Below are 54,722 nucleotides of genomic sequence, written 5' to 3' on the forward strand. Positions count from 1 at the left end.
CTCAAGACCCGCACCCTCTACGACGAGGCGACCGCCTGGTCACACCACGCCCAACCCATTGCCGCTTGACACCCAACGACATGGGGTGTCTGACCTGTCCGCGCGTCCGCCCGCGTACGCCGACGAGGCCGTCGGCGGGGTGCCGGCGGCCTCGCCCACGGGCCGATGGTCAGGAGTGGAACCGCACCTCCGGGTTGGCGGCGGTCGGCCCGTCGAGCAGCGGCTGCTCGATGCCCTTCAGCTGCAGGTCGAAGAAGGCGCCGACGTACTGGCGGGTGAGCTCGACGGCGCGGCGGGGCGCGATGGTGGCCCCGGGCCCCTGCGGGAGGCTGAGCCCGTCGATGAGCACCGGGAAGTCGGTGAAGCTGGGGTGGATGGTGCCGTCGACGGTCAGCCACCGCTTCCAGCCGTCCAGGTTGGACCAGCTCGTGACCCAGCTGCCGTCCTCGTCGCCGTTGCCCAGCGGGTGGCCCATCATCAGGAACGGCTTGCCGCCGATCCCCGAGGCCGGGACCGGGACGTCCATGGTGCCGTCGAGGTCCACCCCGGCCTGGATCCGGTCGTCGGCGAGCAGTGCCGGGACGGTGGCCGCGCCCCCGGCCGAGTGCCCGGCCATGCCGATCCGGTCGCGGTCGATCATGCGGGCGTAGCGCCAGGCAGGGTGGGGGCGGTCGGTCAGCTGGTCGATGACGAAGGACACGTCCTTCGCCCGGTTCTCGTCCAGGCCCGCCCAGGCCTCGGGGGTCCTGAGCCGCCCGCACATCACGCAGGGCAGTGTCTGCCCGTCCGGGAAGGTGGTCCCGAAGTTCTCGTAGGTGTGATCGACCAGGGCGACCACGTACCCCCGGCTGGTCAGGTCCACGGCGAGGCTGGTCAGTGAGGTCCGCTGCATGGTGAAGCCGGGCGACAGCACCACGAGCGGGTAGTGGCCGCCCTGCGGGCGCGCGCCGGACTCCGCCCAGGTCCGGGTGCCGGTCAACGCCTCGGTCGGGATGGTGGTGCCCGGCAGCTTCGCGTCCAGCAGTGCACGGGCCGCCCCCTCGGTCATGTACGGCGCCGGGCTGCCCGTCCCGGCGTGCGCGGGGTAGTACATCGAGACCATCAGCCGGCGCGGTCCGGCGGACGGCACCCACGGGTCCGGACGGTTCTGGTCCACCAGCTGCAGGACTTCCTGCCCGACCGCGTACCGGCCCGTCGGGCGCGGGAGTTCGATGCGGACGGCGGTCTGGGCGGCGGGTGCGGCGGCCCCGGTGGGCGAGGGCGCGGCGAGGGCCGGCGAGGCGGCGGCGACGGACAACGGCAGCGCGAGCAGCAGGGCGGCGGCGACGGCGGTGGTGCGAAGTCGGCTCATGTCAGCGACGGTAGGCCGCAGGCAGTGAAACTGACGTCCACTCAGAGATGTACTGGTCCCTTCCGGGATGAGCCTGTCGCGACCCCTAGGGGGCGGTGGCCCGGAGCTCCTCCAGGAAGCCGGCCGCCGCACGGGCGTTGGGCACCGCGAGGGCGAGCGGCAGGCCGGCCGAGCGCGTCCGGATCTCCAACTCCCCAAGCGCCGACGCCCGGGCCGACTCCACCTCCGCCCACCGGTAGGCCTCCGTCGCCGTGAGCGGGTGCGGCGGCCGGTGGACCAGCCCGCCGGCCGTCACCGTCAGCCGCCCCCGTGCGAACCGGACGCTGCCCTCGGTGCGCAGCGTCTCGTGCAGGGCGGCTCGGAGCCCGGGGGAGAGGCGTTCCTCCAGCTCCCGGAACAGTCGGGCCAGCCCGTGCAGATGCTCCAGCACCACCGGCTCGTCCACGCCGGCCAGCCATATTCGTCCCTGCTCACAGGCCCCGCGCCGACCGTCAGGGGAGTATCCGGAGGAGTACTCGGTGGCCTCCAGCGCGCCCCACGGCAGCGGGCGCTCGCCGCCGTCCGCCGCGACCAGCACCAGCCCGCCCTCGTGGATCCGTACCGACCGAAGACCGGGCACCGGCCGCAGCCACCCGAACCCGCTCGCCGCCACCACCGCGACGGCCCCCACCACGGGCGCGGGCCACCACCCGCCGAGCGCCAGACAGGCGGCCACCGCGACCACGGCCGCGCAGGCGTCCACCCACGCCCGCGCCCGCCGGGGCACCGGCCGGAACCGCCGGTACACGCGCACCACCGGCCCGATCCGATCAGCCGGCCCGACCCGGCCGCCCTGACCGACCGGCCCGGACGGACGGACCGTCCGCACCCGCGTCGGCGACCACACCACCGCCACGTCGGCCCCCTTTCACTCGGCGGACCCATCGGAACCGCAGCTGCCGGATCCATCCCCAGCATCGACCGTCCGCGGCACCTGGCAACAGTGCCAATCGGCACCTTTTGGCCCGAAACGACCTCGCCACCATCATCGCCCCCGGCCCGGAGCCCGCCGCTACCGGGGGTGCCGATGGGCAGGGTCGGGCGCCTCCCGAGCCGACCGTCCGCGCCGGCCCTGCCGCGTCCTGCCTCGCCGTCACCCCGCCGTGGCGAAGTCCGTCTGCAGCCTGCGCAGCAGCGCCGTGCCCGCCGGATCGACCGACCGGCGGGTGTTGGACAGCACCACCACCCCCACCTGCTTCTCGGGGTCGAAGGCCACGAACGAACGGAACCCGCCCGTAGCGCCGTTGTGCCAGATCTGCAGGTGGCCGCCCTGCTGGCTGTGCAGCCGGTGGCCGAGCCAGCCCAGGTGCATCCAGGCGAACAGGTTGACCTGGTGCCTGGTCTCCCGGGTGAGCATGATCGCGGGCGACAGCGGCGCGTCCGACGCGCGGTCGGCGGCCAGCTGGGCTCGCAGGAGTATCGCGAGGTCGGCGGCGGTCGACCGGAGCCCGCCCATGCCCGGCACGGCCGCCAAGTCCCAGTACTGCACCGGCCGCCCACCCTGCGTGTGCCCGTGCGCGAGCCGCCCGGGCCGCTCCGCGTTCCCCCGCACGTGCGTGTCCACCAGCCCCAGCGGCTCGCAGACCTCACGCGTCACCAACTCCTCGTACCCCGTACCGGCCCGGTGCGCGAGGGCCAGGCCGAGCAGCCCCGCGCCGAGGTTGGAGTAGCGGAAGCTGCGCCCGGGCGCGGCCCGCAGCCGTGTCCGGGCGAGCCCGTCCAGCACGTACTCGGTGCTGCAACGGGCGTACGGATCAGGGGCGTTGGGCTTGAGTAGGGCCTTCGCCAGCAGGCCCCGGGGCAGGCGGGGGAGGCCCGCCGTGTGGGTGGCCAGGTGCCGCAGGGTGATCTGCTGCCCGCCCCTGCCGGGGACGACGACCCGGCCGCCCCGCGCGCCGGTGAGCACCTCGGCGAGCGGCTCGTCGAGCCGTACCGTGCCGTCGAGTGCCAGCCGCGCGAGCACGAGCGAGGTGAACACCTTGGTGACGGAGCCGATTTCGAAGATGGTGGACGGCCCGGGCACGCCGCCGCCCGGACCCGACCGCCCGGCAGCGCGGATCTCCGAGTCACCGCCGGCCAGCCCGGCGACGACCGCGCCGACGTGCTGGCCCGCGAGCCGGTCGACCGTCTGTTGCACGACGCGCGCGAGTTCGTTCATGGCATGAGCCTAGGCGGGCCGACCTGCCGGATCGTCAGCCCCAAAAACGATTTCGGCCGTCCCCGATGCTTCTCCAGGCGTACACCCGGCTGCTCCCGGCACGGTACGGCCCCGGACGGCGCAGCCCCGGACGGCACAGCCCCGGACGGTGCCGGCCCGGACGGTGTCGGCCCGGACGGTGCCGGCCCGGACGGTGCCGGCCCCTCGAGGCGCAGCGCGCAGCTCACCGCGTCAGCGCCGCCCGCAGCCGGGCCGCGACCTCCGCCGCCCCCGCCTCGTCCGGGTACTTCCCCCGGGGCCAGAAGAACCCGCGCAGCCCGTCCTTCGGATTGCGCGGCACCACGTGGACGTGCAGGTGGGGCACCGACTGGCTGATCCGGTTGTTCGCCGCCACGAAGCTGCCCGCCGCGCCCAGCCCTTGCTCGACGGCCGCCGCCACCCGCTGCACCCGCAGGAAGAACGGCCCCACCTCGTCCGCGGGCAGGTCCGCGAGCGTCCGGTGGTGGGCGCGCGGGACCACCAGAACGTGGCCGGGGAACAGCGGCCGGCGGTCCAGGAAGGCCACCGCCGCTTCGTCGTCCAGCACCCGGTGCGCGGGTTCCGCACCCGCCACCACCGCACAGAAGACGCAGTCCATCCGTCCATTCAAGCCACCGGCGGCCGCCCCGGCACCCCGGCAAACCCCCGGGGGCCCGCCGTCACCCGACCGGCCGCCGACCGGGTGCGGCCGCCCGACCGGCGGGCGCACCGTGCTGCAGGGGGCCGGCCGGGCACCCGGCCCGCCGTGCACCCCGGCCCACCGCGAAACCCGGCCCGCCGTGCACCCCGCCTCACCCGCCCCCGCCGGCACGGTGGCCTCACTCGTACCGGTACAGCAGCGCGTCCCGCTCGTTCTGCTCGATCATCTCGATGGTCAGCGCCTCGTCCCGCAGGTGCGAGAGCGTGACCTCCGCCGAGCTCGGCTGCGCGTCCTTGGCGAGCCAGTTCTCCGGCTTCCACGCCGCGGCGCGCAGGAGCGACTTCGGGCAGTGCGCGTACACCTCCTCCACCGCGACCACGATCGCGCTGCGCGGCGGTTTGCCGACGGCGGTCAGCTGGCGCAGCAGCTCCGGGGCGGTGGAGACACAGGCCCGGCCGTTCACCCGCAGCGTGGTGTCCCGGCCGGGGACGACGAAGAGCAGCCCGACCCGGCCGGTCTCCAGGATGTTGTGCAGGGTGTCCAACCGCTTGTTGCCGGTGGCGTCCGGTATGGCCAGGGTGTACTCGTCGAGCACCGAGACCAGCCCGGTCGGTCCGCCGCGCGGGGAGACGTCGCAGTGCCCGGCGGCGTCGGAGCTGGCGACGAAGACCAGCGAGGAGCAGGCGATCAGACGCTGCGCGACCTCGTGCAGGTGGCCGACCTGCTTGCGGCGCGCGTGGTCGCCGGGCTGCTCGTAGATCTCGCGCAGCTGGCCGGGATCGCTGAGGGAGCCCGCGCGGAGGGCCTCGAACAGGTCGCCCGGCCGGTCCGGACGGGTGCTTGACGGAACGACAGCTTCCGGTGTGGTGGTCATACCGCGAATTTAGCCGAGGGCCCCCGGGGCGCCGCCGGCCGAGCTGCGGCCGACCGTGCCGGGGCCTCCGGTCGAACCCCGGCCGACCCCTCGCCACCAGCGGTTTTCCGCTGATAATGGGGCCAGGGACTCCAGCCAGCCGGAGGTGGTGGTCGTGATCGTCAGAATCTGGGCCGGGCAGGTGCTGGCCGGTCGTATCGAGGAGTTCTGCGCTCACCTGGCCGCCCAGGTGATCCCGCAGCTGGGGCGGACGGATGGCTGCCTCGGCGGTGAGCTGCTGCGCTCGGTGTCGGAGGAGAACGGGCACCGGGTGCTGGTGGTGAGCCGCTGGCGCGACGAGGAGGCCCTGCGCGGGTACGCCGGGCCGATGTGGCGGATCCGGCCGGTCTGGTCGGAGGGCGAGCTGCGCTACCTCGCGCACCCGCCGGAGGTCACCCACTTCCTGCAGATCACCACACCCGCCACACGCTGAACCGCTCCGAACCCGCTGCGCCACACGCTGAGCCGCTCCGAACCCGCTGCGCGACACGCTGAACCGCTCCGAACACCCGGAACCGCTCGCCACACGCTGAACCGCTCCGGCCGCTCCGAACCACTCCGGGCGGCCGGCCTCACACCATCAACGGCACCGGGTGGATCTCGTCGGCCGGGTGCCCGCTACGGCTGTGGACCCGCTGCACGGCTTCCTTGGTGGGCGCGTCGGAGAGGCAGTACACCGTGCCCGACTCCGGGTCCGCCCACGCCTGCTCGAAGTGGACGCCTTCCTCGCCCTCGACCGCCAGGTCGGCCGCGTGGGCCTGCCTGAGCTGCTCGGCCGTGATCCCGGTCATCCCGTGGTGGACGTCCATGAACTTCGCCATCGCCCTCGCCTCCGTAGCTTCGGTGCGTCACCGGCAGGGCCCCACCTACCAGCCTCACCCCCGCCGACCGCCTCCGCCACCAGACCGGATCCCGGAAGGAGCGCGTTGCACCCCGCCGGGCATTCCCCGCAGGTTCGTGAAACAGACCACAGCGAAAGCCCCTCCCTGCCCTTGCGCCGACCGTGGCAGAATGACCGCATCAGCAGTGACGTTCAGCGCACTCCGGGGTCGGTGAAAATCCGAACCGGCGGTTACAGTCCGCGACCCGTCCGCAGCCAGCGGCCGGTTGACCAGGTGAAATTCCTGGACCGACGGTTAAAGTCCGGATGGGAGGCGTGCGCGGGCGGACGAAGAGCAGTACCCGTGGTCCATCATTACCGGACCGGACCGCGGTCAGGTGAACGACGGGAGAGCAGTGTCTCCCGGGCCGGGTGAGCGATCTCCCGGCGGCCTCGGCATCCCGGCGACGGGTCGTGCCGTCGGCTCGCGCACCGTTGCCCGTCCGTGTCATCTCCCTCTGCCGCCCCGGAGTCCGCGCCCCAAACGCGAGGAGAACCCGGGTGTTCACCGGCATCATCGAAGAGCTCGGCGAGGTCGTGTCGATCGAGGAGATCGGCGACTCCTCGCGAATCCGCCTGCGCGGCCCGGTGGTCTGTGCGGACGCGGGTCACGGCGACTCCATCGCGGTCAACGGCGTCTGCCTGACCGTCGTCGACTCCCCGGCGGAACTGGCCGCGGGCACCGGTGAGTTCAGCGCCGACGTGATGGCCGAGACGCTGCACCGTTCCAGCCTCGGCGAGCTGAAGCCCGGTTCCCGGGTCAACCTGGAGCGCGCGATGGCGCTGGGCGCCCGGCTCGGCGGCCACCTCGTGCAGGGCCATGTCGACGCCGCCGGGCGGCTGTTGAGCCGTGAGCCCGGCGAGCGCGACGCGAACGGCGAACTGCGCTGGGAGGTGCTGCGGTTCTCGCTGCCCGACACCATCTCCCGCTACCTGGTGGAGAAGGGCTCGATCACGGTCGACGGCGTCAGCCTCACCGTGGTGGAGGCCGCCCGGGACAGCTTCACCGTCAGCCTCATTCCGGCCACCCTCGCGCTGACCACGCTCGGCGCCAAGGCCGTCGGCGAGAGCGTCAACCTGGAGGTGGACGTGCTCGCCAAGTACGTCGAACGCCTCCTGGAGTCCCGCACCCTGCCCAACCTGCCGGGCCTGCCCAACCTGCCTGACCTGCCGGGCGCGCAGAACCCGCAGGGCCCGCAGAACCCGTCGATCGACGAAACCCCGGGGGAGTCCAAGTGAGCTGGCTCAGTGGAGAGGCGTTCACCGTCTTCGGTGAACACGTGAAGTGGGCCGACATGTTCGGCAACCTGCTCGGATTCGCCGGCCTCGCGCTCGGCTGGCGCCGCTCGGTCTGGAGCTGGCCGGTCCAGCTGCTGTCCGGCGCGGTGCTGATCACCGCCTACCTCGGGGGCCACGTGCCCGGCCTGATCGGCAAGCAGCTGATCGTGATCGCCACCGCCGCCTGGGGCTGGGCGCAGTGGCGGCGGGGCCGCCGGGACTCCGGCACCATCGCCGTACGGTTCGCCAGTTGGCCCGAGCGGCTGGCGCTGGCGGCCGGCACCGCGGCCGGCACGGTCGCGCTCGCGCTGCTCTTCACCTCCTTCCCCAGCCTGTCCTGGAGCCCCTGGTCGGACGCCTACATCTTCGTCGGCACGCTGGCCGCGATGGTGGCCCAGGCCCGCGGCTGGCTGGAGTTCTGGTTCGCCTGGATCGCCGTGGACATCGTCGGCGTCCCGCTCGCCTTCAACAGCGGCTACACCTTCTCCGGCCTCACCTACTCCGTCTACTTCGTCCTGGTGCTGCTCGGCCTGCGCTCGTGGTGGCTGAGCACCCGTGAGCCGCGTACCAACTCCGCCACCGTCCCGCAGGGAGCCACGGCATGACCGAGAACCAGTCCGAGCAGAGCGCCGCCGAGGTCGAGCTCGTCCTCGACCCGGTCGAGCGGGCGATCGCCGACATCGCCCTCGGCCGCGCGGTGGTCGTGGTCGACGACGAGGACCGCGAGAACGAGGGCGACATCGTCTTCGCCGCCTCCGCCGCCACCCCCGAGCTGATGGCCTTCACCATCCGCTACAGCTCCGGTGTGATCTGCGCGCCGATGACCGGCGAGGAGCTGGACCGCCTCAAGCTCCCGCCGATGACCCAGGTCAACGAGGACCGCAAGGGCACCGCCTACACCGTCTCGGTGGACGCCCGCGAGGGGGTCGACACCGGGATCTCCGCCGCCGACCGCGCCCGCACCGTCCGGCTGCTGTCCTCGCCCGGCACCGAGGCCGGCGACCTGACCCGCCCCGGGCACGTCTTCCCGCTGCGCGCGGTCGAGGGCGGCGTGCTGGTCCGCCCTGGCCACACCGAGGCCGCCGTCGACCTGGCCCGGCTCGCCGGGCTGCCGCCGGCCGGCGCGATCGCCGAGGTGGTCAACGACGACGGCACCATGGCCCGGCTGCCCGAGCTGGTCGTCTTCGCCCGCGAGCACGGCCTCGCGATCATCTCCATCGAGGACCTGATCGCCTACCGCCGCCGTACCGAGCTGCACGTCGACCGGGCCGCCGTCACCGCCCTGCCCACCGTGCACGGCGAGTTCACCGCCGTCGGCTACCAGGGCACCCTCGACGGTGTCGAGCACATCGCCCTGGTCGCCGGCGGCCTGGACTCCGAGGGGCAGCTGCCGGACGGCGAGGACGTCCTGGTGCGGGTCCACTCCGAGTGCCTGACCGGTGACGTCCTCGGCTCGCTGCGCTGCGACTGCGGCCCGCAGCTGGAGGCCTCGCTGCGGCGGGTCGCCGAGGCCGGCCGCGGCGTGGTGCTGTACCTGCGCGGGCACGAGGGGCGGGGGATCGGTCTGGCCCACAAGCTGCGCGCGTACGAGCTGCAGGAGCAGGGGCGCGACACCGTCGACGCCAACCTGGACCTCGGCCTGCCCGCCGACGCCCGCGACTACAGCATCGCGGCGCAGATGCTGGTGGACCTCGGCGTCCGCTCGCTCACCCTGCTGACCAACAACCCGCGGAAGCAGACCGCGCTCACCGAGCACGGGCTCAAGGTCAAGGGGCGCGAGGCGGTCGAGATCGCGCCCGGCGAGCACAACCTGCGCTACCTGCGGACCAAGCGCGACCGGATGGGCCACGACCTGCCCGGCCTCGGCTCCTGACCCACCACCGACCACTGCGTCCACCGACCACTGCGTCCACCGACCATTCCGTACGAAGGACAGGTAACAACATGAGCGGCCACGGAGCCCCCGAGCTGACCATCGAAGGCGCGGCCGACCTCAAGGTCGCCGTCATCGCCGCCCAGTGGCACGACAAGGTGATGAACGGCCTGCTGGACGGCGCCCACCGCGCGCTCAAGGAGCTGGGTATCGCCGAGCCGACCGTGCTGCGCGTCCCCGGCACCTTCGAACTGCCGGTCGCCGCCAAGCGCCTCGCCGACGGCGGCTACGACGCCGTGGTGGCCCTCGGCGTGGTGATCCGCGGTGGTACCCCGCACTTCGACTACGTCTGCCAGGCCGCCACCGTCGGCCTCACCCAGGTCAGCGTCGACACCGGCGTCCCGGTCGGCTTCGGCGTACTGACCTGCGACAACGAGGAGCAGGCGATCGACCGGGCCGGACTGCCGGGCTCCGCCGAGGACAAGGGCCACGAGGCCGTCACCGCCGCCGTCGCCACCGCCGCGGTGCTGCGCGCCGCGCTCTGACGGCAGCCCGTACGGTCCCGGACCGCGGACGTCCACCGGACTGTCCACGGTCCGGGACCGTTTACCGTCCGTCCGCCCGCACGCCGTAAGGTGGGCCCATCATGGCTTCGAAGACATTCGAGGAGCTCTTCGCCGAGCTCCAGCAGAAGGCCGCCACCGGCGACCCCTCGTCCTCCCGTACCGCGCAGCTCGTCCAGCAGGGCGTCCATGCGATCGGCAAGAAGGTCGTCGAGGAGGCCGCCGAGGTTTGGATGGCCGCCGAGTTCCAGTCGGACGAGCAGACGGCGGAGGAGATCTCGCAGCTCCTCTACCACCTTCAGGTGATGATGATCGCCCGTGGGCTGACGCTCGACGACGTCTACAAGTACCTCTGACCCGAGTACCCGAGTACCCCGAACACCCTCGAGTACCCCGAACACCCTCGAGTACCCCGAGCATCCCGAACAGCTCCCGCTCCGTGGAGCACACCCCTCCCCCCAGGCAAGGAAGCGACCTCCCATGCTGCGCATCGCCGTCCCCAACAAGGGTTCTCTCTCGGGTCCCGCGGCGGAGATGCTCCATGAGGCCGGCTACCGGCAGCGGAAGGACCCGAAGGAGCTCGTTCTCGTCGACCCGAACAACGAGGTCGAGTTCTTCTTCCTGCGCCCGCGCGACATCGCCGTCTACGTCGGCTCCGGCCGCCTGGACGTCGGCATCACCGGGCGCGACCTGCTGCTGGACTCGCACTCCAACGCCGAGGAGGTGCTCGCCCTCGGCTTCGCCGGGTCGACCTTCCGCTTCGCGCGCCCCGAGGGCGTGGCGGTCGAGGACGTCAAGGGCCTGGAGGGCCTGCGGATCGCGACCTCCTACACCGGCCTGGTCGAGCAGCACCTGGCGGACCACGGGGTGAAGGCGACGGTCACCAAGCTGGACGGTGCGGTCGAGACCGCGGTGCAGCTCGGCGTCGCCGACGTGATCGCCGACGTGGTGGAGACCGGCACCAGCCTGCGCAACGCGGGCCTGGAGGTGTTCGGCGAGCCGATCCTGGTCTCGGACTCCGTGGTGATCCGCCCCAAGGGCGCGGGCGAGGACCCGCGGGTGGAGCAGTTCCTGCGCCGCCTCCAGGGTGTGCTGGTGGCCCGCCGCTACGTGCTGATGGACTACGACATCCGCGCCGAGAGCGTCAGCGCGGCCGTGGGGCTCACCCCCGGTCTGGAGTCGCCGACCGTCTCGCCGCTGCACACCGAGGGCTGGGTCGCGGTGCGCGCGATGGTGCTCCGCAAGGAGGCCCAGCGGATCATGGACGACCTGTGGGGCATCGGCGCCCGGGCCATCCTGGTCACCAACATCCACGCCTGCCGCCTCTGACCTGCTCGCACGCCCGCGAGTAAAGAACGGTTCAATGGGGCGGGGAAGCCGGTCGGCGTCCCCGCCCCATCGTGCTGCCGCCACCAGAACCACCCCGGAGACCCCACGTGTCCACGCCGCCCGTCGAGTTCCCCGTCACCTGGGCGCCGCGCCGCACCCGCGTCGTGCTGCTGCCGGTCTGCGTCGTGCTGGTGGTGCTGTTCGCCGTGCTGGCCGTGCTGCTCCCGGCGAACTGGCAGCTCAACGACCGGATCATGATGACGGCCAGCGGCGTCCTGTTCGCCGCCGTCGGCCTGATGCTGGCCCGCCCCCGGGTGAGCGCCGACGCGGACGGCGTGACGGTGGTCAACTTCGTGCGCAGCCGCCGGCTCGCCTGGGCCGAGATCGTCCGGGTCAACTTCCGCCAGGGCGATCCGTGGGCCACCCTCGACCTCGCCGACGGCACCTCGCTCGCCGTGGTCGGCATCCAGTCCGGCGTCGGCAAGGCGCAGGCGATCGCGGACGCCCGCGCGCTGCGCGACCTCGTCGAGCACCACGCCGAGGCCTGAGCCCGGCACGGGCAGGCCCCCGACCTGCGGTTCCGGGGGCCAGAGGGGCCCGAACACGCTTCCAGCGTCCGTCCGGCTATGGTCTACGCTGGTAAAAGCAGGGCAAAGTTCGCCCTGCCCTGAAGCGAGCGCCCAAGCGGGTGCGCTGAGCGACCCTCCACAGCGCCCGCCGAAGCGACCGACCGCACCGACCTGAGGAGTGACACTCCCCCTCGATGGACGATCCGTCCGGTAGTACCTGCGCCGCCTCACTTCCGCCCCGCGGAAGGCAGGCGGCACTGTGATCACCGCCTGGCTGCTGTTGTTCGCAGCCGTTCTCCTGATCCTCGCCAACGGCCTGTTCGTGGCCGCCGAGTTCGCCTTCGTGACGGTCGAGCGCGGGGCGGTGGAACGTTCCGCCAAGTCGGGCGACGCCCAGTCCGGCCGCGTCGCCAGGGCCCTGCGACACCTCTCCTTCGAGCTCTCCGGGGCCCAGCTCGGCATCACCGTCACCTCGCTGGTGGTCGGCATGCTCGCCGAGCCGGCCCTGTCGACGCTGCTCGCGCCCGTCATGTCCGGCCTCGGCGTGCCCGATTCGGCGGCCCGCGGTGTCGCCGTGGTCGTCGGCATGGTGCTGGCCACCGTCGTCCAGATGGTGATCGGCGAGCTGGTCCCGAAGAACTGGGCGATCTCCCGCCCGCTGCAGGTGGCCCGCGCGGTCGTCGCCCCGCACATGGCCTTCTCCTTCGTCTGCCGCCCGCTGATCAGCTTCCTCAACGGCGCCGCCGACCGTACGGTCCGGGCCTTCGGCATCGAGCCGCAGGAGGAGCTGGGCCACGCCCGGACCCCGGCCGAGCTGGTCTCGCTGGCCCGGCACTCGGCCAAGGCCGGCGCGATAGACGAGGAGTCGGCGACCCTGTTCGTCCGCACCCTGGGCCTGGGCGAGCTGACCGCCGAGTCCGTGATGACCCCGCGGGTCGACGTGGCCGCGCTCCAGCGCGATGCCACCGCCTCCGACGTCCTCAACCTGACCCGGGCCACCGGCCTGTCCCGCTTCCCGGTCTACACCGACAGCCTGGACGAGGTCACCGGCATCGTGACGCTCAAGGACGCCCTCGCCGTCCCGGCCGCCCGACGCGGCCTGGTACGGGTCGTCGAGCTGTCCTCGCCGCCGCTGCTGGTGCCCGAGACCCTGCCCGCCGAGGTGCTGCTCGAACGGCTGCGCCGGCTCCAGCCGATGGCCATCGTGGTCGACGAGTACGGCGGCACCGCCGGCGTCGTGACCGTCGAGGACATCGTCGAGGAGATCGTCGGCGAGGTGCAGGACGAGCACGACCCCGACGACCACCCCGAACTGTTCCCGCTGCCGCCGGTCAACGGCCTGCCGGTCTGGGAGGCCGACGGCCGCGCCCGGATCGACCAGTTGGAGGGCATCGGCCTGAACGCCCCGGACGGCCCGTACGAGACGCTGGCCGGCCTGGTCGCCGACCTGCTCGGCAAGCTCCCCGAGGTGGGCGAGCAGGCCGAGCTGCCCGGCTGGCGGCTCACCGTGACCGGTGTCGACCGCCACCGCACCAGCCGGGTCCGGGTGGCCCGGACCACCGCGCCCGCGTCGTTCGGCGAGGACGGGGAGGACGCCCGATGACCGCGCTCCAACTGGCCGTCGCGCTCCTGCTCCTACTCGGCAACGCCTTCTTCGTCGGCGCCGAGTTCGCCGTCGTGTCGGTGCGCCGCAGCCAGATCGAGCCGCTCGCGCAGGCCGGGCACAAGCGTGCCCGCACCGTGCTGCACGCGCTGTCCAACGTCTCCGCGATGCTGGCCGCCGCCCAGCTCGGCATCACCGTCTGCTCGCTGGGCCTCGGTGCGCTCGCCGAGCCGACCATCGCCTCCCTGCTGGAGGGGCCGTTCCACGCGATCGGCGTCCCGCCCGGCCTGATGCACCCGCTCTCGTACGGGATCTCGCTCGCCGTCGTGGTGTTCCTGCACATGGTGATGGGCGAGATGGTGCCGAAGAACATGGCGATGGCCGGTCCGGAGAAGGCCGCGCTCTGGCTGGGCCCGCCGCTGGACCGGCTGGCCCGCTGGCTCGCCCCGGTGATCAGGCTGCTGAACGCCTTCGCCAACGGCGTGCTGAAGCTGTTCCGGGTCGACTCCAAGGACGAGGTCGAGTCGGTCTTCACCACCGAGCAGCTGATGTACCTGCTGGCCGACTCCCGGGACGCCGGCCTGCTCGATGAGGAGCGCCAGGAGCGCCTGGAGGACGCGCTGGAGCTCGGCCGCCGCCCGGTCACCGAGGTGCTGCTCAAGCCCGAGCAGCTGGTCACCGTGGACACCAAGGCGACCGCCGCCGCGGTCGAGGAGCTCGCCCTGCGCACCGGCTTCTCGCGCTTCCCGGTCACCGACGGCGACCCGGCCGGGCACGGCTACCTCGGCTACCTGCACCTCAAGGACATCCTCGACGTGGAGGACCCCTCGGCGCCGATCCCGGCCCGCCTGTGGCGGCCGATCACGGTGCTGCGCGGCGGCCTCCCGCTGGACGACGCCCTCGGCGCGATGCGCCGCGCGGCCTGCCACCTGGCCGCCGTGCTGGACCAGGACGGGCGCACGCTCGGCGTGGTCATGCTGGAGGACGTCCTGGAGGAGCTGATCGGCGAGATGCACGACCCGGACCACCGCGCCACCGCCTGAGGGCCGGTCGTCGCGCCCCGGCGTTCCCGGTTTCGCTGACGGCGTGTCCGCTCCCGGCGATTCTGCCCAGAGCATGCAGCCGTTCCCTGCCGGCCGTCCTCGGAGGAGAGTGGCCGGCATGAGACTTCTCCTGCTGGGTGGAACCAAGTTCGTCGGGCGGGTCGTCGCCGAGGAGGCGCTGGCCCGGGGATGGGACGTGACGGCGCTCAACCGCGGCACGCAGCCCGCCCCCGAGGGCGTCCGGGTGCTGAAGGGCGACCGCACGGCCGAGGACGGGCTCGTGGCGCTCGGGACGGGGGAGTGGGACGCCGTGGTGGACACCTGGTCCTGGGCCCCGGCCGCGGTGCGCGACAGCGCCCGGGCCCTGAAGGGCCGGGTCGGCCACTACGCGTACGTCTCCAGCCGCTCGGTGTACGACTACCCGCTGGTGGCCGACGCCGCCGAATCGGCGCCGGTGGTGGCCTCCTCGCCGGACCTCACCGGCGAGGTGCCCTACGCCGAGGCCAAGCGCGGCGCCGAGCTGGCTCTGGAGGCGGAGTACGGCGGACAGGCGCTGCTGGCCCGCGCCGGACTGATCCTCGGCCCGCACGAGAACATCGGCCGGCTGCCCTGGTGGCTGAACCGGATAGCCAAGGGCGGGCCGGTGCTCGCCCCAGGGCCGCGCGAGCTGGCCCTGCAGTACATCGACGCCCGCGACCTCGCGGCCTGGACCCTGGACGCGACGGCTGCCCGCCTCGGCGGCCCGTACAACGTGGTCAGCCCGTCCGGGCACGCCACCATGGCGGAGCTGCTGGAGGCCTGCGTACGGGTCACCGGCTCGGACGCCGAACTGCGCTGGACCGACGCCGAGCGGATCCTGGCGGCGGGCGTCGAGCCGTGGACCGAGCTGCCGATCTGGCTGGCGCCGGGCGAGCTGTACGAGTTCCTGCACACCGGCTCGATCGAGCGCGCGGTCGGCGCCGGGCTGCGCTGCCGCCCGGTGGCGGAGACGGTCGAGGACACCTGGGCCTGGCTGCAGGGGATCGGCGGCACCGCCCCGCAGCGCGCCGACCGGGTCGCGGTCGGGCTCGACCCCGAGCGGGAGGCCGCGCTGCTCAAGGGCTGAGCGCGCGTTGCTCAAGGCCTGAGCCGGGCGGCCGGGGACCCAGGGCCGGTCCGGGGGCGGGGCTCAGCCCCGGCCGTCGATCAGCTCCCCGTACGCCTGGACGAGGTCCGGCAGCCGCAGCGTGGCCAGGTCCTCGCGGCCCGGCGGCTCGCGCAGCAGCGACAGCCGCAGGTCCCGGTAGGCGCAGGACTTCTCGTACAGGGTGCGGATGAACCGGCCGTTGCCCAGCTCGTCGATCCAGCCCTCGCGGACGACGTGGGTGCAGATGCTGGCCAGTTCCTCGGCGGCGTCCTCGTCCCAGCCGTCGCCGTCCCGGCCGGCCAGCGCGGCTCCGATCGCGGTCAGCTCGCCGGGGCGGTAGCTCGGGAAGTCGACCCTCGTGGTGAAGCGGGAGTTGAGGCCGGGGTTGGTGGCGAGCAGCCGGTTCATGCCCTCCGGGTAGCCGGCCAGGATCACCACCAGCCGGTCCCGGTTGTCCTCGGCGCGCTTGAGCAGCACCTGGAGTGCCTCGTCGCCGTACGCGTCGCCCTTGGTGTAGCCGGAGTTGGAGAGGCTGTACGCCTCGTCGATGAACAGCACGCCGTCCAGTGCGGAGTCGATCAGCTCGTTCGCCTTGACCGCGGTCTGTCCGAGGAACTCGCCCACCAGATCGGCACGTTGGGCCTCCACCAGGTGGTCGCCGGAGAGCAGGCCGAGGGCGTGGAAGACCCGGCCGAGGATGCGGGCCACGGTGGTCTTGCCGGTGCCGGAGGGGCCGGAGAAGACGAAGTGGCGCTTGGGCGGCTGGACCGGCAGGCCCTGTTCGGCCCGCAGTCGCGACATCCTCAACTGGGCCGACAGTGCGCGCACTTGGCGCTTGACCGGCTCCATGCCGACCATCAGCGAGAGCTCGGCCAGAGCGGCGTCCAACTCGCGCTCGTCACCGTTCGGCCGGGGCGCGGGCGCGGCGGCCGAACGGGGCTGGGCCTGGCCGCGCACGGGCAGCGGCGGCGGCGCGGCGGGGCCGAGCGGGCCGACGGGGGCGCCCGAACCGGAGCGCTCCCCGGTGGCCAGTGGGGCGCCGTCCGGCAGAGCCCCGCCGGGCAGGGCGCCGTCCGGCAGAGCCCCGTCGGTCAGGACGCCGTCGATCAACGCCCCGTCGGGCAGGACCTCCGCCGCCGGGCCCCCGCCGACCAGGCCGGCGTCCGTCGAGGGCCCGCCGCTCAGCACGCCGTCGCCGGAGACGGTCGCGCCGTCCAGCCGGGCCCCGTCCCCGAAGTCCTCGTCGTAGCCCGGACCGGCGACGTACCCGATGTCGTCCAGGAAGCCCGCCTCGACGCCCGGCCCGCCCGGTGCGTCGTTCTCGACCCCGCCCGCGTCCGAACGCCCGCCCGCCGACAGCCCGCCTGGCGCCGGCCCGTCCGCCGGTTGTCCGTCCGCCAGCAGTCCGTCCGTGAGCGCGTCCTCGGCCGAGATGGCGGCCAGCCGCGTCGCGGTGTCCATGAACGCCGGGTCCGCCCGGTGCACCGCCCGGTAGAGCGGCAGGGCCGCCGCGCTGCGCCCGGCGCCCTCGTACGCCCGCGCCAGCCAGTACCGCAGTTCCTTGCGCTGCGGTTGCTCGGAGCGGCAGCGGGCCAGTGAGGCGGCCAGCGGCACCTGGGCCTGCGCGCACATGTCGAGGCGCACCCGTGCCATGCCGGCGAACAGCCCGGCCTCGATGCCGAGCAGCGGGTCGTCCAGCAGCCGGTCGGTGTCCCGGATCAGCTGCTCCCAGTCCTTGAGCAGATAGGAGCGGCAGGCGTACAGGAACCGGGCGGCCGGGTCCTCGCTGGGTGCCGGGCACTGCTCCAACGCCCGGTCCAGCTCGGCCAGATGGCGGCCGTCCAGCCAGTGCGAGGCGTGTGCCAGGGCGAGGTCGCGGGCGTCCTCGAGGACGGGCTGCACCCACCAGCCCAGCCAGTACCAGGAGCTGAGCGGCCGTCGGTGCAGCCGCCGTTGCTCGCCGAACCGCTTCTGGTTGCGGTACATCGCCAGCAGCGCCGCCGAGGTGTCGCTGCGCAGCGCGTGCAGGCCGAGCCAGGCGTCGGCCATGCCAGGGTCCAGTCGGACGGCGGCCCGGAACTCCTCCTCGGCCCGGGCGTAGGCGCCGGCCGTGTAGGCGTCCATGGCGCGCATCCAGGCCCGGTCGGCGAGTCGGTCCGGGCTGCCCGCCGTGTTGTCGGAACTGTCCACCGTCGTCACTCACGCCCCCCGCGGTGTGGCCCGGGGCTCGGCCGGCGAGTCGTCTGTGTCCAGCCTGGCCGGTGGTCGTCGAGCCCCCTGCGGCGCATGTGCGCCTGCCAGGAATCGTACCGGCGCGGGGCTGATCCGGAAGGGTGCCGCACAGGGTCAAATGCGATCGCGCGAGCGGCTGTTGAGCAGCCGGGCACCGGAACGAGCGGCGGGGGAGCGAGATTCGGAAGGGGACCGAACGGCGCCCCCGGCTCACGGGGGAACAAGCCGGGGACGCCGGGTCCGATGCGGCCGGAAGCTTTCGTTCCGGCGGCTGAGGAGAACCTAAGTCCTGGTGATGTCGCAGGTCAAGGCACTGTTGAAGGTTCACCGACGGTGCCCGGCACGATCCGGCCGGTCACACCGTCGACGTGCGTCGCGGCGTACGGACGACTCGGGTCGGCGGCGAAATGCGCCGATTCGGCCCGGGCCCAGCCCGCCCAGAACTCGGCCAGATCCGGACCGTCCCGCTCCTCGCCGCGCCGACGGGCCGCGTCGGCGTCCAGCTCCATCCAGACCACCCGGGCCAGCCACGGCCGCACCGCCCGCCGCCCGGCGCCGACCCCCTCCACCAGCACCACCGGGGCGACCGGCACCTCGGCCGTGCCCGCGAAGCGGCGCAGCGACCAGTCGTACACCCGGTACGCGGCGTCCCGCCCGGCCGACAGCGGCTCCAGCACCTGCTCGCGCAGCCGCCCGGTCCACTCGAAGAGCTCCTCGTGCGTGGCCAGGTCGTCCAGGTGGACCACCGGCGCCCCGCCGAGCGCCGCCGCCAGCCGGCCGGCGAAGGTCGTCTTGCCGGAGCCGGCGTGCCCGTCCACCGCGACCAGCCGCACCGGACCGCAGGACGGCGGCAGCGCGCGCAGCTCGGCCGCGAGGGCGCTCAGCCCGTCGCCGGGAGTGTGCCGTGCGGCGGAGGAGGGCCGAGCGGGGGAGGAGGTACCGGAAGCAGCCACATCGTCAACCCTACGGTGCCGTATCCCACCACTGCGGACAGTTCATCTGTGCAGGTCGTGACGGCAGCGCGGGTTTCGGGCATACTCGCTTCGCCACGACTGTGAACGGCCGTTCACCGCAACCCGGTGCCGGTCGGTCGGTCGTGCCCCATCTGCGCCGCACCCGCCAACACCTCGGCCCGGCGCCCAATCGAGGAGGCGACCGCCGCCATGACCCCCTCCCCTGTGAAAGCCGTGGAGCGCCAGCTGCCCAGCGAGGAGGCCCGCGAGCTGCTGAGCCTCACCCGGGACCTGGTGCAGCGCGAGCTGCAGCCGCGTGCCGCGGAGGACGAGTCCGCCGGCCGCTTCCCGCGGGAGGTCTTCCGCACCCTCGGCGAGGCCGGCCTGCTCTCCCTCCCGTACGACGAGAAGTACGGCGGCGGCGAGCAGCCCTACGAGGTGTACCTGCAGGTGCTGGAGGAGCTGGCGGCCGGCTGGCTGGCCATCGGCCTCGGTGTCAGCGTGCACACCCTGTCCTGCCACGCGCTGGCCACCTTCGGCACCGACGAGCAGCGCGACACGTGGCTGCCCGGCATGCTCTCCGGTGAGCAGCTCGGCGCCTACTGCCTCTCCGAGCCGCAGTCCGGCTCGGACGCGGCCGCGCTGCGCACCCGCGCCGACCTCGACGGCGAGGCGTACGTGGTGAACGGCACCAAGGCGTGGATCACCCACGGCGGGCAGGCGGACTTCTACAGCGCCATGGTGCGCACCGGCGGCGCGGGCGCCAAGGGCATCAGCTGCCTGCTGGTCCCCGGCACCCAGCAGGGCCTGTCGGCGGCCCCGCCGGAGCACAAGATGGGCATGCGCTCCTCGCCGACCGCCCAGCTGCACTTCGACGGCGCCCGGGTTCCCCGCGAGCGGCTGGTCGGCGAGGAGGGCCAGGGCTTCCAGATCGCGCTCGCCGCGCTGGACTCCGGCCGCCTCGGCATCGCCGCCTGCGCGATCGGCGTCGCCCAGGCCGCGCTCGACCTCGCGGTCGACTACGCGCGCACCCGGCGCCAGTTCGGCCGCCCGATCGCCGAGTTCCAGGGCCTGTCCTTCATGCTCGCCGACATGGCCACCCAGATCGAGGCCGGCCGCTCGCTCTACCTGTCCGCCGCGCGCCTGAAGGACGCGGGCCGGTCGTTCTCCAAGGAGGCGGCGATGGCCAAGCTGTTCTGCACCGACGCGGCGATGCGGGTGGCCACCGACGCCGTCCAGGTGCTCGGCGGCTACGGCTACACCCAGGACTTCCCGGCCGAGCGCTTCATGCGCGAGGCCAAGGTGCTGCAGATCGTCGAGGGCACCAACCAGATCCAGCGCCTGGTGATCGGCCGCCACCTCACGAAGGGCTGACGCCCGCCGAAGGCCTGGTGGCCGCCGAAGGCCCGGTGATCGCCGAAAACCGCCGCCGAAGGCCCGAGCCTTCCCCCCAACGGCCTCCGGCCGTCACTCCAGGGTGCGGAGTGACGGCCGGAGGCGTTCCTGACGGATCGTCAACTCGCGTGCTCGGGGCGGATGGTCAGCGTCGGACGAGCCGGCGGCGCTGCTCCGGGATGGAGCAGAGTGCGGCGACGGTCGGGGTCGAGGGGATGGGGGGCACCGCCGGGTCGACCGCCGCGATCCGCACCGGACGGTGCGCCACCGCGTGCGAGAACGGCTGGGTGCGCCAGTCCAGTTCGTTCGGGAGCTTGAACAGCGCGTCGAACCCGGCCGGTTCGGTGTCCTCGGGAGCCTCCACCTCGGCCAGGTCGTCGGTGGGCGCGCCCGAACCGGGGCAGATCGCGGGGGCGAAGGGGTTCCAGGCGGTCGGCAGCAGGGCGTGCTGCGGCAGCCGCTCCTCGTCCGACACCAGGCCGATCGGGCGGCGGCACTCGGGGCAGTTGACCCGGAAGATCTCCCAGGTCTCGGCCTCGCCGGGGTCGGTGCCCGGCGCGTGGTCGACCGCGAGGTCGTCGCGGCCGGTCATATCGTCGGTCTCGTCGGCGCCCAGCACGCGCTGGTCAGTAGCAGGCATGAGGATCCCCCTAGGATCGGGCCCGGCGTGGTCATCCAGGGCCACAACCAGCACTTCCCTGTGATCCGGACTCATAATCCTGCGGTGGTGTGCACCGTGATGCACCGGGTGTGTCCTTGGCCACACCGGCTGCCACATGCGCCCGGCACGTGCCCGCGTGGCACCTGCAATCCCTCTCCGTGCCACCTCGTGCGCCCCCCGTGCTCCCGACCGGGTAGGTTTGCGGACTGTGGAGGATCTCGACCAACGCATCGTCCAGCTGCTCCTCGAGGACGGCCGGATGAGCTACACGGACCTGGGCAAGGCCACCGGCCTGTCCACCTCGGCGGTGCACCAGCGCGTGCGCCGCCTCGAACAGCGCGGGGTGATCCGCGGCTACACCGCGATCATCGACCCCGACGCCGTCGACCTGGCGCTGACCGCGTTCATCTCGGTCAAGCCGTTCGACCCCAGCGCGCCGGACGACACCCCCGAACGCCTGGCCGGCCTGCCCGAGATCGAGGCCTGCCACAGCGTCGCCGGCGACGAGAACTACATCCTCAAGGTCCGTGTCGGCGCCCCCGGCGACCTCGAGGACCTGCTCGCCCGCATCCGCAGCGCCGCCGGCGTGTCCACCCGCACCACCGTCGTGCTCTCCACCCCGTACGAGGCGCGACCCCCGAAGCTCTGAGCCCGAACAGCCGAGGTGCAGACTTAGCGGCATGACCGAACGCACCCCACGGACCGTCCTGCTGCGCGGCGGCGCCGTCTACAGCCCCGCCGACCCCTTCGCCACCGCGATGCTCGTGGAGGGCGAGCACATCGCCTGGGTCGGCAGCGACGGCGCCGCCGAGGCGTACGCCGCGACCGTCGACGAGATCGTGGAGCTGGACGGCGCCCTGGTCACCCCCGCCTTCGTGGACGCCCACGTGCACGCCACCGCCACCGGTCTGGCGCTCACCGGCCTCGACCTCACCGGCAGCCCCTCGCTGGCCGCCGCCCTGGAAGCCGTCACCGCCTTCGTCGACGCCCGGTCCGAGTCCGGCGGGGTGCTGATCGGCCACGGCTGGGACGAGACCGGCTGGCCCGAGGGCCGCCCGCCCGCGCTCGCCGAACTCGACGCGGCCGCCCGGGGCGCCGCGCTCTACCTCTCCCGCACCGACGTGCACTCCGCGCTCGCCACCACCGCGCTGCGCACCCTCACCGAGGGCCTGGCCGGGCGGCCCGGGCACGACCCCGAGGGCCCGCTCACCAAGGACGCCCACCACGCCGTCCGGCAGACCGCGCTCGCCCGCCTCACCCCCGAGCAGCGCCGCCGCGCCCAGCGCGCCACCCTGGCCCGCGCCGCCGAACTCGGCATCGGCGCCCTGCACGAGTGCGCCGGCCCGGAGATCTCCTCGGAGCAGGACCTGGCCGCCCTGCTGGCCCTGGCCGCCGACGGCGAGGGGCCCGAAGTCTTCGGCTACTGGGGCGAGTCGGGCGGGGTCGAGACGGCCCGCCGGCTCGGCGCGGTGGGCGCCGGCGGCGACCTCTTCGTGGACGGCGCGATCGGCTCGCGCACCGCCTGCCTGCACACCCCGTACGCGGACGCCGAGCACACCGGCACCGCCTATCTGACCGCCGGGCAGGTCGCGGACCACGTCACCGCCTGCACCGAGGCCGGGCTGCAGGCCGGCTTCCACGCCATCGGCGACGCGGCCGTTGCCGCCGTCATCGAGGGTGTCCGGGCGGCCGGCGAACGGGTCGGCGCCGGCCGGGTCAAGGCCCTGCGCCACCGCGTCGAGCACGCCGAGGCGCTGGATGACAAGTCCATCGCCGCCTTCGCCGAACTCGGCCTCACCGCCTCCGTCCAGCCCGCCTTCGACGCCGCCTGGGGCGGCCCGGAGGGTATGTACGTCCAGCGCCTGGGCGCCGAGCGGGCCGCCGCCCTCAACCCCTTCGCGGCCCTGCTGCGGGCCGGCGTCCCGCTGGCCTTCGGCTCGGACGCCCCGGTCACCCCGCTCGACCCCTGGGGCACCGTCCGCGCGGCGGCCTTCCACCGGACCCTGGACCACCGGATCTCGGTGCGCGCCGCCTTCACCGCCCACACCCGCGGCGGCTGGCGCGCGATCGGCCGCGACCAGGACGGGGTGCTGGTGCCCGGCGCGGTCGCCAGCTACGCGGTCTGGGCCGCCGGCGACCTGGTCGTCCAGGCCCCCGACTCCCGGGTGGCCGGCTGGTCCACCGACCCGCGCTCCGGCACCCCCGGCCTGCCCGACCTCACCCCGGGCCACCCGCTGCCGACCTGCCTGCGCACGGTGGTCCGCGGCCGCATGGTCCACCAGCGCTGACGGGCCCACCCGTGCTGACAGTCCACCGGCGTCGGCGGTCCACCGGCGCTGACGGGCCACCAGCGATAACGAGGTGAAGCGGCGGCGCACCGCCCCGTAGGTTGATCACCATGACGACCCACCCGCTGGTACCCGCGGACTTCGCCGTCCCACGCGAGCTGCTCGCCCCGGAGTTCCGCCTGGAACCCCTGGGCGAGCAGCACAACGCCTCCGACCACGCCGCCTGGACCGGCAGCATCGACCACATCCGGGCCACCCCCGGCTTCGTCGGCCGGGACTGGCCGCCCACCGACGGGATGCCGCCGGAGCGCAACCTCGCCGACCTGCGCCGCCACGCCGCCGACTTCGCCGCGCGCACCGGCTTCACCTACACCGTCCTGGAGCCGGACCGGGACGAGGTGATCGGCTGCGTCTACATCTACCCGGACCGCGAGGACCCGGCCGCGGTCACCGTCAGCTCCTGGGTCCGCGCCGACCGGGCCCACCTGGACGCCCCCCTGTACCGAGCCGTCTCCGCCTGGCTCGCCGGGCACTGGCCGTTGGGCCCGGTCCGCTACTCCGAGCGCTGACCACGCGAGGGGCCGCGGGTACGGCCGGGCCCTACCACCCTCACCGCACGTCCCACCGTCGTTCCGGGGTACCTTCTTCGCACAGCGTCCGAACAGCAAGCCCCAGGAAGATGGTGCGCCGGTGGCCATTCCCGTCACCCAGGAGCGGTCCGGGACCGCACCCGAGCCCCAGGAGCCGGCGCCCCGACCGGGCCGCGGCGCCCGTGCCGTCGCCAAGGTGCGGGCCGGGCTGCCCCGGACCGGCCTGGCGGCGCTGGCCGGCCTGCTGCTCGCCCTCGCCTTCCCGCCGTACGACCTCTGGCCGCTGTCCCTGCTCGGCGTCGCCGCGCTCTCGCTGCTCACCCGGGGCCGCACCTTCCGCCAGGGCCTGTGGACGGGCTTCGCCTTCGGCCTGCCGTTCTTCCTGATGCTGCTCAGCTGGCTGCGGGTGGTCGGCTGGGACGCCACGGTCGGGCTGTCCGTCGTCGAGGCGCTGTTCCTGGCCCTGCTCGGCGGCGCACTGGCCGTCACCTCCCGGCTGCCCGGCTGGCCGCTGTGGGCGGCCTGCCTCTGGATCACCCAGGAATGGGCCCGTGACCGGCTGCCGCTCGGCGGCTTCCCCTGGGGCCGGCTCGCCTTCGCCAACACCGCCACCCCGTACACCCCGCTGGCCGCGCTCGGCGGCGCGCCGCTGGTGACCTTCGCGGTCGCCCTCTCCGGCGCCCTGCTCGCCTGGGCCGTCCTGCGCCTGCGCGGGCCGGCCAAGGCCCCGAAGGCGGCCGCGCTGGCGGCGCTCGGCGCGGTCGCCGCGCTGCTCTGCGGCTACCTCGTCCCGGTGCCCACCGCCGCGGCCGACACCGTGAAGGTCGCCATCGTCCAGGGCAACGTGCCCAACCCGGGCATGGACTTCCTCGGCCGCCCGATGATGGTCCTCAACAACCACGCCTCGGCCACCGAGCGCCTCGCCGCCGACATCGCGGCCGGCAAGGTCGAGCGCCCCGACGTCGTGATCTGGCCGGAGAACTCCTCCGACCTCGACCCGTTCAGCGACCCACTGGCCCGGGAGCGCATCGACGAGGCCGTCAAGGCGGTCGGCGTGCCCACCCTGGTCGGCACCCTGGTGGACGGCCCGGACGCGCAGCACGTCCAGAACGAGGGCATCGTCTGGGACCCGCAGACCGGCCCCGGCGCCTCCTACACCAAGCAGCACCCCGTCCCGTTCGGCGAGTACGTCCCCTTCCGCGCCCAGCTGATGAAGGTGATCACCCGCCTCCAGCGGGTCGCCCGGGACTTCTACCCCGGCGACCACAACGGCGTGATGCAGCTCGGCCCGGCCCGGATCGGCGACGTCATCTGCTTCGAGGTGGCCTACGACGAGATCGTCCGCGACACCGTGGACAGCGGCGCCCGCGTCCTGGTCGTCCAGACCAACAACGCGACCTACGCCAGGACCGGGCAGCCCGAGCAGCAGCTCGCGATGAGCCGGCTGCGGGCCGTCGAACACGGCCGGGCGGTGCTGATCGCCGCCACCAGCGGCATCAGCGCGGTGATCTCCCCGGACGGCACCGTCCAGCAGCGCACCGAGGAGCTGACCCCCGCCGAGCTGTCGGCGACCGTCCCGCTGCGCGACGGCACCACGGTGGCCGACCGGGTCGGCGTCGCCCCGGAGTGGACGCTGGCGATCGGCGGCCTGCTGGCCTGCGCCGCCGGAGTGCTGGTCGGACGCCGCAGGAAGGCCGCCGCCGGAACACCGGCCGAGCAGGATTCGTTGGACCAGGTGGTGCCGTAGCCGGCCCGGACCTCCCGTGCGGCGCGCAGAGCACCGCCTGGAGTGGATTCGTACCGTGACCCAGCAAGCTGCCCCCACCCGTCCGGCCCCGCGCGGAAGGCTCCGCCGGGTGCTGCCGTTGCTGATCACCGCCTGGCTGGTGCTGGAGATCTGGCTGCTGGTCCAGGTCGGCTCGTGGCTGGGCGGGCTCACCGTCCTGCTGCTGCTCATCGCGGGCGCCCTGATCGGCGGCTCGGTGATCAAGAGGGCCGGGCTGAAGGCGCTGTCGGCGGCGATCGAGCAGAGCAAGGACCCGCAGTCCGAGCAGCCGCAGACCGGCACCAGCATGACGGTGCTGGCGGGCGTCCTGCTGATCGTCCCCGGCTTCCTGTCGGACCTGGTGGCCCTGACCCTGCTGTTCCCGCCCACCCGGGCGCTGTGGCGGGCGGCCGGGCGCCGGCTCACCGACAAGGCGCTGCACAGCACCGGCGTCGTCGGCGCCGGCCCGCTCGCGGACGCCGTGCGGCTGCAGGAGCAGCTGCGCATCCACCGCCCGGACGGCAAGGTGATCCAGGGCGAGGTCGTCGAGCCGGAGGCCGGCCCGCGCGGCCCGCAGGGCCCGGACACCACCTACCGTCCGCCGATCACCGGCTGACGCGGGCCGTCGGCCCCTCGGACGGGGACGGCTCGGGGCCACCCGGCCGCGGGCCAGTTGGCCCTGAGCCTCAGCCGAGCCACCCGAGCCGTCAGCCACCCGAGCGTGGACAACGCGAAAGGGACCCTGGAAACCAGGGTCCCTTTTCGCGTCCTCCCGCGCGGGGCGGGAGCGATGTCAGGCGCTCTTGCGGGTGTCCCGCGGGTGTACCGCGAGGTTCATCCCTCCGGAGCGGAGCACGGCCAGCCGCTCGGCCAGCACCTCCTCCAGCTCCTCGCGCGTCCGGCGCTCCATCAGCATGTCCCAATGGGTGCGCGTCGGCTTGGTCTTCTTCTCCTCCGGCTCGTCACCGTCGAGAAGTGCTGCTTCCTGGCCACAGAAGCGACATTCCCAGGTCGAGGGGATCTCCGCCTCGACCGAGAAAGGAACCTCGAATCGGTGTCCGTTCTGACATGCGTACTCGACGGTCTGGCGGGGAGCCAGATCGATACCACGGTCGGTCTCGTAGCTAGTGGCCCCGAGTCGCGTGCCGCGGAGAGCTCGCTCGCTCATGAATCGTGCCTCCCGGGCTTATGGCCCACAGGACTAGTGGTCGCTGTTCTTCGTCGTTCGGTCAACGCTCGGCTTCCGACGAAGATTCCCGTCCCGGGACATGCGTCGTCTGTTGTGCCGCCCCTGTTTGTACCCACCTGCGCCCGATTTGTCACATCTGGCCGGTGATATCACCCCAGGTGTCACCTATTTCACATCTGGTGATCGTGCGGACTTTCTGTGACGAGCCTACCGGGACGGGTTTCGACAGCCTCCGCCGCCCCCGGCCCCGACCCGATCCGGAGCCGTGGCGGGTCAGGAGATCGGGCGCGAGCGGATCATCGGTTCGCCCTTGGCCAGGTCGACCGGACGGGACTGCGGGGCCGGATCGGCGGGGGCGACCAGCGGCGGGCGCTCCGGGCGGGGCGGCACGCCGGCGGCCGCCTCGGTGCGGGTGTCGCGGTGCGGCAGCAGGGCGATGACCGCGTCCCGCAGCTGGGCCGGGGCCTCGTCGTCCAGCGGGTCGACGGTGGCGGGCACCTGCAGCCGGACCGGGGTGCCGTTGCCGATCCGAGCGTAGCCGCGGCCGACCGGGGCCTGTGCGGCGGGCACGATGTCCAACGGTGCGCCGAGCGCGGCGCGGCTGTCGTCCGGGCCGGCCGGGCCGAGCACCACGCGGGCCCGGGTGGTGGCGCGGACGGTCGGGGTGATCCGGTCCCGGGCCTCCATGTCGTCGGCGATCACCACGGTGACCCGGGCGGCCCGGCCGTGCCGCAGCGGGAGCTCCAGCAGGTCCTGGGGGTCGGGGCGGCCCTCGGCCTGGGCGAGCTCGCTCAGCTCGGTCGGGTGGTCCAGCAGCAGCCAGAGCGGCCGGGTGGCGTCCTCGGGCGGGGCGGAGCCGGCGTGCCGGGCGGCGTTGAGCGCGGTGAGCCGGCGGTCGGTCTCCTGGGCGGCCCACTCCAGGGCGGCCAGGGCGCCGTGCAGGCTGGTCTCCACGGTGTGCACGCCGGGCCGGTTCACCAGGCAGGCGTGCTCCCCGGTGCCCGCGCCGTCGACCACCACCAGGTCGGCGTACGGGAGGGCCTGCAGCGCGATCGAGCGGAGCAGGCTGGACGTGCCGTAGCCGGTGACGCCGAGCGCCAGCAGGTGCGGCTCGGAGGAGCGCGGGCCGGCGCGCCAGACCACCGGCGGTTGCGGGACGGTCGTGCCGCCCTGGGTGACCGGGATGGTCCGGGCGGAGCCGTCCTCGTCGGTGAAGCCCAGCACGATCTCGCCGGGGGCGGCCACGAAGCGCTGGGCGACGACGTCGGTGGGCAGCGGGGCGAGTGCGGCGATCCGCAGCCGGTTGGACTCCTCGTCCCAGTCGAAGCGGTACTCGCGGGCCCGGCCCGCCTTGCCCTGGACGACCTGCTCGATCCGGGCCCGGGCGGCCGGCTCGGTGTCGGTGAAGTAGGCCGGGTAGTCGAGCTCCAGCCGGGAGAGCCGGCCCTCGCCGTCGAACTCCCAGGAGCCGAAGGCGTTCTTGTAGCTGCCCTCGAAGTGGTACAGCGGGTTGGCGTCCTCGGGGCCGCACAGGTACGGGGTGAGCGCGGCGTAGAGGGCGCCGAGCTTGACGTCGGCGACGTCCGGCGCGGGCGGGGCGGACGGCCCCTTGGGGCCCCGGCCGGCCCAGGCGGCGCTGGCCATCAGGGCGATCAGGGCGAACAGCAGGCCGTGCGGCAGCAGGTAGATGCCGACCAGCATCGCGGCGGTCAGGAAGACCGTCGGACCGCGGCGCTCCTTGGGGGTGGCCTGCCAGCGGCCCTTGGCCCAGGCGGCGTGGTGGCGCATGCCGCGCCCGATGACGGAGAGCGGGGCGAACATGTCGGAGGCGTGGTCCCCGGCGGTCCGGGCGATCTCGCGGCCCTTGCTGAGGTGGCGGTGGAGCGGCATTCCTTGACTCCCCGGGCGAGTGGGACGGGTGGGGTGCGACGGGCGGGGTGCGGAAGTGGGGTACGACGGGGCCCGGGGGCGGTGGGATCCGCGCCCGGGCCGGTACGGGGGAGTGGCAGCGGCTAGAACCTGATGCCGCTGAGCAGGCTCGCGAGGCTGGCGCCGCCCGCGGTGATGCTGGGGGCGATCGACGAGCCGGCGATGTAGAAGCCGAGCAGGGCGCAGACGATGGCGTGGGAGACCTTCAGTCCGTCCCGGCGGAAGAAGAGAAAGGCGATGGTGCCAAACAGGACGATGCCGGAAATCGAGAGGATCACGATCCGCTCCTCGGGAGGGGGGACAAGCGGGGGGTGTTACGGAAAGTGCGTTAATCGTGACAAAAAGTAATAGATGATGGAACGGGGCAAATGGGTGGTTCTGCCGTTCAATACCGTTCCGGACGCCGGACGGCGGTATGCGAACCGGCGGGGGTGGGGACCGGTCGCCGTGGGATTCGGTGCGTCAAGGCATTCCCGGGGGGTGGGCGGGAAGCTTCCGGGGGGTCCGGGAAGTTCGCTCGAATGGCTGCGCGACCCGCGTGGCCGCGTGTCGTCGCGGGCCCCGACCGTCATCCGGATCACGGACACCGGCTGGCCCGCTCCGGCAGCGGCCGCTACCGTGCCCTGGGCGCAGCCCCGAGACCGCCCGACGACCCGACCGGAAAGGCCGCCCGCCATGACCGACGCCGCCAGCCAGCAGCCCGCCGACGCCCCCGACGCCCCCGACGCCGAGGTGATCGCGCTGGCCGGGAAGATCTTCGACGCCGCCCGGGCCGGGGCGACCGACACCCTGGCCGCCTACCTGGACGCCGGCGCCCCGGCCGACCTCACCAACGACCGCGGCGACACCCTCGTCATGCTCGCCGCGTACCACGGCCACGCCGCCACCGTCGAGACGCTGCTCCGGCACGGCGCCGACCCGAACCTCGCCAACGACCGCGGCCAGACCCCGCTGGCCGGCGCCGTCTTCAAGGGCGCCGAGGACGTGCTCGCCGCCCTGCTGGCCGGCGGCGCCGACCCGCAGGCCGGCACCCCGAGCGCCCTCGACACCGCCCGGATGTTCGGCAAGGAGGACCTGGTCGCCCGGTTCGAGGCTCGCTGAGCGGAGATCGTAGGCTTTTCAACCATGGACACCACCGCCACCCAGGACACCGGCACCGTCGACTTCCGCATCACCGGCTTCGCCCACGCCGACGCCCAGGCACTGTCGGCGGAGGTGCAGCAGGAGTACGTCCGCCGCTACGGCGACCCCGACTTCACCGAGATGCACGCCGAGGACTTCGACGCGCCGGCCGGGCTGTTCCTGATCGCCTACCTGGACGGCCGCCCGGTCGCCTGCGGCGGCTGGCGGGCCAAGGAGGCCGGCGGCCCGGACGCGCTGCGCGAGGGCGACGCCGAGCTGAAGCGGATGTTCGTCGTCCCGGACGCCCGCGGCCGCGGCCTGGCCAGGGCGCTGCTGCGCCGCCTGGAGCAGACCGCGGTCGAGGCCGGCCGTACCCGGTTCATCCTGGAGACCGGCACCCAGCAGCCCGAGGCCATCGCGCTCTACAAGTCCGAGGGCTACACGGCGGTCCGCAAGTTCGGCTACTACAAGGACCACCCGCTGGCCGTCTGCCTCGGCAAGGAGCTCGCCGCGGCGGTCTGAGCGGCCGCCCGGCCGGGTAGGCTCCGGTCGCCCTGACGACCGGCCCTGGGGGATGGGATGAGCCACCGAGCACCCGGAGTCGACCGGTTCCCCGCCCTGGCCGCGCCCGGCGGGGAGCTGGACCGGCTGGTCCGCGAGGGCGTGCGCACCGTCGGGGCGGGCGCCGTCTGGGCCGTCGGCGACGCCGGGGGCACGCTCGGCGGCGGCAGCCACGGCGTGCTCGGGCAGGGCCCGTACGCGCGGCTCGCGCCCGGGCCGGACACGCTGTACGACCTCGCCAGCCTCACCAAGATCGTCGCGCTGTGGCCCTGCGCCGGGACGCTCCGGCAGTCCGGCCGGCTGCCGCTGGACGAGCCGCTCGGCCGCTGGTGGCCGCCGGCCGCCGGACGGCCCGCCGGCGCGGTGACCGCCCGGCACCTCCTCGCCCACACGGCCGGGCTGCTCCCGTACACCCGCTTCGAGCAGCTCTACGGGCGCGACCCCGCGGCGATCCGGGCCGGGGTGACCGCCGCACCGGCGCACCGGACGCCCGGCACCGCCGTCGAGTACACCGACCGCGCCGCCGTCCTGCTCACCTACCTGGTCGAGGACCTCGGCGGCGCCCCGCTGGACCGACTCGCCGCGCGCTGGGCCTGGCACCCGCTCGGCATGGCCGACACCCGATTCGGGCCGCTCGGCCCCGCGCTCGCCGACCGCACGGCCCCCACCGAGTACGACGAGCGGGCCGGCGCACCCCTGCGCGGCGTCGTCCACGACCCCTCGGCCCGGCTGCTCGGCGGCGTCTCCGGCAACGCCGGCGCCTTCTCCACCGCCCGCGACCTCGCCCGCTTCCTCACCGCCGTGCTCGCCCCGCCGCCCGGACTCGCCTGGGGCGGGGCGTGGATCGAGGAGTCGCTGCGCGAGCAGACCGGCGGACTGCGGCCCGCCCGCGGCCTGTCCTGGCTGTACGCCCCCGGCACCGAGCCGGCCGAGCGCACCTTCGTCCACTACGGCTTCACCGGCACCGGTTTCTGGGTCTCCCGGCGGCTCGGCCGCTGGGCGCTGCTGCTCACCAACAAGGTGCACTACGACCGGGTCACCCAGCCGCTGACCGACCTGCGCAACGCCTACCGCCGGCTGGTGTTCGGATGAGGACGGCCCGCGCGGGGTGACGGGCGGTCAGAGGAGCGTGCTCCAGTAGGACCAGAACCGGTTCAGCACCAGCAGCGCGATCACCGCCGCCCACAGCACCGGCAGCGCCCAGTGGTAGCGGGCCGCCTCCCGCACGACCACCCGAAGGCGGGGGCCCACCGGGATCACCCCGCTGCGCAGGTTGTGCAGCGTCGTGTACCAGAACAGCGCCACCACCGTCGCCCACACCACCATGCAGTACGGGCACAGCGCGCCGATCTCGTACAGCGCCTGGTCCACCAGCCAGTGCACGAACACCACACCCAGCGCGGTGCCCGCGTGCAGGCCCAGCCAGAACCAGCGTCGGTACGCGGCACCGGAGAGCAGCCCCGCCCCGATCGCCGCCAGGGCGCCGAAGGCAGCCAGGCCCAGCAGCGGGTTCGGGAAGCCGAAGACCTCCGCCTGCTCGGTGCGCATCACCGAGCCGCAGCTGATCACCGGATTGATGTTGCAGCTGGGGATGTAGGAGGGGTTCTCCAGGATGCGGAGCTTGTCGAAGGTCAGGACGGCCGAGGCGGCCAGACCGATCAGGCCGCCGAGGAACAGCAGGACCGCGTAGGCCCGGCTCGCCCCGACCGGGGCCCGTCCGGCGGCGTCGGGAGCGGGACTGGAGAGGTGCACGGTGGCAGTGGCGGACATGGCAGCACACTCCGGAGGCTGACTGGGAGGGGCCGGCCCGGCCGGGAGTTCGGCCGGGCCGGTGGTGCCGTGCTGAAGGGCGTTGCTACCGGCCGGACTACGGGCCGGACTACGGGCCGGACTACGGGCTGGACTACAGGCCGGCGGCCTGCTTGACCTGGGCGGTGAACTGCTCCGGCGAGACCACGGCCTTGCCGCTGAACAGCGTGACCGGCTTGCCGTCCACCTGCACCGTCGGAGTGCCGGTCACCCCGCTGTCGTTGAACGCGTCGGCGACCTTCGCCGCCCACGGCGCGTAGGTCTTGTCGGTGACCGCCTTCACGAAGGCGTCCGTCTTCAGCCCGGGCACCTGGCCGGCCAGGTCCAGGATGTGGTTGACGTCGCCGAAGCCGTCCTCGCGCTCGTCCGGCTGGTTGGCGTACAGCACGTCGTGGAACTGCTTGAACTTGTCCACGCCCTCGTTCAGCGCGGCGCCCGCGGCGGCCAGCGCGGTGCGCGAACCCTTGCCGCCGAGGTTCTTGTCCAGGAAGGCCGCCAGGTGGAACTCCACCTTGATCTGGCCGTCCTCGGTGAGCTTCTTGACGGTCTCGCCGTTCGCCGCCTCGAAGTGCTTGCAGATCGGGCAGCGGAAGTCCTCGTAGACCTCCATGGTGTGCGGGGCGTCGGCCTTGCCGTAGGTGATCACCGTGCCGTCCGGGCCGCCGGCGTTGGCCGGGACGACCAGCGCGGCCGAGGTGGCGGCCGCGGAGCCCTTGTCGTCCTTGTTCGAGGCCGAGTCGATCGCGACGGCGACACCGCCCGCGAGGGCGAGCACGACGACCGCGGAGACGGTCACGACGATCCGCTGACGGCGCTTGGCGGCCTGCTGCTCGCGGCGCTGCGCCTCCTGGATCCGCTCACGGACACTGATGCGCTGGGCCTGCTGCTTGCCGGGGGCCTGAACCATGGGAATTCAACTCCTGTACGCGGCGCGCGGGTGCGCGCGGGGAACCGCACCGGGTGCGGCGGGGTCGGGGGAACGCGGGAGTCGTGCGCACTGCCTGCGGGCGTACGGGGGCCGTGGTCCGGCCGGGTACGGAAGAAACGATCGGCGTCCGGGAGGGACCCGGTACGGAAGCGATCAGCAGGCAGGCGCGAAAGCCGGCGGGCCACGCCGGGGAGCCGGGCTCAGCACCACGTCCTCGCGGCGTGGCCGCGCGCGGTCCGACACCGGCAGCGGGACCCGCAGCACCGGGCGCGCCGGGGCCGGGACCAGCAGGACGAGCAGGGCGCGCAACGGCCGGGCCAGCGACTCGCGCAGCGCGCGCAGCGCCCGGGCCAGGCCCGACAGGGCCGAGTCGCCCAGCCGCAGCCAGACGGCGGCGGCCAGCGCGATCACCAGGTGCACCAGCAGGAGCAGCAGTTGGGTCACGGCGGGCGCCAACTGCCCGGCGTGGCCCAACGGCCCCGCGAGCAGCGACCCGTCCATCGAACCGCCGCCGCAGACCAGCAGGTTCACCCCGCGCGCGGGGACCTGCCCGGACAGCACCGGCCCACAGCCGGTCTGGCCCAGGTTGAACGTGGTGTTGAGCAGCAGCTCGACCGGGACCATCACGGCGGAGATGTGCAGCAACCGCCGCTCCCCGCCCGCCAGTGCGGCCGCGACCAGGAAGACGGCGACACCCGCCGAGGCCACCAGCGACAGCGGCAGCGGGCGGCCGGTGATGACCACCTGGCCCAACGCGGCCATCGGCACGGCGAGCGCGGTGAACACCGCGGCCCGCAGGGCCCTGGTCGCATGGGTGGAGGTCGTCACGCTCCGGAGTATGCCATGACGCTCACACCCGGCACGAGGGCGCATGGGCCCTTGCCCTTACTCCTGACGCGCCCTCAACGGGACGTGGGGTCGACACCGGCCGCGGCCGGACTAGCCTGGGAAGAGTTCCCGGCGGCCCCGACGAGGGGATGGACGCGCATGGCGAAACCCGAGACCACGGTGGGGCAGGTGCTGTTGGCCCGCGTCGAGGCCCAGGCAGCGGTGCTGGCCGGCCTGGACGACGCCGTCCGGGCCGACGAACCGGACGCCGTGCACAGGATGCGGGTCGCCTGCCGACGGCTGCGCAGCGCCCTGCGGACCTTCCGACGGCTCTTCACCCCCGGCGCGACGGACGAGCTGGTCACGGAGCTGCGCTGGCTGGGCGCCGCCCTCGGCGGCGCGCGCGACCTCGAGGTGCTCACCGAACGGCTGGCCGCCCAGGCCCGTGAGCTGCCCGCCGAGTGCGGGCCGGAGCGGGTCGCCGCCGCGCTCGAGCGGTGGGGCGAGACCGAGTACCGCCGGGTCCGGCCCGAGGTGGCCGCCGCCCTCGACAGCCCACGCCGGCGGGCCCTCGGCGACGCCCTCACCGCCTTCCTCGCCGACCCGCCGCTGCGCGGCCGGGCCGCCCGTCCCGCCCTTCCCGAGCTGTCCCGGATCGCCGCCCGCGAACAGGAACGCACCGCCGGCCGCGTCCGGGCGGCCCTCGCCGCCGACTCCGAGGACCGCGACCACGCCCTCCACGACGCCCGCAAGGCCGCCAAGCGCGCCCGCTACGCCGGTGAGACCGCCACCCCGGCGGCCGGCGCGCGGGCCGAGCGCTACGTGCGGCGGATGAAGGCCGTCCAGGACGTCCTCGGCGAACACCAGGACGCCGTGGTCGCCGCCGCCACCCTCGCCGCCCAGCCGGTCGCCGCCTCCGAGCGCTTCGGCTACGGCGCCCTGTACGGCCGCCAGCTCGCCGTGGAGGCGGCGGCGCGTGAGCGTCTGCCGGGGGTGTGGAAGCGGGCGGGCAAACGCAAGCTGACCCGGTTCGGGTAGCCGTTCGGCCCGGGCGGCCCGCGCTACGCGGGGCTGAGCCCCGCCGAGCGGGCCGCCTCGCGCAGCAGGTCGCGCAGCATCGTGGTGGTCAGGCGGCCGGTGTTCGTGTTGCGCGGGCTCACGTGGTAGCAGCCGTAGAGCCGCAGCGGCGGGCCGCCGTCACGGGCGGCAAGGTCGACCCGGGCGGCGTGGCCGAAGGCGGGCCTGGGCCGGGGGACCTGCCAGCCGGCGTCCGCGATCACCGGGAGCAGGGCCTGCCAGGCGAAGCCGCCGAGGGCGACCACGGTCCGTACGGTCGGGCGCAGCAGCTGCAGTTCGCGGGTGATCCAAGGGCGGCAGGTGTCGCGTTCGGCGGTGCTCGGCTTGTTGTCGGGCGGGGCGCAGCGGACCGGGTCGGTGATCCGCACGCCGTACAGCTCCAGGCCGTCGCCGTAGCGGACGGAGTGCGGGCGGTTGGCGAGCCCGAGGTCGTGGAGCGCCGCGTAGAGCAGGTCGCCGGAGGGGTCGCCGGTGAAGATCCGGCCGGTGCGGTTGGCGCCGTGGGCGGCGGGGGCGAGGCCGACCAGGACGAGCGGGGCGTCGGGCGGGCCGAAGCCGGGGATCGGCCGGGCCCAGTAGTCCCAGTCCTGGTAGGCGCGGCGCTTGGTGCGGGCGGTCTCCTCGCGCCATGCGACCAGGCGGGGGCAGGCCCGGCAGCCGGTGACCACGCGGTCCAGGGCGGCCAGTCCGGTGACCCGGGCGGCGGCCTCGGCGGGGTGGCGGGGGTCGCCGGGATCGTCGGCGGGGGACTGCGGCGTGGCCGTGGGCGGCATGGCCCCGATCCTAGGGGGTCGGCCGCGTCGGGCTCGGGGGTTCCTGACGGTTCCTGCCTGCTCTGAGGGGTTCACCCCGCTATATCCGTCTTCCTTCTGGTATATCCGGTTCGATCCGGCCGCGGCCGGGCAGACGTAGCGTGGAGGCAGTTGCTCCGGTGGCCCCCGGCCCGGCCGGGCCGGCGGTGGCCGGACACGCCGGTGTGCGCGCAGGCCGCGAGGAGGCCGCGATGATCGTCGATGCGGTGCTGGGGGTCCTCGGGGGGCTGGCCGGGCTGGGGGCGCTCTGGGCGGCCATGAGCCTCAGGGTGGTCCAGCAGTTCCAGAAGGGCGTGGTGTTCCGATTCGGGAAGGTGCGCGACGAGGTGCGCCAGCCCGGGCTGGTGGCCCTGATGCCGGTCGCGGACCGGCTGCGCAGGGTGAACGTGCAGATCGTGACGATGCCGATCCCGGCGCAGGAGGGCATCACCCGGGACAACGTGACCGTGCGGGTCGACGCGGTGGTCTACTTCCGCGTGGTGGACCCGGTCAAGGCGACGGTCAACGTGCAGGACTACAACTTCGCGATCTCCCAGGTCGCGCAGACCTCGCTGCGCTCGATCATCGGCAAGAGCGAGCTGGACGACCTGCTGGCCAACCGGGAACCGATCAACCAGGGGCTGGAGTTGATGATCGACAGCCCGGCGCTGGGCTGGGGCATCGAGATCGACCGGGTGGAGATCAAGGACGTCGCGCTGCCGGAGTCGATGAAGCGCTCGATCGCCCGGCAGGCCGAGGCCGAGCGGGAACGCCGCGCGCGGATCATCACGGCGGACGGCGAGTACCAGGCCTCCGAGCGGCTGTCGGCGGCGGCGGCGGTGATGAGCGCGACCCCGGCCGCCCTCCAACTGCGGCTGCTGCAGACCGTGGTGGAGGTGGCGGCGGAGAAGAACTCGACGCTGGTGCTGCCCTTCCCGGTGGAACTGCTGCGCTTCCTGGACAGCTCGACCGAGGTCCAGCAGCGGAACCTGCTGACGGCCGCCGCGGTCGCCGCCGGGGCGAAGGCCGCGGAGGAGGCCGTGAAGAGCGGGGAGGTCTCCGAGGTCGAACTCGACAAGGAGCCGCCCCCGCACGAACTCCCGCGGCTCGATGATCTGTTGGAGCGCTCGCCGGTGGAGGCCGCGGAATCGCCGGACGGCAGTGCCGGGCGCGGCGCCGGAGCCGAGCCGGAACCGCAGCCCTGAGCGGCGCCCGGTGGCGTCGGCCACACACCCGGACCACGATGGACAGGGGCAGGAAGCCAGGTCAGGAGGCGGACCATGACCAAAGCCAGCGACATCATGCACCCGGGCGCGGAGTGCATCCGCGAGCACGAGACGCTCGCCGCCGCTGCCCGGATCATGCGGGAACGTGACGTGGGCGCCCTGCCCATCTGTGGGCCCGGCGACAAGCTGCTGGGCATCGTGACCGACCGCGACATCGTGCTGCGTTGCGTCGCCGAGGGCCGTGACCCGGCGGCGGTGACGGCGGGCGAGCTGGCGCAGGGGCGGCCGATGACGGTGGAGGCCGACGAGGACTGCGAACAGGTGCTGCGGGTGATGGAGCAGTACCAGGTGCGCCGGCTGCCGGTGATCAACCACCCGGAGCACAAGCTGGTCGGCATGATCAGCGAGGCGGACATCGCGCGCGGTATGCCGCAGTCCCGGGTGGCCGAGTTCGTGTCGGCGGTCTGCGCGGAGGAGGCGCCCTCGCCGACCGCCCTGAGCTGACACCGCCGTACGCAACCGCCGTACGCACGCGGGCTGTGGCCCCGCCCTCGCCGGGCGGGGCCGCAGCCGTGGCGTCAGCCCAGGGCGTAGACGGTGGTGGCGTGGGCGGCGGGCTCCTCGGCGCTCTCGGTTCCCTCGGCCCCCTCGGGGGTGAGGGTGATGTCGAGGAAGGCGATCCGGCGGCCGAGCTTGGTGATCCGGGCGCGCACCAGGACGTCCTGCCCGACGACCGCCCGCTGGAAGGTGGTGGACTGCTGGACGGTGGTCATCGGGCCGAAGCCGCCGCGCGCGGCCGAGATCGCGACCACGCAGGCGGTGTCGGCGGCGGCCATCAGCGCCTGGCCGGACAGCCCGCCGCCCTCGCGGGCGAGCTGGTCGGACCAGGGCAGCCGCAGCACGGCGTGCCGCTCGCCGGTCTCGACGGCGGACAGGCCGAGAGCCTGCACCCAGGGGGCGAAGTGGTCGGCCAGGAGCTTGTCCGCCTCGGCGGTGGTGAGGGTCATCGCGCCATTGTGGCGGGGGTGTTGGCGCGGTGTCAGGAGGTCGGCGCGGCCAGGGTGTCGAGGTGCGGTGGAGCACCGCGCGCAGGTCCACCGGACCGACCAGGTCGGGGTGCCGGACGGCCTGCAGGGTGAGGCCGTCCAGCAGGGCGGAGAGGCGGCGGGTCTCGACGTCGAGGTCTTGGGCGTGCCGGTGGTGTCGGGGCCTTCCTCGCCGGGCGCGCGTAGTCACTCGGGGTGGCGCAGCTCCCTGGCGATCAGCTCCGCCAGGTGCAACGCCTGCCTGCCGTCGGCGAGTTGGGCGATCTGGGTGCGGCAGCTGAAGCCGTCCGCCAGCACCACCGTCTCCGGCCCGGCCGCCCGGACCTCGGGCAGCAGCACCCGCTCGGCGATCGCCTCGGACACCTCGAAGTGCCCGCTTTCGAAGCCGAAGTTACCCGCCAGCCCGCAGCAGCCGGAATCCAACACCCGGTTGTGCAGGCCCAGTCGGGCCTCGACCCGGCGGTCCGCGGCGCTGCCGAGCACCGCGTGCTGGTGGCAGTGGGTCTGGGTGACGGCGTCCAGCGGGATCCGCGGGAGCGGGGCGTCCGGGGCGTACTCGTCGATGAACTCGGCGAAGGTGCGGGTGCGTTCGGCGAGCGGGCGGCCGTCCGGGCCGAGCAGCCGGGGCAGGTCCTCGCGCAGGGTGGCCGTGCAGCTGGGGTCCAGGCCGACCACGGGGGTGTCGGCCTGGAGCCCGTCCGCCGCCAGCACCCGCAGGCTGCGCCGCAACACCCGGCGGGCGGTGCCGAGTTGGCCGGTTGAGTGCCAGGTGAGGCCGCAGCAGACCGGGCCCGAGGGCAGCCGGACGTCGAAACCCAGGTGCTCCAGCACCTCGACGGCCGAGCGCAGGACGTTCGGCTGCAGGTGGTCGGAGAAGGTGTCCGGCCACAGCAGCACCGGCCGTGCGCCCGCCGGTGCCGGGTGCGTGGCGCGGTGCCGCCGGTACCAGGCGGTGAAGGTCTGCGGCGGGAACACCGGCAGCACCCGGCGCGGGTCGATCCCGCCGAGCCGCTTGAGCGTCCCGCCGAGCGGTGAGCGGGCCAGTGTGTTGGCGGCCCCGGGCGCGAGCGCGACGGCCCGCAGCCAGAGCGGCAGCCAGCCCATCGAGTAGTGCGAGCGCGGGCGTGGCCGGTGCCGGTAGTGCTGGTACAGGAACTCCGTCTTGTAGGTCGCCATGTCGACGTGCACCGGGCAGTCGCTCGCGCAGCCCTTGCAGCTCAGGCAGAGGTCCAGCGCCTCCCGGACCTCCTCGGACCGCCAGCCGTCGGGGATCGCGTCCCCCCGCAGCATCTCGGCGAGCAGCCGCGCCCGGCCCCGGGTGGAGTGCCGTTCCTCGCCGGTGGCCATGTAGCTCGGGCACATCACCCCGGTGGTCGGGTCCACGCACTTGGCGACGCCCACGCAGCGGTGCACCGCCTTGGCCAGGCTCCCGCCGTCCTGCTCGTACGGCAGGGCGAGCGGCAGCGGGCGGCGCGGGGCGGTGACGAAGCGCAGGTCGGCGTCGAGCGGGCGCGGGTCGACCAGGGCGCCCGGGTTGAGCAGGTTCTCCGGGTCCCAGATCCGTTTGAACTCGCCGAACAGGTCGATGACTTCAGGCGGGTACATGCGTGGCAGCAGTTCGGCGCGGGCCTGCCCGTCGCCGTGCTCGCCGGAGAGCGAACCGCCGTACGAGACCGCCAGATCGGCCGCCTGCTCCAGGAACTCCCGGAAGACGAGCACCCCTTGGGGCTGGTCCAGCGGGAAGTCGATCCGCAGGTGCACGCAGCCGTCGCCGAAGTGCCCGTACGGGACGCCGCGCAGGCTGTGCCGGCGCAGCAGGGCGCGCAGGTCCCGCAGGTAGTCGCCGAGCCGCTCGGGCGGGACGGCGGAGTCCTCCCAGCCGGGCCAGGCCTCCCCGCCCCCGGGCAGCCGGGTGACGATCCCGGCGCCGGCCTCCCGGACGGCCCACAGCTGGCGCTGCTCGGCGGCGTCGGTGACCAGGGCGACGGTGGCCGAACGCTCGCGGCGCACCGCGTCGGCGAGCCGGCGCGCGGCCTGGTAGGCCTCCAGCGGGGTGGCGCCGCCCGTCTCCAGGAACAGCCAGCACTCCCCGGCGGGCAGCCGGTCCAGCGCGGGTGGGCGGGGGCCGGCGGCCAGCAGCGCGGCGATCAGGTCGGCCGCCATGCCCTCGGCGGTCAGCGGCCCGAACGGCAGCAGCGCGGGGACGGCGTCGGCGGCGGCGCCCTCGTCGGGGTAGCCCGCCACCACCAGGGCGCGCGCGGGCGGGTCCTCGACGAGGCGGACGGTGGCGCCGAGCAGCAGCGCACAGGTGCCCTCGGTGCCGGTGAGCGCCCGGGCGAGGTCGTGGCCGTGCTCGGGCAGCAGCGCGTCCAGCGGGTAGCCGGAGGTGCGGCGCGGCAGCCGCGGCATCCCCTGGCGGATGGTGGCGAGGTTGCGGTCGGTGAACTCCTGGAGCTGCGTGTGGAGTTCGCCGACCCGGCCGGGCAGGGCGCGCAGCGCCGCGCGCTCCTGCGAGCCGAGCCGGCCGCCGACGGTCAGCTCGGTGCCGTCGGCGAGCAGCAGCTCCAGCCGCTCGACGTTGTCGGTGGTGCGCCCCCAGGCGAGCGAGTGCGAGCCGCAGGAGTCGTTGCCGATCATGCCGCCGATGGTGCAGCGGCTGTGCGTGGACGGGTCCGGGCCGAAGCGCAGCCCGTACGGTTTGGCGGCGCGCTGGAGGTCGTCCAGGACGGTGCCGGGCCGCACGCGCGCGGTGCGGGCCTGCGGGTCGATCTCCAGGACCTCGCCGAGGTGGCGGCGGAAGTCCAGCACCACCGCGCCCGGGCCGATCGCCTGCCCGCCGATGCTGGTCCCGGCGCCGCGCGGCACCACCGGCACGCGGTACTCGCGGCACAGCGCCAGCGTCGTGCGCACGTCGTCCGGGTCGGCGGGCTTGACCACGCCGAGCGGCAGATGCCGGTAGTTGGAGGCGTCGTGGCTGTAGACGGTCCGTTCGGCGGCGCCGAAGCGGACCTCCCCGCGCAGGACGGCGGCCAGCTCACGGGCCAGCGCGGCCCCGGGGACGGCGGACGGACGGCTCACCAGGGACCTCCCGGGCGGTGCGGCGGACACGGCTCCGCCGATGATCGCAGCCGGGGCGCCGCCCGGGTACCGGGCGCGACGGGGGTACCACCGACGGAGTGTCGGGTGACCCTCCCGCGGCCGTGATCACCGACTCCGCGCCCGACTCCGCGCCCGACCCCCCGGTCGACCCCGCGCCCGACTCTGTGCCCGACCCCGCAGCCGGCTTACTTCCGCCCGGTGAGGGTTCCGCGCGCGATGTGGGAGAGCTTGGCGACTTCGAACGCCGGGTAGGCGCCGCCGGCCAGCAGCGAGAACTTGATCCCCTCGCGGCCGCCCGGCCGGCGGTGGCCCGGCGGCTGGAAGCGGCGGTGGTGCTCGGCGGCCCGGTGGAAGAACTGCGGCCGCTCGGCCCGGGAGACGCAGCCGGCGAGGTCGAAGACGAACAGGTAGTGCCGGATCATCCGGACGAACATCGCGTCGCGCACCGCGTACAGGTGCGGCAGGTCCTCCAGCAGGGCGAAGCTGCGCTCGTACTGCTCGAACAGGTCGAAGACGCTGCTGCCGGGCCCGCCGGCCGGGTGGACGGTCTCCCGGCGGCGCAGCTGGACGCACTCGCGCGGCAGGACGGCGGCCTTCTGCGCGCCGAGCAGGGCCGCGTGCACCACCGGGACCTCCTCGTAGCGGCCGGTCGGGAAGGCGAGCCCCAGCCCCTCCCAGTGGCCGCGGCGGATCAGCCGGTCCCAGCTCAGCGGCGGCGCGCCGAACAGCGCGGGCCGGTCGAACGGCGCGAACACCTCGGGGCCGGCCTCGGCGAGCAGCGCCTCGGCCCCGCCCGGCCAGTCCCGGTCCTGGTGGCGGCGGGAGTGGCCGAACAGCAGGACGTCCACCGGACCGGTCTGCTTGAGCCGGTCGGCGAGCGTCTGGAGCGCGTCCCGGGGCAGCAGGTGGTCGGCGTCGAGGAACAGCAGGTACTCGCCGCTCGCCCGGGCCGCCCCCGCGTTCCGGCCCACCCCGACCCCGACCGCCGCGTTCAGGTGCAGCGCCGACACCCGCGGATGCCGCGCCGCGTACGCGTCGGCGAGCTCGCCGGCGGTCTCGGGCGAGCGGTCGGCGACCACGATCACCTCGACGTCGGCCAGGGACTGCGCGAGCAGCGAGTCCAGGCAATCGGCGAGCTGTTTGTGCTGGTCGTAGGCGGAGAGTACGACGCTGATCAGCGGTGAGGGCATGACGCCGGAGCGTAAGAGGGCGCGCGAACCGTGGCAAAGCCCTGACGGTGCGTAATTACGAGCAATTGGCGGCAAATCGTACGACCGTACGCCATATCTTCACGTCGCCTTCCGGACGCGTCCACGTCAGGCGACAGATGCCGCAAGGCCCGCGACGCGGAGTGCGTCGCGGGCCGGGAGGATCGGGCGGGGAGTGCCGAGCCGGGAAAGCCGAGCCGGAGGGTCGGCTTAGTACCAGTGGTGCGCCTGCCAGAACGACCAGGCGCCGCAGGGGCTGCCGTAGCGGGTGTTCATGTAGTCCAGGCCCCACTTGATCTGGGTGGCCGGGTTGGTGCGCCAGTCGGCGCCCGCGGAGGCCATCTTGGAGCCCGGCAGGGCCTGGACCAGGCCGTAGGCGCCGGAGGAGGCGTTGACGGCCAGCGGGTTCCAGCTGCTCTCGCGGAACACGATGTTGCTGAAGCACTGCAGCTGGCCGGCCGGGACGATCTGCGCGGCGATCTGCTGCGGGGTGCCGGAGTAGGCGGCGGCGAGGTTCGGACGCTCCTGGGAGCGGGAGGCGGCGGCCTCGGCGTCGGCCCTGGCCTTGGCGTCCGCCTGGGCCTTCGCCTCGACCTCGGCCTGCGCCTGGGCCTGGGCCTGGGCCTGCGCCTGCGCCTGGGCCTGGGCCTGCGCCTGCGCGGCGGCGTCCGCGTCGGCCTTGGCCTGGGCGGCCTGCTGGGCAGCGGCAGCGGTGTCAGCCTGGGCCTGGTCGGTGACCGGCTTGCCGTCCACCGAGACGGCGGCCGCGGGTGCGGCGGCCTCGACGGTGTTCCCGGCCTGCGGGATGGCGAGGGCGGCGGTGGCGGCGCTCGCGACCACGAGGGTGGCGATACCGGTGATCAGGGAGTTGCGGCGGGCATGGCTGAGCTGCATGAAGCGGGCGTTCCTTCTCCGTCGGGGCCCGCGCCGGTTTGCCGGGCACGGGGCATCGCACGGGCTCCGGGTGAGCGGGGCCCGCGCGGCCGTCCGGGACGGCCGTGGCGCCCCGGGTGAAGCGGCGGGGCGGGCGGGCTGCGCGGCGGACCGGGGGTCGGCCGCGCTGCCTGGCGACTGGCCATTCTTGGCAGGGCTCGAGACGGGTGGCAAAGGCGCGCGCTACTACGTCACGTAGTAACCCCACGGCGGTCATGCGAAAGCGCGACGGTAGATTTGAGGTGATTTGTCCGGATTGCGAACCCGAGGGTCAAGCAGCGCACGCATCGGAGGAACGCAAGGGTGGCAGTCGCGGTGGCCTGCGTTCTTCAGGCGGGGTGCCGCCGGGCCAACCCCGGACCGGGTGCGGCACCGGCGCCCGGCCGGAGCCGGCCCGTCACCCGTCCACTAGCGAGGGTCGTAGACGCCGATCCCCCTGTGGGCGGCCTCACACGCCGGGCGGGCCGACTTCGGCGCAGAGTGACCGGACGGTCACGACCTCAGGGGGTCGCGTACGGGTTTCCGGGAGCGGGCTGTGCGGTGGGAGCGGGGAAGGTGGGGGTGGGCCCCTCCTCCGCCGCTTCCTCCTCCTCAGTGGTCGGGACGAGGTCGCGGGCCAGCAAGGTGGCGCCGGCGACGGCACCCGGCATGGCGAGCACCGTCACCAGTGGCACCAGGAAGGCCAGCACCAGCGGTGTGCCGAAGCCCAGCGCCAGACCGAGCCGGGCGCGCAGCAGCCGGATCCGCTCGGGCTGCGGCACTCGGCGCCGCTGCAGGGCGACGGCCGTCAGCTCGACGGTCAGGAAGAAGCCGGACACCAGGAAGCCGAGCGCCGGGACCACCGTCTGTCCGACCACCGGGATGAACCCGCAGGCGAACAGCACCACGCCGAACGCGGCCACGCGCACCAGCACGTAGACGCTGTCCCGCACCGCGATCAGCAGCTCGCGCCAGAGCGGGGTGTCCGGCGGGGTGGGTGCGCCGCCCTCGGTCTCGTCGACCTTGGCGCAGAGCGCCTCGTAGAAGGGCTGTCCGACCAGCAGGGTGACGGCGGTGAAGGTGAGGAGGGAGAACAGCAGGCCGCCGCCGAAGACGATCGCCGCGAGCGCGTCGCGCAGCAGGCCCTGCCAGGGTGAGCCCCAGTGGTCGGCGAACGGGGTGGCCCAGTCGGCGAGGTCCTTGGACCAGGCTCCGAGGAAGACGAGCGCGACGACGTAGCCGACCAGGGTGAGCAGGGCCGGCAGCATCCCGAAGCCCCACCAGCGGCCGTGTCGGCCCACCCACTTCTGGCCCATGACCAGGTACTTCATCCCCGCCGCAAGATCCCGCATGGGCGATCACCCTAGGGCCTCCGCAGCCGGAACCCCGCATTGCCGTGTTCCTGCCAGTTTCGACCGGCAAGGCCGCGCCCCTCCTGCCATGCCGTCCGCCGGGCCACTCTCGGTCTTCCCCCACCTGCAAGGAGGAGACTGATGAAGCGTCAATTCGGCAGAGTGTTCAGCCTGTTGGCCGGTCTGGTGCTCGGTGCCGGCGTGCTGGTGCTGCCCGCCGCCGCCTCGCCCGCGCCGTCGCCGACCGTGGTCGGCGGCACACGGGCGGCGCAGGGCGAGTTCCCGTTCATGGTGCGGCTCTCGATGGGCTGCGGCGGCGCGCTCTACACCTCGCAGATCGTGCTGACCGCCGCCCACTGCGTCGACGGCACCGGTGCCGACAGCAGCATCACCGCCACCGTCGGCGCGGTCGACCTGCGCAGCGGCAGCGCGATCAAGGTCCGCTCGTCGTACGTCTACCAGTCGCCCGCCTTCACCGGTGCCGAGAACGGCGACGACTGGGCACTGATCAAGCTGGCCTCGCCGGTGAACAGCAGCCAGGTCAGCACCCTGCCGATCGCCACCTCCAGCGCCTACGACAACGGCACCTTCACCATCATGGGCTGGGGTGCGGCGAGCGAGGGCGGCGCCCAGCAGCGGTACCTGCTCAAGGCCACCGTGCCGTTCGTCGACGACGCGACCTGTGCCGGCGCCTACCCGGGCCTGAACACCGCCGGCTCGCTCTGCGCCGGCTACGTCGCCCAGGGCGGTGTCGACACCTGCCAGGGTGACTCCGGCGGCCCGATGGTGCGCAAGGACACGGCGGGTCGCTGGGTCCAGGTCGGCATCGTCAGCTGGGGCAACGGTTGCGCCCGCGCGGGCTACCCGGGCATCTACACCCAGGTGAGCACCTACGCGGCCGACATCGCCGCCGCGGCGGCCGGTCTCTGAGTCGGTCTCCGTGCCGGTCTCCATGCCGGTCTCCGAGTCGACCTCCGAGCCGACCCGGCAGGGTCGGTCGGCCGGGTCGAACCGGTGAGCGGGGTCGGCCACCACTCCCGCAGGTGGTGGCCGGCCCCGCCGTCCTCCGGCGGGGCCGGGCCTCGCCGACCGGCCTGTTCCACCGGGCGTTCGCCCGGTCCGCGCGGCGCCGGACGGCCTGAACCGAACCGCCTGAACCGGACGGCCTGAACCGGACCGCCTGAACCGAACCGCCGCCATGCCCGGGCAGGTACCGCCCTGCCCGGGCATTCACCTGCGCAGCCACTCCTCGGCCCGCCGCTGCTCGCGGGCGACACGGCCGGTGGTGCGGCCGGTCGGGCTCCGGGGCAGGCGGGCGAGCAGGGCCGCGGCGGCCTCGCGGTGGCCGGCGAGGGCGTGGGCGCCGGCGAGGCGGGCGGTGACCAGCGCGTGGTCACGCGGGTGGGCGGCCGGGTCGAGGACTCGCAGCACGGCCTCCAGCCGGGCTGCCGCGGTGCGGGCGTGGGTGGTGCGGGCGCGGGCGGTGTGGCCGGTGTGGGCGGCGAGGTCCCGCTGGCAGGTGCCGTGGGCGACGGCCAGGACCAGCTCGGCGCGCGCCGCCCAGGGCGCCGGCTCGCCGGAGCGCAGCGCGGCCGCGGTCAGCCGCCGGGCGTCCGCCAGCGCCCGGTGCACGTACGGCGTCTCGCCGGCCAGCGCGTGGGCGTGGGCCCGGGCGACGGCGGTCCAGGCCCGCAGCCCCGGCAGGGGCGGGGCGGCGGTGCGGGCGGCTTCGGCCAGGGCGAGGGCGGTGGCCGGGTCGCCGCGCCACCAGTGCAGGGTGCTCTGCCGGGTGAGCAGCGCGGCCGTGGTGGCCTGGTCGCCGGTGGCGCGCGCCCACTCCAGGCCGGTGGCGTACCAGCCGAGCGCGCGGGCGCGGCGGTCGCCCTCGAAGTGGGCCCAGCCGGCGAGTTCGGCGTACTGGGCGGCGAGCGAGCGGACCGCGGCGAGGCTCTCGGGCGGGGCGGTGTGCTGCCAGCCGGCCAGGGTGCGGGCGTGGTGCTCCAGGACGGCGGCCAGTTCCTCGCCGCCGATCCGGTCGGCGGCGGTGCGGTAGACGGCGAGCAGCTGGGCGAGCACCTCGACGGTGGCGGCGTCCGGTGGGGCGGTGTCGGCGGCGAGCGGTGTCCGGATGGCGACGGCGAGTTCGCCGAGGCGTTCGCGCTCCTGCCGGACGGTCTGCCAGAGTTCCGCCAACTCGCCGCAGGCGATGAGGAGTTCGTCGGCCCGGGCGGGCATGCCCGGCGGCGGCCAGCGCCGGGCGTTCTCCACTCGGCTGATCAGCGAGTTGTGGTAGCCGAGCAGCCGGCCGAGCTCGGACTGGCTGAGGCCGCGGGCCTCGCGCCAGTGGCGCAGCCGACGGCCGAAGCGCTGGCGCGCGGACTCTGGTTCCGAGCGGGGTGGGGACGGCGAGGGTGGCGTGGGGGTGGGCAGGGGCGGCACGGGGTCTCCCGGAGAGGGTGGGGGAGCGCTCGTGGGGGAGCGCCATGCCCAGGTATCCCCCTTGACGTGCCTTGGTCAAACGATGTCGCGTCAGTGTCCTGCCGGTGTCGTGCTGCCACCGTGTCGCCATCGTGCCGACAGGGCGGGGGCCCGGGAAACGGCGCCGGGCCCGGGAGCCTCCGTAGCGGCTCCCGGGCCCGGCGTTCCCGCGCGGTGCGGACGGGTCAGGACTCCGCCGCCACCGCGGCCCGCCGCCGGCGGCCCACCACGGCCGAGGCCGCGAGCACGATCGCCGCGGCGACCAGCGACAGGTACATCTGCTTGCGCCCGTCGGCGTCGGTGAACATGTACGCCATGACGAACCCGATCATGCCCATCGCGGTCCAGGTCAGGTACGGGTACAGCCACATCCGGACGGTCAGCCGCTCGGGCATCTCCCGCTCGATGATCTTGCGCATCCGCAGCTGGGTGGCGCAGATCACCAGCCAGACGAAGAGCGCGACCGCACCGGAGGAGTTGAGCAGGAAGGCGAACACCGTGTCCGGCGAGGTGTAGTTGAAGAAGACCGCGACGAAACCGAAGACCACCGAGGAGAGGATGGCCACCCGCGGCACGCCGCGGTCGGTCACCTTCGCGAAGGCCTTCGGGGCGTCGCCGCGCTGGCCGAGCGAGAAGGCCATCCGGGAGGCGGTGTACATCCCGGAGTTGAGGCAGGACAGCACCGCGGTCAGCACGATCACGTCCATCACCTGGCCGGCGCCCGGGATGCCGATGTGGTCCAGCACCGCCACGTACGGGCTGGCCTTGACCTCGGCCGAGTCCCAGGGCAGCAGGGTGACCACGAGCAGGATCGAGCCCAGGTAGAAGATGCCGATGCGCCAGATCACGCTGTTGGTGGCCTTGGTGACCGCCTTCTGCGGGTCCTCCGACTCGCCGGCGGCCAGGGTGACGATCTCGCTGCCCATGAAGGCGAAGACGACGGTCAGCATGCCGGTGAACACCGCGCCCACCCCGTGCGGCAGGAAGCCGCCGTGGCCGGTCAGGTTGCTGGTGCCGACCGCGTGGGTGCCGGGCAGCAGGCCGAAGGCGGCGAGGAGGCCGATCACCAGGAAGGCGGCGATCGCGACCACCTTGATCCCGGCGAACCAGAACTCGAACTCGCCGTACGAGGCCACCGAGAAGAGGTTGGTGGCGGTCAGCACCGCCATCACGATCAGCGCCCAGCCCCACTGAGGCACGCCGGGCACCCACTGGTTGAGGATCTTCGCGCCGGCCGTCGCCTCGACCGCCAGCACCACGACCCAGAAGAACCAGTACAGCCAGCCGATGGAGAACCCGGCCCAGCGGCCCAGCGCGCGGTCCGCGTACGCCGAGAAGGAGCCGCTCTGCGGATCGGCCGCGGCCATCTCGCCGAGCATCCGCATCACCAGCACGACCAGCGCGCCGGCCAGTGCGTAGGAGAGCAGGATGCCGGGGCCGGTGGACGCGATGCCCGCGCCGGAGCCGACGAAGAGGCCGGCGCCGATCACGCCGCCGATGGCGATCATCGACAGGTGGCGGTTCTTGAGCCCGGCCTTCAGGTTGCCGTCTCCGCCGTGCCCGTGCGGCCCCGCCTGGTGGGGGACCTGGGCGGCTGCCGCCGACTTGGTGGTGTTCGCACTCATCTAGGGGTGCCCTGTGCCTTTCCAGCGCGGCGACCCCGGGCTCGTCGCCACAGGGTGGGGGGACAGACCCGCGCATTGCGGTGCAACCTAACTTCTACGCCCGAGTATCGGAACAAGGCATTGATAACTGTTCGCTTACCGGACACAAAAGGCCAGGTCAGAGTGGGTGCGAAAGGGGTCCGGAAAGCTCAGATCTGACGCAGCGTCAGGTGGGTGGAGGCCGGGCGAGCTCAGATCCCCTCAGCGGAGCGTGGTCGCCTCCGTGCGGGCGGTCATCCGCATCGACCTCCCTCGGCCCGTGGGCGGCCCGGTGTGGCCGATCGGGGCAAACCCGGGCAGAGTGGGATTCTCGGGGCATTCGTCGGAGCACTCCCGAGCGTGCTCGGCGCCCTCGGTTCCCGGTGATCGCCGGTTCCCGGCGGCCGTCGGCTCCCGGCGCCGGACAGGAGCGACCCCATGCAGACCACCTGGAAGGGGACGATCAGCTTCGGGCTGGTCAGCATCCCCGTCCACCTCTACTCCGCGACGCAGGAGCACGACGTCCCGCTGCACCAGGTGCACGCCAAGGACGGCGGCCGGGTGCGGATGAAGCGGTACTGCGAGCAGGAGGAGAAGGAGGTCCCGTACGCGGAGATCGCCAAGGGCTACGAGTCCCCCGACGGGCGGACCGTCACGCTCAGCGACGAGGACCTCGCCGACCTGCCGCTGCCCAGCAAGAAGGTCATCGACGTGCTGGCCTTCGTCGACGAGGGCGAGATCGACCCGCTGATGTTCTCCAAGGCCTACTACGTGGGTGTCGCCGACAAGGCCGCCGCCAAACCGTACGCGCTGCTGCGCGACGCGCTCACCGAGTCCGGGCAGATCGCCGTCACCAAGATCGCGCTGCGCACCCGGGAGTCGCCCGCGGTGCTGCGGGTGCACGACAACACGCTGGTGCTGCAGACCTGCATCTGGCCCGACGAGGTCCGCCCGGCGGCCGGGATCGCGCCCGAGGAGAACGTCACCGTCCGGCCGCAGGAGCTCAAGATGGCGCGGTCGCTGATGGACACCCTCTCCGAGGACTTCGACCTGGCCCAGCTGCACGACGACTACCAGCAGGCGCTGCAGCAGGTGATCACCGCGCGGCTGGAGGGCGTCGAGATCCCGCACGAGGAGGAGCCCGGCGAGGCGCCGGACAACGTGATCGACCTGATGGAGGCGCTGCGCAGCAGCCTCAAGCGGGCCAAGGGCGGCCACGGACCGGCGGCGGAAGCGGAACCGGAAGCGGAGGCGGAATCGGAGGCGGAGCCGGCTTCGGCGGAGGAGCAAAAGCCCACTCCGCGCAAGCGCGCCGCCGCGAAGAAGAGCGCCCCCGCCGCCCAGCGGACCACCGAACAGACTGCCAAGCGGACCGCCGAGAAGAGCACCACGGCGAAGAAGAGCACCACGGCGAAGAAGACGCCCGCGGCGAAGAAGACCACGAGCCGGAAGTCCACGGCTCCCCGCAGGGCCTCCTGACCCCCGGGCCAGGCCTTTCCCTCCCGTCCAGCATTGGAGGCGATCCCGATGGACCTGCTGACCTACAAGGAAGTCGAAGCCGGCCCCGAGGCCCAGAGAAACCAGGGCTTCGGGCACCGGGCCTGGAACTGGCTGCTCACCCTCAGCCCCACCGTGGTGACGTTCATGATCGCGCTCTCGGTCGGGCTCGGCATGGTCGCCACCCAGGTGAGCCTGACGCCGATGCTGGTGCTGATGGCGATCTTCTGGGGCTGTACCGTCGTCGCGATGGTCGGCGTGATCGCCCGCTGGATGACGCCCGGCCGGGGCAGGCACCGGATCGCGGCCTGACCCGGCCGGTGAGCGCCGGGGTGAACGGGGCTCCGGGAGAGATCAGCCGATCCACACCGTGGTGACGTTGCAGAACTCCCGGATCCCGTGCCCGGACAGCTCCCGCCCGAAGCCGGAGCGCTTGACGCCGCCGAACGGCAGTGCCGGGTGGGAGGCGGTCATCCCGTTGAAGAACACCCCGCCGGCCTGGATGTCGCGCACGAAGCGCTCCTGCTCGTCCTCGTCCCGGGTCCAGACGTTGGAGCTGAGGCCGAACGGGGTGTCGTTGGCGAGCGCCACCGCCTCGTCCAGGTCGGCGACCCGGTAGACGGTGGCCACCGGCCCGAAGGTCTCCTCCTGGTGGATCCGCATGGCCGGGGTGATGCCGGTCAGCACCGTCGGCTCGTAGAAGTACCCGGTGTCCCAGCCCTCCGGGCGCCCGCCGCCGCACTCGACCCGGGCACCGTGCGTCCGGGCGTCCTCGACCAGCTCCTCCAGGTCGTCCCGGCCCTGCCGGCTGGCCAGCGGGCCGACGTCGGTGGCCTCGTCCATCGGGTCGCCGACGCGCAGTGACCGCATCGCCTCGGCGAAGCCGGCGGTGAAGCGGTCGTAGACGTCGGTGTGCACGATGAAGCGCTTGGCGGCGATGCAGGACTGGCCGTTGTTCTGCGCCCGGGCGCGGACGGCGGTCTGCACCGCCGCGTCCAGATCGGCGCTCGGCAGGACGACGAACGGGTCGCTGCCGCCCAGCTCCAGCACCGCCTTCTTCACCACGTCGGCCGCGGTGGCGGCGACCGCCCGCCCGGCCGGCTCGCTGCCGGTGAGGGTCACCGCGGCCACCCGGGGATCCCGGATCACGCCCTCGACCGCGCCCGAGCCGATCAGCAGCGTCTGGAAGCAGCCCTCCGGGAAGCCGGCCCGCTGGAACAGCTCCTCGAGCGCCACCGCCGTGCGCGGCACATTGGACGCGTGCTTGAGCAGGCCGACGTTGCCCGCCATCAGGGCCGGCGCGGCGAACCGGATCACCTGCCAGAACGGGAAGTTCCACGGCATCACGGCCAGCACCGGCCCGATCGGGCGGTAGCGGACGTAGGCGCGGGCGGCGCCGGAGTCGGTGACGTCGGCCGGGGCCGGGTGCTCGTCGGCGAGCAGCGCCTCGGCGTTGTCCGCGTACCAGCGCATCGCCTTCGCGCACTTGGCGGCCTCGGCGCGGGCGGCGGCGAGCGGCTTGCCCATCTCCTCGGTCATGGTCCGGGCGACCGCCTCCCGGTCCTGGTCCAGCAGGTCGGCGGCGCGGCGCATCAGCTCGGCCCGGGCGGCGAACGGGGAATTGCGGTAGCCGTGGAAGGCGGCCTCGGCACGGGCCAGCCGCCGCTCGAGTCCGGCCGCGTCGAGCGGTTCGAAGGTCTCCAGGGTCTCGCCGGTCGCGGGGTTGACGCTGGCGATGGGCATACGGGGCTCCCGAGGGGGTCTGGGTCCGGTGCGTCTGCCCTCACACCCTCCCCGACGGCCGGGCTCCGGGCACGCCACGGCGCGCCCGGCGTGTCCCGCCGGGCGCGCGGACCGGCCCCGTCACTCCGGCAGCGACTCCACCCGGGCCGCCGCCTCCCGGGCCCGGGCGCCGGCCCTGGTCCGCCCGGCGGTCACCTGCCGGCTGGGGAACCGGTGCAGGTACTCGGCCTCCAGCTGCCCGGTGCGCAGGGTGTGCCGCTTCAGCGCCTCCTCCGAGCCGTACAGGAAGGTCTCGTGGCGCGTGCGGTGCAGCTGTTCCAGCTCGTGCAGGAGCGTGTCATTGCCCAGAGCGTGCGGGGAGATGCCCTCGGGCCGGATGTGCGTGGCGTCGGCGTGCCGCATCTCGGTACCTCCTCGGCGGAAGCCCCCTCCTACGGGGTGCCCGGTGGCCGTCGCCGGTACACCCGTGCGCTCCGGGGCGTGCCCGGGGGCGGATCGCGGCGGAGCATCGGCGTTGACCGTCCGGATCGTAGGATGAATCTTTCCGTACCTTCGGGTTTCCCGCTACCGCTCGGACAGATCGCTGATGCCGCTTCCCAAGGCCGAACTCCACCTGCACATCGAAGGCACCCTGGAGCCCGAACTCGCCTTCGAGCTCGCGGCCCGCAACGGGGTCGAGCTGCCGTACGCCGACGCCGAGGAGCTGCGCACCGCGTACTCCTTCAGCGACCTGCAGTCCTTCCTGGACCTGTACTACGCGCTGATGGCCGTGCTGCGCACCGAGGACGACTTCGCCGACCTCGCCGACGCCTACCTGGCACGGGCCGCCGAGCAGGGCGTCCGGCACGCGGAGATCTTCTTCGACCCGCAGGCGCACACCGCGCGCGGGGTGCCGCTGGGTGTGGTGGTGGACGGTCTGACCCGGGCGCTGTCGCGCAGCGAGGAGCGGTACGGGATCAGCACCCGGCTGATCATGTGCTTCCTGCGGGACGAGTCCGCCGAGTCCGCGCTGGAGACCTTCGAGGCCGCCCGCCCGTACTTCGACCGGATCGCGGGCATCGGCCTGGACTCGGCCGAGGTCGGCAACCCGCCGGCGAAGTTCCGCGAGGTGTACCGCCGGGCCGCCGAGGCCGGACTGCGGCGTGTCGCCCACGCGGGCGAGGAGGGCCCGGCCTCGTACATCACCGAGGCGCTGGACGTCCTCGGCGTCGAACGGATCGACCACGGGCTGCGCTGCCTGGAGGACGGCGAACTGGTCGCCCGCCTGGTCCGCGAGCAGATCCCGCTGACCCTCTGTCCGCTGTCCAACGTCCGCCTGCGCTGCATCGACACGATCAACGACCACCCGCTGCGCGAGATGCTGGAGGCCGGCCTGCTGGTCACCGTCAACTCCGACGACCCGGCGTACTTCGGCGGCTACGTCGAGGACAACTTCCGCGCCGTCCGCGAGGCCCTCGGGCTGGACCAGGAGACCCTGCGCCGGCTGGCCGCCAACTCCTTCCGCGCCTCCTTCATCGACGAGGGACGGCGGGCCGAACTCCTGGCCGAGGTCGAGGCGTTCACCTTCGGCCCGGCGGCGGGCTGACGCGGGCGGATCGCCCGACACTCCCACCCGGGCGGGCCGGCCTGGCCGGCCTGTCCGGGGGACCACCCCGCCGCCGGAGCCCCCGGCCCAGCTGGGCCTGCGGCTACTCCGGCACGGCCGCCTTCACCGACCTCACGGGGCTGCCGAGGCAGCCCCGTGGTCCCGGACGTAGTGGAGCAGGGTGACGCCGTTGGTGAACCGGTGGGTCCCGGTCAGGGTGAGCGGGGTGGGGCGGTCGGTCGGGCGGAAGAACAGGGTGCCGCGGCCGAGCACGACCGGGTGGACGTAGAGGCGGAACTCGTCGATCAGGTCCTGGTCGAGGAAGGACGAGGCCAGGTTCGCGCCGCTGAGCGAGAGGTCACCGCCCGCGCCTTCGGTGAGGGCGGTGACCGACTCCGGGGTGACCTCGCGGACCACCGTGGTGTTCCAGTCGGCGTGGTCGAGGGTGCGGGAGAAGACGATCTTCGGCATCGCGCGCCAGATGCCCGCGAACTCGATCATCGGGCCGTCGGCGGCCGGGTCCCGGTCGGCGGTCGGCCAGTACGAGGCCATCAGCTCGTGCGTCACCCGGCCGGAGACGAAACCACCCATCCGGGCGAGTTCCCGGTTGAAGTGGGTGTGCACCTCGTCGTCGACCAGGTGCCAGGAGAGGTCGTGGTCCGGGCCCTCGAAGTAGCCGTCCACCGAGAGGGAGACGAAGAGGACGATCCTGCGTCGCATGAAGCCCCCACGAGGAGGAGTGGTCCGGTGGCCCTCCCGCTCCGGACGGGGGCGGGAGGGCGGCGGACCGGATCAGATCAGGGTGCTCCAGTAGTACCAGAACCGGTTGAGGATCAGCAGCGCGATCACCGCGTACCACAGCGCCGGAACGGCCCAGTGGTAGCGGGCCGCCTCCCGGACGACCACGCGCAGGCGCGGGCCCACGGGGATCACGCCGCTGCGCAGGTTGTGCAGCGTGGTGTACCAGAACAGCGGGACCACCGCGGCCCACACCACCATGCAGTACGGGCAGAGCGCGCCGATCCGGTAGAGCGCCTGGTACATCAGCCAGGTCACGAAGCCGACCCCGAAGACCGTCCCGGCCTGCAGGCCGAGCCAGAACCAGCGCCGGTACGTCGCACCCGCGAGCAGCCCGGCACCCACCGCGATGACGACCCCGAAGGCCACCAGCCCGATCAGCGAGTTGGGGAAGCCGAAGGCCTCGGCCTGCGCGCTGCGCATGATCGAGCCGCAGCTGATGATCGGATTGATGTTGCAGTTGGGGACGTACGACGGGTCCTTCAGCAGCCGGATCTTGTCCAGGGTGAGGACCGCCGAGGCGAACAGGCCGACCGCGCCGCCGGTCAGCAGCAGCCAGGCGAACGGGCGGCTCGCGCCGTTGGCCGTTCCGACGGCAGCGGCCGGGGAGGGC

General features: G+C 73.7%; 54 protein-coding genes, 1 pseudogene and 1 riboswitch (1 of these 56 running past the window's edge). Of the genes and pseudogenes, 27 read left to right on the plus strand and 28 right to left on the minus strand.

The genetic code is table 11. From position 1 onward, the window contains the following. Positions 1–169: 169 nt before the first annotated feature. The 5 genes from ACZ51D_RS21535 to ACZ51D_RS21555 all read right to left on the minus strand — a co-directional run bounded on the left by ACZ51D_RS21535 (position 170) and on the right by ACZ51D_RS21555 (position 5,101). The gene (locus ACZ51D_RS21535; RefSeq protein WP_465624880.1) at positions 170–1,351 is read right to left on the minus strand and encodes an alpha/beta hydrolase family protein; all 1,182 of its coding nucleotides are present in this window, start codon (positions 1,349–1,351) and stop codon (positions 170–172) included. An 85-nt stretch (positions 1,352–1,436) separates the two neighbouring features. Next, positions 1,437–2,147 carry a hypothetical protein gene (locus ACZ51D_RS21540; protein ID WP_465663288.1) on the minus strand — a complete coding sequence of 237 codons (711 nt, stop codon included), beginning with the start codon at positions 2,145–2,147 and terminating at the stop codon, positions 1,437–1,439. A 336-nt stretch (positions 2,148–2,483) separates the two neighbouring features. After that, positions 2,484–3,548, minus strand: a complete 1,065-nt coding sequence (locus ACZ51D_RS21545) for a serine hydrolase domain-containing protein (protein WP_465663289.1) — start codon at positions 3,546–3,548, stop codon at positions 2,484–2,486. Positions 3,549–3,771: 223 nt separating this feature from the next. After that, positions 3,772–4,185 (minus strand): HIT family protein, encoded by a 414-nt coding sequence (locus ACZ51D_RS21550; RefSeq protein ID WP_360491771.1) that lies wholly within the window; start codon positions 4,183–4,185, stop codon positions 3,772–3,774. A 220-nt stretch (positions 4,186–4,405) separates the two neighbouring features. Continuing rightward, positions 4,406–5,101 (minus strand): MSMEG_1061 family FMN-dependent PPOX-type flavoprotein, encoded by a 696-nt coding sequence (locus tag ACZ51D_RS21555; RefSeq protein ID WP_465663290.1) that lies wholly within the window; start codon positions 5,099–5,101, stop codon positions 4,406–4,408. Positions 5,102–5,255: 154 nt separating this feature from the next. On the opposite strand from ACZ51D_RS21555, the gene ACZ51D_RS21560 reads away from it, so the two are divergent. Further along, positions 5,256–5,573 carry an antibiotic biosynthesis monooxygenase family protein gene (locus ACZ51D_RS21560; protein WP_465663291.1) on the plus strand — a complete coding sequence of 106 codons (318 nt, stop codon included), beginning with the start codon at positions 5,256–5,258 and terminating at the stop codon, positions 5,571–5,573. Between the two features lie 139 nt (positions 5,574–5,712). Here ACZ51D_RS21560 and ACZ51D_RS21565 read toward each other — a convergent pair whose 3' ends face one another. Beyond that, positions 5,713–5,961, minus strand: a complete 249-nt coding sequence (locus tag ACZ51D_RS21565) for an SCO4226 family nickel-binding protein (protein WP_360491762.1) — start codon at positions 5,959–5,961, stop codon at positions 5,713–5,715. Between the two features lie 214 nt (positions 5,962–6,175). Then, positions 6,176–6,303, plus strand: a riboswitch (FMN riboswitch). A 218-nt stretch (positions 6,304–6,521) separates the two neighbouring features. Here ACZ51D_RS21565 and ACZ51D_RS21570 point away from each other — a divergent pair. The 10 genes from ACZ51D_RS21570 to ACZ51D_RS21615 all read left to right on the plus strand — a co-directional run bounded on the left by ACZ51D_RS21570 (position 6,522) and on the right by ACZ51D_RS21615 (position 15,383). Next, the gene (locus tag ACZ51D_RS21570) at positions 6,522–7,259 is read left to right on the plus strand and encodes a riboflavin synthase (protein WP_465624888.1); all 738 of its coding nucleotides are present in this window, start codon (positions 6,522–6,524) and stop codon (positions 7,257–7,259) included. Next, positions 7,256–7,903 (plus strand): nicotinamide riboside transporter PnuC, encoded by a 648-nt coding sequence (locus ACZ51D_RS21575; protein WP_396287693.1) that lies wholly within the window; start codon positions 7,256–7,258, stop codon positions 7,901–7,903. The genes ACZ51D_RS21570 and ACZ51D_RS21575 overlap by 4 nt, the downstream gene beginning before the upstream one ends. Further along, complete coding sequence (locus tag ACZ51D_RS21580; RefSeq protein ID WP_465624890.1) at positions 7,900–9,171, plus strand: bifunctional 3,4-dihydroxy-2-butanone-4-phosphate synthase/GTP cyclohydrolase II; 1,272 nt, start codon at positions 7,900–7,902, stop codon at positions 9,169–9,171. The genes ACZ51D_RS21575 and ACZ51D_RS21580 overlap by 4 nt, the downstream gene beginning before the upstream one ends. A gap of 71 nt (positions 9,172–9,242) precedes the next feature. Continuing rightward, entirely contained in the window at positions 9,243–9,716 is a 474-nt protein-coding gene (gene ribH, locus ACZ51D_RS21585; protein WP_360491753.1) for a 6,7-dimethyl-8-ribityllumazine synthase, read from the plus strand. A gap of 101 nt (positions 9,717–9,817) precedes the next feature. Further along, complete coding sequence (locus tag ACZ51D_RS21590; protein WP_097238956.1) at positions 9,818–10,090, plus strand: phosphoribosyl-ATP diphosphatase; 273 nt, start codon at positions 9,818–9,820, stop codon at positions 10,088–10,090. 124 nt (positions 10,091–10,214) lie between these two features. Continuing rightward, positions 10,215–11,063: an ATP phosphoribosyltransferase gene (gene hisG, locus ACZ51D_RS21595; protein ID WP_360491750.1), complete on the plus strand. Its 849-nt coding sequence runs from the start codon at positions 10,215–10,217 to the stop codon at positions 11,061–11,063. Between the two features lie 107 nt (positions 11,064–11,170). Then, positions 11,171–11,611, plus strand: coding sequence for a PH domain-containing protein (locus tag ACZ51D_RS21600; RefSeq protein ID WP_465624893.1), 441 nt, complete (start codon positions 11,171–11,173; stop codon positions 11,609–11,611). Between the two features lie 280 nt (positions 11,612–11,891). Further along, the gene (locus ACZ51D_RS21605; protein ID WP_360491744.1) at positions 11,892–13,235 is read left to right on the plus strand and encodes a hemolysin family protein; all 1,344 of its coding nucleotides are present in this window, start codon (positions 11,892–11,894) and stop codon (positions 13,233–13,235) included. Then, the gene (locus ACZ51D_RS21610; protein ID WP_360491741.1) at positions 13,232–14,278 is read left to right on the plus strand and encodes a hemolysin family protein; all 1,047 of its coding nucleotides are present in this window, start codon (positions 13,232–13,234) and stop codon (positions 14,276–14,278) included. Before ACZ51D_RS21605 ends, ACZ51D_RS21610 begins: the two co-directional genes overlap by 4 nt. A 118-nt stretch (positions 14,279–14,396) precedes the next feature. Beyond that, positions 14,397–15,383, plus strand: a complete 987-nt coding sequence (locus tag ACZ51D_RS21615; protein WP_465663292.1) for an NAD-dependent epimerase/dehydratase family protein — start codon at positions 14,397–14,399, stop codon at positions 15,381–15,383. A 63-nt stretch (positions 15,384–15,446) separates the two neighbouring features. Here the strand turns inward: ACZ51D_RS21615 and ACZ51D_RS21620 are convergent, their stop codons facing one another. Continuing rightward, on the minus strand, positions 15,447–17,537 hold the full coding sequence (locus ACZ51D_RS21620; protein WP_465624933.1) for an AAA family ATPase: 2,091 nt from the start codon (positions 17,535–17,537) through the stop codon (positions 15,447–15,449). Between the two features lie 404 nt (positions 17,538–17,941). After that, positions 17,942–18,589 (minus strand): uridine kinase family protein, encoded by a 648-nt coding sequence (locus ACZ51D_RS21625; protein WP_465624898.1) that lies wholly within the window; start codon positions 18,587–18,589, stop codon positions 17,942–17,944. Between the two features lie 210 nt (positions 18,590–18,799). Here ACZ51D_RS21625 and ACZ51D_RS21630 point away from each other — a divergent pair, with 210 nt between their 5' ends. Continuing rightward, positions 18,800–19,963, plus strand: a complete 1,164-nt coding sequence (locus ACZ51D_RS21630; RefSeq protein ID WP_465624900.1) for an acyl-CoA dehydrogenase family protein — start codon at positions 18,800–18,802, stop codon at positions 19,961–19,963. 166 nt (positions 19,964–20,129) lie between these two features. Here ACZ51D_RS21630 and ACZ51D_RS21635 read toward each other — a convergent pair whose 3' ends face one another. Continuing rightward, positions 20,130–20,624, minus strand: coding sequence for a hypothetical protein (locus tag ACZ51D_RS21635; protein WP_465624902.1), 495 nt, complete (start codon positions 20,622–20,624; stop codon positions 20,130–20,132). A gap of 229 nt (positions 20,625–20,853) precedes the next feature. Between ACZ51D_RS21635 and ACZ51D_RS21640 the strand changes: the two genes are divergently transcribed. The 5 genes from ACZ51D_RS21640 (at position 20,854) to fxsA (ending at position 25,904) form a co-directional block, all read left to right on the plus strand. Beyond that, positions 20,854–21,294, plus strand: a complete 441-nt coding sequence (locus ACZ51D_RS21640) for an Lrp/AsnC family transcriptional regulator (protein WP_045694655.1) — start codon at positions 20,854–20,856, stop codon at positions 21,292–21,294. A gap of 31 nt (positions 21,295–21,325) precedes the next feature. Further along, positions 21,326–22,933, plus strand: coding sequence for an amidohydrolase (locus ACZ51D_RS21645; protein WP_465663293.1), 1,608 nt, complete (start codon positions 21,326–21,328; stop codon positions 22,931–22,933). A gap of 110 nt (positions 22,934–23,043) precedes the next feature. Then, a complete protein-coding gene (locus ACZ51D_RS21650) occupies positions 23,044–23,502 on the plus strand; it encodes a GNAT family N-acetyltransferase (protein WP_465624906.1) in 459 nt (152 codons plus the stop codon). 127 nt (positions 23,503–23,629) lie between these two features. Beyond that, entirely contained in the window at positions 23,630–25,270 is a 1,641-nt protein-coding gene (lnt, locus tag ACZ51D_RS21655) for an apolipoprotein N-acyltransferase (RefSeq protein ID WP_465663379.1), read from the plus strand. Between the two features lie 55 nt (positions 25,271–25,325). Then, complete coding sequence (gene fxsA, locus ACZ51D_RS21660) at positions 25,326–25,904, plus strand: FxsA family membrane protein (protein WP_465624910.1); 579 nt, start codon at positions 25,326–25,328, stop codon at positions 25,902–25,904. Between the two features lie 177 nt (positions 25,905–26,081). Here fxsA and ACZ51D_RS21665 read toward each other — a convergent pair whose 3' ends face one another. From ACZ51D_RS21665 to ACZ51D_RS21675, 3 genes are all read right to left on the minus strand, one after another. Continuing rightward, positions 26,082–26,456: an RNA polymerase-binding protein RbpA gene (locus tag ACZ51D_RS21665; RefSeq protein WP_188300504.1), complete on the minus strand. Its 375-nt coding sequence runs from the start codon at positions 26,454–26,456 to the stop codon at positions 26,082–26,084. A 294-nt stretch (positions 26,457–26,750) separates the two neighbouring features. Continuing rightward, on the minus strand, positions 26,751–28,367 hold the full coding sequence (locus ACZ51D_RS21670; RefSeq protein ID WP_465624912.1) for a hypothetical protein: 1,617 nt from the start codon (positions 28,365–28,367) through the stop codon (positions 26,751–26,753). A gap of 122 nt (positions 28,368–28,489) precedes the next feature. Further along, complete coding sequence (locus tag ACZ51D_RS21675) at positions 28,490–28,684, minus strand: hypothetical protein (RefSeq protein ID WP_188300502.1); 195 nt, start codon at positions 28,682–28,684, stop codon at positions 28,490–28,492. Positions 28,685–29,081: 397 nt separating this feature from the next. On the opposite strand from ACZ51D_RS21675, the gene ACZ51D_RS21680 reads away from it, so the two are divergent. The 3 genes from ACZ51D_RS21680 to ACZ51D_RS21690 are packed head-to-tail and all read left to right on the plus strand — an operon-like array spanning position 29,082 to position 31,181. Next, positions 29,082–29,507: an ankyrin repeat domain-containing protein gene (locus ACZ51D_RS21680; RefSeq protein ID WP_465624914.1), complete on the plus strand. Its 426-nt coding sequence runs from the start codon at positions 29,082–29,084 to the stop codon at positions 29,505–29,507. Positions 29,508–29,531: 24 nt separating this feature from the next. Next, positions 29,532–30,050 (plus strand): GNAT family N-acetyltransferase, encoded by a 519-nt coding sequence (locus ACZ51D_RS21685; protein ID WP_360491708.1) that lies wholly within the window; start codon positions 29,532–29,534, stop codon positions 30,048–30,050. Between the two features lie 57 nt (positions 30,051–30,107). Further along, positions 30,108–31,181 carry a serine hydrolase domain-containing protein gene (locus ACZ51D_RS21690; RefSeq protein ID WP_465663294.1) on the plus strand — a complete coding sequence of 358 codons (1,074 nt, stop codon included), beginning with the start codon at positions 30,108–30,110 and terminating at the stop codon, positions 31,179–31,181. 27 nt (positions 31,182–31,208) lie between these two features. Here ACZ51D_RS21690 and ACZ51D_RS21695 read toward each other — a convergent pair whose 3' ends face one another. From ACZ51D_RS21695 to ACZ51D_RS21705, 3 genes are all read right to left on the minus strand, one after another. Beyond that, positions 31,209–31,859 carry a vitamin K epoxide reductase family protein gene (locus ACZ51D_RS21695; protein WP_465624919.1) on the minus strand — a complete coding sequence of 217 codons (651 nt, stop codon included), beginning with the start codon at positions 31,857–31,859 and terminating at the stop codon, positions 31,209–31,211. A gap of 133 nt (positions 31,860–31,992) precedes the next feature. Continuing rightward, positions 31,993–32,805, minus strand: a complete 813-nt coding sequence (locus tag ACZ51D_RS21700; protein WP_360491699.1) for a DsbA family protein — start codon at positions 32,803–32,805, stop codon at positions 31,993–31,995. A gap of 174 nt (positions 32,806–32,979) precedes the next feature. After that, on the minus strand, positions 32,980–33,654 hold the full coding sequence (locus ACZ51D_RS21705) for a hypothetical protein (protein WP_360491696.1): 675 nt from the start codon (positions 33,652–33,654) through the stop codon (positions 32,980–32,982). 159 nt (positions 33,655–33,813) lie between these two features. Between ACZ51D_RS21705 and ACZ51D_RS21710 the strand changes: the two genes are divergently transcribed. Beyond that, the gene (locus ACZ51D_RS21710; RefSeq protein ID WP_465663295.1) at positions 33,814–34,692 is read left to right on the plus strand and encodes a CHAD domain-containing protein; all 879 of its coding nucleotides are present in this window, start codon (positions 33,814–33,816) and stop codon (positions 34,690–34,692) included. 23 nt (positions 34,693–34,715) lie between these two features. Here the strand turns inward: ACZ51D_RS21710 and ACZ51D_RS21715 are convergent, their stop codons facing one another. Further along, positions 34,716–35,504 (minus strand): uracil-DNA glycosylase, encoded by a 789-nt coding sequence (locus ACZ51D_RS21715; RefSeq protein WP_465624923.1) that lies wholly within the window; start codon positions 35,502–35,504, stop codon positions 34,716–34,718. A gap of 230 nt (positions 35,505–35,734) precedes the next feature. Between ACZ51D_RS21715 and ACZ51D_RS21720 the strand changes: the two genes are divergently transcribed. Further along, positions 35,735–36,727, plus strand: coding sequence for a slipin family protein (locus ACZ51D_RS21720; protein ID WP_465663296.1), 993 nt, complete (start codon positions 35,735–35,737; stop codon positions 36,725–36,727). A gap of 75 nt (positions 36,728–36,802) precedes the next feature. Beyond that, positions 36,803–37,252 carry a CBS domain-containing protein gene (locus ACZ51D_RS21725; protein WP_360491684.1) on the plus strand — a complete coding sequence of 150 codons (450 nt, stop codon included), beginning with the start codon at positions 36,803–36,805 and terminating at the stop codon, positions 37,250–37,252. A 74-nt stretch (positions 37,253–37,326) separates the two neighbouring features. Here the strand turns inward: ACZ51D_RS21725 and ACZ51D_RS21730 are convergent, their stop codons facing one another. From ACZ51D_RS21730 to ACZ51D_RS21755, 6 genes and pseudogenes are all read right to left on the minus strand, one after another. After that, positions 37,327–37,755: a PaaI family thioesterase gene (locus ACZ51D_RS21730; RefSeq protein WP_465663297.1), complete on the minus strand. Its 429-nt coding sequence runs from the start codon at positions 37,753–37,755 to the stop codon at positions 37,327–37,329. 124 nt (positions 37,756–37,879) lie between these two features. Continuing rightward, a pseudogene (locus ACZ51D_RS21735) lies at positions 37,880–37,984 on the minus strand (hypothetical protein); the annotation flags it as partial. Beyond that, on the minus strand, positions 37,981–40,872 hold the full coding sequence (locus ACZ51D_RS21740) for an FAD-binding and (Fe-S)-binding domain-containing protein (protein ID WP_465663298.1): 2,892 nt from the start codon (positions 40,870–40,872) through the stop codon (positions 37,981–37,983). The pseudogene ACZ51D_RS21735 and the gene ACZ51D_RS21740, both read right to left, overlap by 4 nt. 206 nt (positions 40,873–41,078) lie before the next feature. Continuing rightward, positions 41,079–42,083, minus strand: a complete 1,005-nt coding sequence (locus tag ACZ51D_RS21745; RefSeq protein WP_360491674.1) for a glycosyltransferase family 2 protein — start codon at positions 42,081–42,083, stop codon at positions 41,079–41,081. A 228-nt stretch (positions 42,084–42,311) separates the two neighbouring features. Then, positions 42,312–42,995 carry an aggregation-promoting factor C-terminal-like domain-containing protein gene (locus ACZ51D_RS21750; RefSeq protein ID WP_465663299.1) on the minus strand — a complete coding sequence of 228 codons (684 nt, stop codon included), beginning with the start codon at positions 42,993–42,995 and terminating at the stop codon, positions 42,312–42,314. A 539-nt stretch (positions 42,996–43,534) separates the two neighbouring features. Further along, on the minus strand, positions 43,535–44,365 hold the full coding sequence (locus ACZ51D_RS21755; protein WP_465663300.1) for an EI24 domain-containing protein: 831 nt from the start codon (positions 44,363–44,365) through the stop codon (positions 43,535–43,537). A gap of 141 nt (positions 44,366–44,506) precedes the next feature. Between ACZ51D_RS21755 and ACZ51D_RS21760 the strand changes: the two genes are divergently transcribed. Then, positions 44,507–45,295 carry a S1 family peptidase gene (locus ACZ51D_RS21760; RefSeq protein ID WP_465663301.1) on the plus strand — a complete coding sequence of 263 codons (789 nt, stop codon included), beginning with the start codon at positions 44,507–44,509 and terminating at the stop codon, positions 45,293–45,295. Between the two features lie 300 nt (positions 45,296–45,595). Here the strand turns inward: ACZ51D_RS21760 and ACZ51D_RS21765 are convergent, their stop codons facing one another. Next, positions 45,596–46,804: a helix-turn-helix domain-containing protein gene (locus ACZ51D_RS21765; protein ID WP_465663302.1), complete on the minus strand. Its 1,209-nt coding sequence runs from the start codon at positions 46,802–46,804 to the stop codon at positions 45,596–45,598. Positions 46,805–47,028: 224 nt separating this feature from the next. Next, positions 47,029–48,468, minus strand: coding sequence for an amino acid permease (locus tag ACZ51D_RS21770; RefSeq protein WP_465626131.1), 1,440 nt, complete (start codon positions 48,466–48,468; stop codon positions 47,029–47,031). Positions 48,469–48,924: 456 nt separating this feature from the next. Between ACZ51D_RS21770 and ku the strand changes: the two genes are divergently transcribed. Both ku and ACZ51D_RS21780 read left to right on the plus strand, forming a co-directional pair. Beyond that, the gene (ku, locus tag ACZ51D_RS21775) at positions 48,925–49,965 is read left to right on the plus strand and encodes a non-homologous end joining protein Ku (RefSeq protein WP_465663303.1); all 1,041 of its coding nucleotides are present in this window, start codon (positions 48,925–48,927) and stop codon (positions 49,963–49,965) included. 48 nt (positions 49,966–50,013) lie between these two features. After that, positions 50,014–50,295 carry a hypothetical protein gene (locus ACZ51D_RS21780; protein ID WP_360491653.1) on the plus strand — a complete coding sequence of 94 codons (282 nt, stop codon included), beginning with the start codon at positions 50,014–50,016 and terminating at the stop codon, positions 50,293–50,295. Between the two features lie 42 nt (positions 50,296–50,337). Here the strand turns inward: ACZ51D_RS21780 and ACZ51D_RS21785 are convergent, their stop codons facing one another. Together ACZ51D_RS21785 and ACZ51D_RS21790 are read right to left on the minus strand one after the other, a co-directional pair. Beyond that, positions 50,338–51,726 (minus strand): NADP-dependent succinic semialdehyde dehydrogenase, encoded by a 1,389-nt coding sequence (locus tag ACZ51D_RS21785; protein ID WP_465663304.1) that lies wholly within the window; start codon positions 51,724–51,726, stop codon positions 50,338–50,340. Positions 51,727–51,846: 120 nt separating this feature from the next. Then, on the minus strand, positions 51,847–52,128 hold the full coding sequence (locus ACZ51D_RS21790) for a DUF6158 family protein (protein WP_360491647.1): 282 nt from the start codon (positions 52,126–52,128) through the stop codon (positions 51,847–51,849). A gap of 184 nt (positions 52,129–52,312) precedes the next feature. On the opposite strand from ACZ51D_RS21790, the gene ACZ51D_RS21795 reads away from it, so the two are divergent. Continuing rightward, positions 52,313–53,311 (plus strand): adenosine deaminase, encoded by a 999-nt coding sequence (locus ACZ51D_RS21795; protein WP_465663305.1) that lies wholly within the window; start codon positions 52,313–52,315, stop codon positions 53,309–53,311. 132 nt (positions 53,312–53,443) lie between these two features. On the opposite strand, the gene ACZ51D_RS21800 is transcribed toward ACZ51D_RS21795, so the two are convergent. Continuing rightward, on the minus strand, positions 53,444–54,031 hold the full coding sequence (locus ACZ51D_RS21800) for a dihydrofolate reductase family protein (RefSeq protein WP_465663306.1): 588 nt from the start codon (positions 54,029–54,031) through the stop codon (positions 53,444–53,446). A 72-nt stretch (positions 54,032–54,103) separates the two neighbouring features. After that, positions 54,104–54,722: the 3' portion of a vitamin K epoxide reductase family protein gene (locus ACZ51D_RS21805; protein WP_465663307.1), read on the minus strand. It continues 8 nt past the right edge of the window; only the last 619 of its 627 coding nucleotides appear in the window; its start codon lies beyond the right edge, outside the window; its stop codon occupies positions 54,104–54,106.

Source organism: Kitasatospora sp. NPDC033851, from assembly GCF_055576085.1.

Excerpts from the sequence above, each read along its gene's own strand:
- ACZ51D_RS21590 (WP_097238956.1), top strand. The coding sequence starts at position 9,818 with ATGGCTTCGAAGACATTCGAGGAGCTCTTCGCCGAGCTCCAGCAGAAG.
- ACZ51D_RS21710 (WP_465663295.1), top strand. The coding sequence starts at position 33,814 with ATGGCGAAACCCGAGACCACGGTGGGGCAGGTGCTGTTGGCCCGCGTC.
- ACZ51D_RS21535 (WP_465624880.1), bottom strand. The coding sequence starts at position 1,351 with ATGAGCCGACTTCGCACCACCGCCGTCGCCGCCGCCCTGCTGCTCGCG.
- ACZ51D_RS21615 (WP_465663292.1), top strand. The coding sequence starts at position 14,397 with ATGAGACTTCTCCTGCTGGGTGGAACCAAGTTCGTCGGGCGGGTCGTC.
- ACZ51D_RS21750 (WP_465663299.1), bottom strand. The coding sequence starts at position 42,995 with ATGCAGCTCAGCCATGCCCGCCGCAACTCCCTGATCACCGGTATCGCC.
- ACZ51D_RS21700 (WP_360491699.1), bottom strand. The coding sequence starts at position 32,805 with ATGGTTCAGGCCCCCGGCAAGCAGCAGGCCCAGCGCATCAGTGTCCGT.
- ACZ51D_RS21555 (WP_465663290.1), bottom strand. The coding sequence starts at position 5,101 with ATGACCACCACACCGGAAGCTGTCGTTCCGTCAAGCACCCGTCCGGAC.
- ACZ51D_RS21785 (WP_465663304.1), bottom strand. The coding sequence starts at position 51,726 with ATGCCCATCGCCAGCGTCAACCCCGCGACCGGCGAGACCCTGGAGACC.
- ACZ51D_RS21720 (WP_465663296.1), top strand. The coding sequence starts at position 35,735 with ATGATCGTCGATGCGGTGCTGGGGGTCCTCGGGGGGCTGGCCGGGCTG.
- ACZ51D_RS21795 (WP_465663305.1), top strand. The coding sequence starts at position 52,313 with ATGCCGCTTCCCAAGGCCGAACTCCACCTGCACATCGAAGGCACCCTG.
- ACZ51D_RS21635 (WP_465624902.1), bottom strand. The coding sequence starts at position 20,624 with ATGCCTGCTACTGACCAGCGCGTGCTGGGCGCCGACGAGACCGACGAT.
- ACZ51D_RS21565 (WP_360491762.1), bottom strand. The coding sequence starts at position 5,961 with ATGGCGAAGTTCATGGACGTCCACCACGGGATGACCGGGATCACGGCC.
- hisG (WP_360491750.1), top strand. The coding sequence starts at position 10,215 with ATGCTGCGCATCGCCGTCCCCAACAAGGGTTCTCTCTCGGGTCCCGCG.
- ACZ51D_RS21545 (WP_465663289.1), bottom strand. The coding sequence starts at position 3,548 with ATGAACGAACTCGCGCGCGTCGTGCAACAGACGGTCGACCGGCTCGCG.
- ACZ51D_RS21730 (WP_465663297.1), bottom strand. The coding sequence starts at position 37,755 with ATGACCCTCACCACCGCCGAGGCGGACAAGCTCCTGGCCGACCACTTC.
- ACZ51D_RS21725 (WP_360491684.1), top strand. The coding sequence starts at position 36,803 with ATGACCAAAGCCAGCGACATCATGCACCCGGGCGCGGAGTGCATCCGC.
- ACZ51D_RS21630 (WP_465624900.1), top strand. The coding sequence starts at position 18,800 with ATGACCCCCTCCCCTGTGAAAGCCGTGGAGCGCCAGCTGCCCAGCGAG.
- ACZ51D_RS21800 (WP_465663306.1), bottom strand. The coding sequence starts at position 54,031 with ATGCGACGCAGGATCGTCCTCTTCGTCTCCCTCTCGGTGGACGGCTAC.
- ACZ51D_RS21780 (WP_360491653.1), top strand. The coding sequence starts at position 50,014 with ATGGACCTGCTGACCTACAAGGAAGTCGAAGCCGGCCCCGAGGCCCAG.
- ACZ51D_RS21645 (WP_465663293.1), top strand. The coding sequence starts at position 21,326 with ATGACCGAACGCACCCCACGGACCGTCCTGCTGCGCGGCGGCGCCGTC.
- ku (WP_465663303.1), top strand. The coding sequence starts at position 48,925 with ATGCAGACCACCTGGAAGGGGACGATCAGCTTCGGGCTGGTCAGCATC.
- ACZ51D_RS21670 (WP_465624912.1), bottom strand. The coding sequence starts at position 28,367 with ATGCCGCTCCACCGCCACCTCAGCAAGGGCCGCGAGATCGCCCGGACC.
- ACZ51D_RS21745 (WP_360491674.1), bottom strand. The coding sequence starts at position 42,083 with ATGCCCTCACCGCTGATCAGCGTCGTACTCTCCGCCTACGACCAGCAC.
- ACZ51D_RS21620 (WP_465624933.1), bottom strand. The coding sequence starts at position 17,537 with ATGCGCGCCATGGACGCCTACACGGCCGGCGCCTACGCCCGGGCCGAG.
- ACZ51D_RS21790 (WP_360491647.1), bottom strand. The coding sequence starts at position 52,128 with ATGCGGCACGCCGACGCCACGCACATCCGGCCCGAGGGCATCTCCCCG.
- ACZ51D_RS21680 (WP_465624914.1), top strand. The coding sequence starts at position 29,082 with ATGACCGACGCCGCCAGCCAGCAGCCCGCCGACGCCCCCGACGCCCCC.
- ribH (WP_360491753.1), top strand. The coding sequence starts at position 9,243 with ATGAGCGGCCACGGAGCCCCCGAGCTGACCATCGAAGGCGCGGCCGAC.
- ACZ51D_RS21755 (WP_465663300.1), bottom strand. The coding sequence starts at position 44,365 with ATGCGGGATCTTGCGGCGGGGATGAAGTACCTGGTCATGGGCCAGAAG.
- ACZ51D_RS21715 (WP_465624923.1), bottom strand. The coding sequence starts at position 35,504 with ATGCCGCCCACGGCCACGCCGCAGTCCCCCGCCGACGATCCCGGCGAC.
- ACZ51D_RS21690 (WP_465663294.1), top strand. The coding sequence starts at position 30,108 with ATGAGCCACCGAGCACCCGGAGTCGACCGGTTCCCCGCCCTGGCCGCG.
- ACZ51D_RS21580 (WP_465624890.1), top strand. The coding sequence starts at position 7,900 with ATGACCGAGAACCAGTCCGAGCAGAGCGCCGCCGAGGTCGAGCTCGTC.
- ACZ51D_RS21760 (WP_465663301.1), top strand. The coding sequence starts at position 44,507 with ATGAAGCGTCAATTCGGCAGAGTGTTCAGCCTGTTGGCCGGTCTGGTG.
- ACZ51D_RS21665 (WP_188300504.1), bottom strand. The coding sequence starts at position 26,456 with ATGAGCGAGCGAGCTCTCCGCGGCACGCGACTCGGGGCCACTAGCTAC.
- ACZ51D_RS21770 (WP_465626131.1), bottom strand. The coding sequence starts at position 48,468 with ATGAGTGCGAACACCACCAAGTCGGCGGCAGCCGCCCAGGTCCCCCAC.
- ACZ51D_RS21610 (WP_360491741.1), top strand. The coding sequence starts at position 13,232 with ATGACCGCGCTCCAACTGGCCGTCGCGCTCCTGCTCCTACTCGGCAAC.
- ACZ51D_RS21550 (WP_360491771.1), bottom strand. The coding sequence starts at position 4,185 with ATGGACTGCGTCTTCTGTGCGGTGGTGGCGGGTGCGGAACCCGCGCAC.
- ACZ51D_RS21650 (WP_465624906.1), top strand. The coding sequence starts at position 23,044 with ATGACGACCCACCCGCTGGTACCCGCGGACTTCGCCGTCCCACGCGAG.
- ACZ51D_RS21685 (WP_360491708.1), top strand. The coding sequence starts at position 29,532 with ATGGACACCACCGCCACCCAGGACACCGGCACCGTCGACTTCCGCATC.
- ACZ51D_RS21695 (WP_465624919.1), bottom strand. The coding sequence starts at position 31,859 with ATGTCCGCCACTGCCACCGTGCACCTCTCCAGTCCCGCTCCCGACGCC.